This window comes from Variovorax sp. V35, from assembly GCF_041154465.1.
Taxonomy (GTDB): domain Bacteria; phylum Pseudomonadota; class Gammaproteobacteria; order Burkholderiales; family Burkholderiaceae_C; genus Variovorax; species Variovorax boronicumulans.
Genome location: NZ_AP028666.1, coordinates 4062411 through 4116692 on the forward strand (window position 1 = coordinate 4062411; position 54282 = coordinate 4116692).

At 68.6% G+C, this 54282-nt stretch carries 55 protein-coding genes, 1 pseudogene and 1 riboswitch (2 of these 57 running past the window's edge); of the genes and pseudogenes, 38 read left to right on the forward strand and 18 right to left on the reverse strand.

Annotated features, from left to right (window positions below; translation table 11 throughout):
• The 4 genes from ACAM42_RS18855 to ACAM42_RS18870 form a co-directional block, all read right to left on the reverse strand.
• Positions 1–862 carry the 5' portion of a sulfonate ABC transporter substrate-binding protein gene (locus tag ACAM42_RS18855; protein ID WP_369629007.1) on the reverse strand. It extends 98 nt beyond the left edge of the window, so the window shows 862 of its 960 coding nt (coding positions 1–862); the start codon lies at positions 860–862; the stop codon falls past the left edge of the window.
• A 23-nt stretch (positions 863–885) separates the two neighbouring features.
• Positions 886–1923, reverse strand: coding sequence for a sulfonate ABC transporter substrate-binding protein (locus tag ACAM42_RS18860; protein ID WP_082817948.1), 1038 nt, complete (start codon positions 1921–1923; stop codon positions 886–888).
• Positions 1924–2045: 122 nt separating this feature from the next.
• Entirely contained in the window at positions 2046–2630 is a 585-nt protein-coding gene (ssuE, locus tag ACAM42_RS18865) for an NADPH-dependent FMN reductase (protein WP_070060842.1), read from the reverse strand.
• A gap of 99 nt (positions 2631–2729) precedes the next feature.
• Positions 2730–3779 (reverse strand): sulfate ABC transporter substrate-binding protein, encoded by a 1050-nt coding sequence (locus ACAM42_RS18870; RefSeq protein WP_369629008.1) that lies wholly within the window; start codon positions 3777–3779, stop codon positions 2730–2732.
• 138 nt (positions 3780–3917) lie between these two features.
• Between ACAM42_RS18870 and ACAM42_RS18875 the strand changes: the two genes are divergently transcribed.
• From ACAM42_RS18875 to ACAM42_RS18885, 3 genes are read left to right on the forward strand one after another with little or no spacing between them, the layout of a single operon-like run.
• Positions 3918–4190, forward strand: coding sequence for an oxidative damage protection protein (locus tag ACAM42_RS18875; RefSeq protein WP_070060844.1), 273 nt, complete (start codon positions 3918–3920; stop codon positions 4188–4190).
• A 7-nt stretch (positions 4191–4197) separates the two neighbouring features.
• Entirely contained in the window at positions 4198–6006 is a 1809-nt protein-coding gene (mnmC, locus tag ACAM42_RS18880) for an FAD-dependent 5-carboxymethylaminomethyl-2-thiouridine(34) oxidoreductase MnmC (protein ID WP_369629009.1), read from the forward strand.
• A 60-nt stretch (positions 6007–6066) separates the two neighbouring features.
• A complete protein-coding gene (locus tag ACAM42_RS18885) occupies positions 6067–6978 on the forward strand; it encodes a transglutaminase family protein (RefSeq protein ID WP_223301327.1) in 912 nt (303 codons plus the stop codon).
• A 22-nt stretch (positions 6979–7000) separates the two neighbouring features.
• Here the strand turns inward: ACAM42_RS18885 and ACAM42_RS18890 are convergent, their stop codons facing one another.
• The 3 genes from ACAM42_RS18890 to ACAM42_RS18900 all read right to left on the reverse strand — a co-directional run bounded on the left by ACAM42_RS18890 (position 7001) and on the right by ACAM42_RS18900 (position 10232).
• Entirely contained in the window at positions 7001–7924 is a 924-nt protein-coding gene (locus ACAM42_RS18890; protein WP_369629010.1) for a crotonase/enoyl-CoA hydratase family protein, read from the reverse strand.
• A gap of 101 nt (positions 7925–8025) precedes the next feature.
• Complete coding sequence (locus tag ACAM42_RS18895; RefSeq protein WP_369632786.1) at positions 8026–9501, reverse strand: ATP-binding protein; 1476 nt, start codon at positions 9499–9501, stop codon at positions 8026–8028.
• The gene (locus ACAM42_RS18900; protein ID WP_159271667.1) at positions 9501–10232 is read right to left on the reverse strand and encodes a response regulator transcription factor; all 732 of its coding nucleotides are present in this window, start codon (positions 10230–10232) and stop codon (positions 9501–9503) included. Before ACAM42_RS18900 ends, ACAM42_RS18895 begins: the two co-directional genes overlap by 1 nt.
• A gap of 97 nt (positions 10233–10329) precedes the next feature.
• Here ACAM42_RS18900 and ACAM42_RS18905 point away from each other — a divergent pair, with 97 nt between their 5' ends.
• From ACAM42_RS18905 to msrA, 4 genes are all read left to right on the forward strand, one after another.
• Positions 10330–10953 (forward strand): cytochrome b/b6 domain-containing protein, encoded by a 624-nt coding sequence (locus tag ACAM42_RS18905; protein WP_369629011.1) that lies wholly within the window; start codon positions 10330–10332, stop codon positions 10951–10953.
• Positions 10950–11744, forward strand: coding sequence for a molybdopterin-dependent oxidoreductase (locus ACAM42_RS18910; protein ID WP_369629012.1), 795 nt, complete (start codon positions 10950–10952; stop codon positions 11742–11744). The genes ACAM42_RS18905 and ACAM42_RS18910 overlap by 4 nt, the downstream gene beginning before the upstream one ends.
• Positions 11745–11852: 108 nt before the next feature.
• Positions 11853–12104, forward strand: a complete 252-nt coding sequence (locus ACAM42_RS18915; RefSeq protein ID WP_139705927.1) for a pentapeptide MXKDX repeat protein — start codon at positions 11853–11855, stop codon at positions 12102–12104.
• Positions 12105–12191: 87 nt separating this feature from the next.
• Positions 12192–12896: a peptide-methionine (S)-S-oxide reductase MsrA gene (gene msrA, locus ACAM42_RS18920; protein ID WP_369629013.1), complete on the forward strand. Its 705-nt coding sequence runs from the start codon at positions 12192–12194 to the stop codon at positions 12894–12896.
• On the opposite strand, the gene ACAM42_RS18925 is transcribed toward msrA, so the two are convergent.
• A complete protein-coding gene (locus ACAM42_RS18925) occupies positions 12893–13666 on the reverse strand; it encodes a hypothetical protein (protein WP_369629014.1) in 774 nt (257 codons plus the stop codon). The genes msrA and ACAM42_RS18925 overlap by 4 nt on opposite strands.
• A pseudogene (locus ACAM42_RS18930) lies at positions 13663–14250 on the reverse strand (acetyl-CoA hydrolase/transferase family protein); the annotation flags it as partial. The pseudogene ACAM42_RS18930 and the gene ACAM42_RS18925, both read right to left, overlap by 4 nt.
• On the opposite strand from ACAM42_RS18930, the gene ACAM42_RS18935 reads away from it, so the two are divergent.
• Complete coding sequence (locus ACAM42_RS18935) at positions 14245–14763, forward strand: P63C domain-containing protein (protein ID WP_369629015.1); 519 nt, start codon at positions 14245–14247, stop codon at positions 14761–14763. The pseudogene ACAM42_RS18930 and the gene ACAM42_RS18935 sit on opposite strands and share 6 nt — an antisense overlap.
• A 118-nt stretch (positions 14764–14881) precedes the next feature.
• Here ACAM42_RS18935 and ACAM42_RS18940 read toward each other — a convergent pair whose 3' ends face one another.
• Complete coding sequence (locus ACAM42_RS18940) at positions 14882–16054, reverse strand: NAD(P)/FAD-dependent oxidoreductase (protein ID WP_369629016.1); 1173 nt, start codon at positions 16052–16054, stop codon at positions 14882–14884.
• Between the two features lie 77 nt (positions 16055–16131).
• Between ACAM42_RS18940 and ACAM42_RS18945 the strand changes: the two genes are divergently transcribed.
• On the forward strand, positions 16132–17025 hold the full coding sequence (locus ACAM42_RS18945; RefSeq protein WP_070060857.1) for a LysR substrate-binding domain-containing protein: 894 nt from the start codon (positions 16132–16134) through the stop codon (positions 17023–17025).
• Positions 17026–17031: 6 nt separating this feature from the next.
• Here ACAM42_RS18945 and ACAM42_RS18950 read toward each other — a convergent pair whose 3' ends face one another.
• Positions 17032–18060 (reverse strand): aldo/keto reductase, encoded by a 1029-nt coding sequence (locus ACAM42_RS18950; RefSeq protein ID WP_095745477.1) that lies wholly within the window; start codon positions 18058–18060, stop codon positions 17032–17034.
• A 122-nt stretch (positions 18061–18182) separates the two neighbouring features.
• On the opposite strand from ACAM42_RS18950, the gene ACAM42_RS18955 reads away from it, so the two are divergent.
• The 3 genes from ACAM42_RS18955 to ACAM42_RS18965 all read left to right on the forward strand — a co-directional run bounded on the left by ACAM42_RS18955 (position 18183) and on the right by ACAM42_RS18965 (position 20149).
• Positions 18183–18656 (forward strand): GNAT family N-acetyltransferase, encoded by a 474-nt coding sequence (locus tag ACAM42_RS18955; RefSeq protein WP_369629017.1) that lies wholly within the window; start codon positions 18183–18185, stop codon positions 18654–18656.
• Between the two features lie 48 nt (positions 18657–18704).
• A complete protein-coding gene (locus tag ACAM42_RS18960; RefSeq protein WP_369629018.1) occupies positions 18705–19586 on the forward strand; it encodes an alpha/beta hydrolase in 882 nt (293 codons plus the stop codon).
• 116 nt (positions 19587–19702) lie between these two features.
• Positions 19703–20149, forward strand: a complete 447-nt coding sequence (locus ACAM42_RS18965; RefSeq protein ID WP_307588679.1) for an SRPBCC family protein — start codon at positions 19703–19705, stop codon at positions 20147–20149.
• A 9-nt stretch (positions 20150–20158) separates the two neighbouring features.
• Here ACAM42_RS18965 and ACAM42_RS18970 read toward each other — a convergent pair whose 3' ends face one another.
• Entirely contained in the window at positions 20159–20605 is a 447-nt protein-coding gene (locus tag ACAM42_RS18970; RefSeq protein WP_369629019.1) for a MerR family DNA-binding protein, read from the reverse strand.
• A 170-nt stretch (positions 20606–20775) separates the two neighbouring features.
• Between ACAM42_RS18970 and ACAM42_RS18975 the strand changes: the two genes are divergently transcribed.
• A complete protein-coding gene (locus tag ACAM42_RS18975; protein ID WP_369629020.1) occupies positions 20776–20979 on the forward strand; it encodes a heavy-metal-associated domain-containing protein in 204 nt (67 codons plus the stop codon).
• Positions 20980–21031: 52 nt separating this feature from the next.
• On the opposite strand, the gene ACAM42_RS18980 is transcribed toward ACAM42_RS18975, so the two are convergent.
• Complete coding sequence (locus tag ACAM42_RS18980; RefSeq protein ID WP_369629021.1) at positions 21032–21916, reverse strand: alpha/beta hydrolase; 885 nt, start codon at positions 21914–21916, stop codon at positions 21032–21034.
• Positions 21917–22279: 363 nt separating this feature from the next.
• Here ACAM42_RS18980 and ACAM42_RS18985 point away from each other — a divergent pair, with 363 nt between their 5' ends.
• The 8 genes from ACAM42_RS18985 (at position 22280) to ACAM42_RS19020 (ending at position 31673) form a co-directional block, all read left to right on the forward strand.
• Entirely contained in the window at positions 22280–23251 is a 972-nt protein-coding gene (locus ACAM42_RS18985) for a MurR/RpiR family transcriptional regulator (RefSeq protein ID WP_159271651.1), read from the forward strand.
• Positions 23248–24207 (forward strand): isoaspartyl peptidase/L-asparaginase family protein, encoded by a 960-nt coding sequence (locus tag ACAM42_RS18990; RefSeq protein WP_369629022.1) that lies wholly within the window; start codon positions 23248–23250, stop codon positions 24205–24207. Before ACAM42_RS18985 ends, ACAM42_RS18990 begins: the two co-directional genes overlap by 4 nt.
• Before the next feature lie 29 nt (positions 24208–24236).
• Positions 24237–26126: a dipeptide ABC transporter ATP-binding protein gene (locus ACAM42_RS18995; RefSeq protein WP_369629023.1), complete on the forward strand. Its 1890-nt coding sequence runs from the start codon at positions 24237–24239 to the stop codon at positions 26124–26126.
• A gap of 94 nt (positions 26127–26220) precedes the next feature.
• Positions 26221–27774: a glutathione ABC transporter substrate-binding protein GsiB gene (gsiB, locus tag ACAM42_RS19000; RefSeq protein ID WP_159276734.1), complete on the forward strand. Its 1554-nt coding sequence runs from the start codon at positions 26221–26223 to the stop codon at positions 27772–27774.
• A gap of 125 nt (positions 27775–27899) precedes the next feature.
• Positions 27900–28820 (forward strand): glutathione ABC transporter permease GsiC, encoded by a 921-nt coding sequence (gsiC, locus tag ACAM42_RS19005; RefSeq protein WP_062472516.1) that lies wholly within the window; start codon positions 27900–27902, stop codon positions 28818–28820.
• Positions 28821–28830: 10 nt separating this feature from the next.
• Positions 28831–29757, forward strand: a complete 927-nt coding sequence (gsiD, locus tag ACAM42_RS19010; protein ID WP_070060869.1) for a glutathione ABC transporter permease GsiD — start codon at positions 28831–28833, stop codon at positions 29755–29757.
• A 24-nt stretch (positions 29758–29781) separates the two neighbouring features.
• Entirely contained in the window at positions 29782–30843 is a 1062-nt protein-coding gene (locus ACAM42_RS19015) for a P1 family peptidase (protein WP_369629024.1), read from the forward strand.
• An 11-nt stretch (positions 30844–30854) separates the two neighbouring features.
• Positions 30855–31673: a M55 family metallopeptidase gene (locus tag ACAM42_RS19020; protein WP_369629025.1), complete on the forward strand. Its 819-nt coding sequence runs from the start codon at positions 30855–30857 to the stop codon at positions 31671–31673.
• A 22-nt stretch (positions 31674–31695) separates the two neighbouring features.
• Here the strand turns inward: ACAM42_RS19020 and ACAM42_RS19025 are convergent, their stop codons facing one another.
• On the reverse strand, positions 31696–33681 hold the full coding sequence (locus ACAM42_RS19025) for a 7TM-DISM domain-containing protein (RefSeq protein ID WP_369629026.1): 1986 nt from the start codon (positions 33679–33681) through the stop codon (positions 31696–31698).
• A 143-nt stretch (positions 33682–33824) separates the two neighbouring features.
• Here ACAM42_RS19025 and ACAM42_RS19030 point away from each other — a divergent pair, with 143 nt between their 5' ends.
• The 9 genes from ACAM42_RS19030 to ACAM42_RS19070 all read left to right on the forward strand — a co-directional run bounded on the left by ACAM42_RS19030 (position 33825) and on the right by ACAM42_RS19070 (position 41858).
• Positions 33825–34517, forward strand: coding sequence for a response regulator transcription factor (locus ACAM42_RS19030; RefSeq protein ID WP_101491797.1), 693 nt, complete (start codon positions 33825–33827; stop codon positions 34515–34517).
• Positions 34518–34624: 107 nt separating this feature from the next.
• Positions 34625–34945, forward strand: coding sequence for a hypothetical protein (locus ACAM42_RS19035; RefSeq protein ID WP_369629027.1), 321 nt, complete (start codon positions 34625–34627; stop codon positions 34943–34945).
• A gap of 253 nt (positions 34946–35198) precedes the next feature.
• Positions 35199–36977 carry a nitrite/sulfite reductase gene (locus ACAM42_RS19040; protein WP_307692958.1) on the forward strand — a complete coding sequence of 593 codons (1779 nt, stop codon included), beginning with the start codon at positions 35199–35201 and terminating at the stop codon, positions 36975–36977.
• Complete coding sequence (locus ACAM42_RS19045) at positions 36974–37369, forward strand: DUF934 domain-containing protein (protein WP_062472499.1); 396 nt, start codon at positions 36974–36976, stop codon at positions 37367–37369. The genes ACAM42_RS19040 and ACAM42_RS19045 overlap by 4 nt, the downstream gene beginning before the upstream one ends.
• A 17-nt stretch (positions 37370–37386) precedes the next feature.
• Positions 37387–38019, forward strand: a complete 633-nt coding sequence (locus tag ACAM42_RS19050; protein ID WP_369629028.1) for a phosphoadenosine phosphosulfate reductase family protein — start codon at positions 37387–37389, stop codon at positions 38017–38019.
• A gap of 31 nt (positions 38020–38050) precedes the next feature.
• Positions 38051–39004 carry a sulfate adenylyltransferase subunit CysD gene (gene cysD / locus ACAM42_RS19055; protein WP_369629029.1) on the forward strand — a complete coding sequence of 318 codons (954 nt, stop codon included), beginning with the start codon at positions 38051–38053 and terminating at the stop codon, positions 39002–39004.
• Positions 39004–40341, forward strand: a complete 1338-nt coding sequence (locus ACAM42_RS19060) for a sulfate adenylyltransferase subunit 1 (protein WP_369629030.1) — start codon at positions 39004–39006, stop codon at positions 40339–40341. The genes cysD and ACAM42_RS19060 overlap by 1 nt, the downstream gene beginning before the upstream one ends.
• A gap of 43 nt (positions 40342–40384) precedes the next feature.
• The gene (fdxA, locus tag ACAM42_RS19065) at positions 40385–40714 is read left to right on the forward strand and encodes a ferredoxin FdxA (RefSeq protein ID WP_062472491.1); all 330 of its coding nucleotides are present in this window, start codon (positions 40385–40387) and stop codon (positions 40712–40714) included.
• 112 nt (positions 40715–40826) lie between these two features.
• Positions 40827–41858, forward strand: a complete 1032-nt coding sequence (locus tag ACAM42_RS19070) for an NAD(P)/FAD-dependent oxidoreductase (RefSeq protein ID WP_369629031.1) — start codon at positions 40827–40829, stop codon at positions 41856–41858.
• On the opposite strand, the gene ACAM42_RS19075 is transcribed toward ACAM42_RS19070, so the two are convergent.
• Positions 41845–43146: an aspartate aminotransferase family protein gene (locus ACAM42_RS19075; RefSeq protein WP_369629032.1), complete on the reverse strand. Its 1302-nt coding sequence runs from the start codon at positions 43144–43146 to the stop codon at positions 41845–41847. The genes ACAM42_RS19070 and ACAM42_RS19075 overlap by 14 nt on opposite strands.
• A 115-nt stretch (positions 43147–43261) precedes the next feature.
• On the opposite strand from ACAM42_RS19075, the gene ACAM42_RS19080 reads away from it, so the two are divergent.
• Positions 43262–44002 carry a TetR/AcrR family transcriptional regulator gene (locus tag ACAM42_RS19080; RefSeq protein ID WP_369629033.1) on the forward strand — a complete coding sequence of 247 codons (741 nt, stop codon included), beginning with the start codon at positions 43262–43264 and terminating at the stop codon, positions 44000–44002.
• Here ACAM42_RS19080 and ACAM42_RS19085 read toward each other — a convergent pair.
• Positions 43986–44903: a LysR family transcriptional regulator gene (locus ACAM42_RS19085; protein WP_369629034.1), complete on the reverse strand. Its 918-nt coding sequence runs from the start codon at positions 44901–44903 to the stop codon at positions 43986–43988. The genes ACAM42_RS19080 and ACAM42_RS19085 overlap by 17 nt on opposite strands.
• Before the next feature lie 84 nt (positions 44904–44987).
• Here ACAM42_RS19085 and ACAM42_RS19090 point away from each other — a divergent pair, with 84 nt between their 5' ends.
• From ACAM42_RS19090 to ACAM42_RS19100, 3 genes are read left to right on the forward strand one after another with little or no spacing between them, the layout of a single operon-like run.
• Positions 44988–46010, forward strand: coding sequence for a Bug family tripartite tricarboxylate transporter substrate binding protein (locus tag ACAM42_RS19090; protein WP_369629035.1), 1023 nt, complete (start codon positions 44988–44990; stop codon positions 46008–46010).
• The gene (locus tag ACAM42_RS19095; protein ID WP_070060879.1) at positions 46007–47233 is read left to right on the forward strand and encodes an aromatic ring-hydroxylating dioxygenase subunit alpha; all 1227 of its coding nucleotides are present in this window, start codon (positions 46007–46009) and stop codon (positions 47231–47233) included. The genes ACAM42_RS19090 and ACAM42_RS19095 overlap by 4 nt, the downstream gene beginning before the upstream one ends.
• Complete coding sequence (locus tag ACAM42_RS19100; protein ID WP_369629036.1) at positions 47230–48213, forward strand: 2Fe-2S iron-sulfur cluster-binding protein; 984 nt, start codon at positions 47230–47232, stop codon at positions 48211–48213. The genes ACAM42_RS19095 and ACAM42_RS19100 overlap by 4 nt, the downstream gene beginning before the upstream one ends.
• Here ACAM42_RS19100 and ACAM42_RS19105 read toward each other — a convergent pair.
• Complete coding sequence (locus ACAM42_RS19105) at positions 48187–50124, reverse strand: adenylate/guanylate cyclase domain-containing protein (protein WP_369629037.1); 1938 nt, start codon at positions 50122–50124, stop codon at positions 48187–48189. The two genes, ACAM42_RS19100 and ACAM42_RS19105, sit on opposite strands and share 27 nt — an antisense overlap.
• Before the next feature lie 113 nt (positions 50125–50237).
• A riboswitch (TPP riboswitch) is annotated at positions 50238–50343 on the forward strand.
• 77 nt (positions 50344–50420) lie between these two features.
• Here ACAM42_RS19105 and ACAM42_RS19110 point away from each other — a divergent pair.
• Positions 50421–51761: a cytosine permease gene (locus tag ACAM42_RS19110; protein ID WP_369629038.1), complete on the forward strand. Its 1341-nt coding sequence runs from the start codon at positions 50421–50423 to the stop codon at positions 51759–51761.
• Here ACAM42_RS19110 and thiD read toward each other — a convergent pair.
• On the reverse strand, positions 51706–52554 hold the full coding sequence (thiD, locus tag ACAM42_RS19115) for a bifunctional hydroxymethylpyrimidine kinase/phosphomethylpyrimidine kinase (RefSeq protein ID WP_095950172.1): 849 nt from the start codon (positions 52552–52554) through the stop codon (positions 51706–51708). The two genes, ACAM42_RS19110 and thiD, sit on opposite strands and share 56 nt — an antisense overlap.
• Before the next feature lie 35 nt (positions 52555–52589).
• Here thiD and ACAM42_RS19120 point away from each other — a divergent pair, with 35 nt between their 5' ends.
• The 3 genes in view from ACAM42_RS19120 to ACAM42_RS19130 are tightly spaced (at most 38 nt apart) and all read left to right on the forward strand, a layout consistent with a single transcriptional unit that may run on beyond the window.
• Positions 52590–53696: an FAD-dependent oxidoreductase gene (locus ACAM42_RS19120; RefSeq protein ID WP_369629039.1), complete on the forward strand. Its 1107-nt coding sequence runs from the start codon at positions 52590–52592 to the stop codon at positions 53694–53696.
• Positions 53697–53716: 20 nt separating this feature from the next.
• A complete protein-coding gene (gene thiS, locus ACAM42_RS19125; protein WP_062472460.1) occupies positions 53717–53914 on the forward strand; it encodes a sulfur carrier protein ThiS in 198 nt (65 codons plus the stop codon).
• A gap of 38 nt (positions 53915–53952) precedes the next feature.
• Positions 53953–54282, forward strand: partial view of a thiazole synthase gene (locus ACAM42_RS19130; RefSeq protein ID WP_307693511.1) — the 5' end (the start) only. It continues 480 nt past the right edge of the window; 330 of the gene's 810 nt are visible here — the first part of the coding sequence; its start codon is at positions 53953–53955; its stop codon lies beyond the right edge, outside the window.

A 54282-nucleotide genomic window follows, 5' to 3' on the forward strand; every position in this document is an offset into this window, starting at 1 on the left:
GGATGGCCTTGGTGATCGGGCCGGTGCCGTAGGCCGTGCGGCCTTGCGACAGGTCGGCCACGGCCTTGGGCAGGCCCCAGATGGCCGACAGCTCGGTCGCCAGTTCGTTGCGGTGGGCGGCACCCCACTGGTCGATCTTGTTGACCTCTTCGATCGCGATGGCCAGCACGTCGGCGTTTTTCGCCACGTAGTCAAGCGACGAGAAGTAGTAGGCGCGGTTGCCGACCACGCCCACGGCGTCGGCCAGGATGCGCGCGTCGAGCGACTGCTGCGCGGCGGCCAGGAACGGGTCCCAGATCACCCAGGCGTCGACCGAGCCTTTTTCGAAGGCGGCGCGCGCATCGGCCGGCGGCAGGTAGACCAGGTTCAGGTCGCTGTACGCCAGGCCGTGCTTCTCGAACAGCTTGACGATGAAGTAGTGGACGTTCGAGCCCTTGTTGAGCGCGATCTTCTTGCCCTTGAGGTCGGCCACGGTCTGGATGGCCGAGCCCTTGGGCACCAGCACCGCCTCGGTTTTCGGGCGCGGCACCGTGGCGCCCACGTAAGCCAGCGGCGCGCCGGCAGCCTGCGCGAAGATGGGCGGCGCTTCGCCCACGTCGCCGAAGTCGATCGAGCCGACGTTCAGCGCCTCGAGCTGCACCGGGCCGGCCGTGAACTCGGTCCACTTCACGGTGGCGCCCAGCGGCGCCAGCCGCTTCTCGAGCGTGCCGCGGGCCTTGAGCACGCTCAGGTAGCCCTTCTGGTGGCCGATGCGCAACTGGCGCGCGGGGCTCTGCGCCAGGGCGGCGAACGACGACGGCAGCGCGAGGGCGGCGGCCGCGCCCTGCAGCAGGCGGCGGCGGGGAATGGCAATGCGGGTCATGGAATGGGGTCCTTCGAAACTGTTCAGGGCTGGGCCGTGACGACCGCGTCGCTGACCTTGATGGGCTTGGGAATGAGCTTGAGCGCGTAGAAGGTGTCGGCGATCTGCTGCTGGTCGGCCGCGACGGCGGCGGTGATCGGCTTCACGTTGAACTCGTAGCGGCGCAGCGCCAGCTCGACCACGTCCACGGGCAGGCCCTGCAGCGGCGCGATGAGCTCGGCGGCCTGGCGCAGGTTCTTCTTGAGCCAGATGCCCTGCTCGACCGAATCGGCGAACAGCGCGTCGATCACCTGCGGGTGCTTCTTCACGAAGCCGCGCTCGCCCAGGTAGTACTGGTAGTTGTTGACCACGTCCGGTGCGCCATCGGCCAGCACGCGGGCGCCGGTGGCTTTCTCGGCGGCGGCCTGGAACGGGTCCCAGATCACCCAGGCGTCGACGTTCTTGCTCTCGAAGGCGGCACGGCCGTCGGCGGGTGCGAGGTACACGGGCTGGATGTCGGAGAGCTTCAGGCCGTTCTTCTCCAGCTGCTTCACGAGCAGGTAGTGCACGTTGCTGCCCTTGTTGAGCGCGACCTTCTTGCCCTTGAGGTCGGCCACGGAGCGGATGGGCGAATCCTTGGTGACCAGGATGGCCTCGGCGCGCGGCGCGGCCGGGTCGTAGCCGAAGTAGACGAACTTCGCCCCCGCGGCCTGCGCGAAGATGGGCGGCGCCTCGCCGACATAGCCCACGTCGACCGCACCCACGTTCAGCCCTTCGAGCAGCTGCGGCCCGGCCGGGAACTCGACCCACTTCACGCCGAAGCCCAGCGGCGAGAGCTTCTTCTCGAGCGTGCCCTGCGCCTTCTGCAGCACGAACAGGCTGGCCGACTTCTGGTAGCCGATGCGCAGCTCGCCCCTGGCCTTCGTCTGCGTCTGGGCGTGTGCCGAAGCGGCGGAGATGAAGCTCACGATGAGCGCGATGGCGGTGACGACGACGGCGCTGATGGCCAGGTCGCGCAGCGCCTGCCAGAAGGAGCGCGGCGCGACTTCGAACACGGAGTCTTCGGGAGCGACGGGGTTCATGCGGAATTCCTTGGTGCAAAAACGTGAGGCAAAGCGATCCCCCGGCCGCGCGCAGGCGGCTTCGAAAAACGGGGAACGGAAAGAGGTCTGGCCGGGGCCGGGTTCAGCAGCGAACCCGGTCGTCAAACGCTACATCGCACACGGGAGAAAGGAACCGGCTCGAAGCCGTGCGTGGCCGGCAGCTTCAGGCCTTCGGTCGCGAGCACCTCGACGGCTTCGTTCAGGCGCTCCGCCAGGTCGTGGTGCACCTGGTAGGCGTTCTCGGGCGTCAGCGCGATCTGCGAATCGCTCGCGTAGACGCCCGGCAGGATGTGGCGCGCCGACAGCGACTGCAGCACGGGCCGCAGTGCGTAGTCGAGCGCAAGCATGTGGTGCGGGCTGCCGCCGGTGGCCAGTGGCAGCACCGTCTTGCCCTTGAGCGCGTTCTGCGAGAGCAGATCGAGAAAGACCTTCAGCACGCCGCTGTAGGCCGCCTTGTAGACCGGCGTGGCCACCACGATCACGCGGGCCGCCGCCACCTGGGCAATGGCACGCTCGATGGCCGGATGCGCCCACTCGGCCAGCAGCAGCGCCTGCGCCGGCAGGTCGCGGATCGCGAGCCGCTCGATGCGCGCATGGCGTTGGGCCAGCCGCTCGCCCACCGCGTCGAGCAAGGCGGTGGAACGGGACGGGGCCGAAGGGCTGCCGGCAATCAGGAGAACGGACACGAGAAACTTTCGTTGGGCTTCAGGAGAAATTCAGGGCGAAGCGATCCCCGGCGCCCTCCCACGGGGTGCCACCAGCGATCGATTCCGGAACGGCTGCGCTTACTTCTGCTTGGGCGCGTAGATCTGGTCGAAGGAGCCGCCGTCGGCGAAATGCTCCTTGTCGGCCTTCGCCCAGCCGCCGAAGGCCTGGTCGATGGTCACCAGCGTGAGCTTGGGGAACTGCTTGTCGTACTTGGCCTTGGCCTTGTCAGACGTCGGGCGGTAGAAGTTGCGGCCGGCGATGTCCTGGCCTTCGTCGGAGTACAGGCACTTCAGGTACTCCTCGGCCACGGCGCGCGTGCCCTTCTTGTCGACCACCTTGTCGACCACCGCCACGCTGGGCTCGGCCAGGATGGAGATCGACGGCACGACGATCTCGAACTTCTCGGGGCCGAATTCCTTCAGCGCCAGGAAGGCTTCGTTTTCCCAGGCCAGCAACACGTCGCCCACGCCGCGCTGCACGAAGGTGATGGTGGAGCCGCGCGCGCCAGTGTCGAGCACGGGCACGTTCTTGTACAGGTTGCCCACGAATTCCTTGGCCTTGACGTCACCGCCGTACTTGCGCTTGGCGAATTCCCAGGCCGCGAGGTAGTTCCAGCGGGCGCCGCCCGAGGTCTTGGGGTTGGGGGTGATCACCTGCACGCCGGGCTTGACCAGGTCGTCCCAGTCCTTCAGGCCCTTGGGGTTGCCCTTCTTCACCAGGAACACGATGGTCGAGGTGTAGGGGGCGGAGTTGTGCGGCAGGCGCTTTTGCCAGTCGGCCTTGACGAGGCCCCCGTGCGTGGCCAGGGCGTCGATGTCGCCGCCCAGCGCCAGCGTGGCCACGTCGGAATCGATGCCGTCGATGATCGAGCGGGCCTGCTTGCCCGAGCCGCCGTGCGACTGCTTGACGCTCACGTCCTGGCCGGTCTTGGCCTTCCAGTACTTGGCGAAGGCCTGGTTGTAGTCCACGTACAGCTCGCGGGTCGGGTCGTACGACACGTTCAGCAGCGTCACGGGGCCCTTGGCACCCGCCGCACCCTGCGAAAACGACGGCAATGCCGACAGGGCCAAGGCACCGGCCACGCCGGCACCCAGGGAAAGCTTGATAAAGTCGCGGCGAAGGCTCATGGTGTCTTGCTCTTAAAAAGGCATATCAATGAAGCCACGTATTCTGAATACGACATATAGGAACTGGAACGACCAAGTTTTCAGTTCTTAATAGCCAAATCAACTAAGCAACCGCTTTCCCCCACAAGAGGCAATCAAATGGCACGCATGGTTCAGTGCATCAAGCTCGGCAAAGAGGCCGAAGGACTCGACTTTCCGCCGTACCCCGGCGACCTGGGCAAGCGCCTGTGGGAAAACGTCAGCAAGGAAGCCTGGGCCGCCTGGCTCAAGCAACAGACCATGCTGGTCAATGAAAACCGGCTGAACCTGGCCGACCTGCGCGCCCGCCAGTACCTGGCCCGCCAGATGGAAAAGCACTTCTTCGGCGAAGGCGCCGACGTGGCGCAAGGCTACGTTCCCCCCTCGAACTGAGTCCGGCGTGGCCGCCGACGGCACCCCGCTCGGCGCGCGCTCCGGCGACACCTCCCCCCTCGACAACGACACACCGGCGCTTTCGCGCCGTGTGTTTTTGGACGGCTGCGGCCTGCCCGCCGCCTGGTCCGGGCGCCCGCAATGGCGGATTCTCGAAACCGGCTTCGGGCTGGGCTTTCATTTCCTGACAACCTGGCAGGCCTGGCGCGCCGACCCGAACCGGTCGCGCCTGCTGCATTACGTCGCGGTCGACGCCCATCCGGCGCCGGCCGGCGATCTGCTGCGCGCCGGTGAGGCCGACCCGGCGCTGGCGCCGCTCGCCGCGGAACTGGCCCGCCAATGGACCGGGCTGCTGCCGGGCTTTCATCGGCTGGCCTTCGACGACGGCCGCGTGCTGCTCACGCTGTGCGTGGGCGAGCTGCAGCCGATGCTGCGCGCCCAGCGCTTCGAGGCCGACAGTCTCTTCCTCGACGGTTTCGGCTCGGCGATGGCCTCACCCGACACGCTCAAGGCGGTGTCGCGCTTCGCCCGCCAGGGCACCGGCCTCGCGGCCCGCACCGACGACGACGGGGTGCGCCATGCGCTGATGCAGAACGGCTTCCAGCTCGATTCGCGTCACGGCAGCCTGCGCGGCGTGTTCGCGCCCGCCTGGACGGTGCGGCGCCGCCAGCCGGTGCGCGAAGGCGTCGACGCGCCCGGCCACTGCGCGGTGATCGGTGCCGGGCTCGCGGGTGCGGCCGTGGCGGCCAGCCTCGCGCGGCGCGGCTGGCGGGTCACGGTGCTCGACGCGGCCGACACGCCGGCCTCGGGCGCGTCGGGCCTGCCGGTCGGGCTGCTGGCGCCGCACGTGTCGTCCGACGACGCCTTGCTGTCGCGGCTCACGCGCGCCGGCATCCGCGCCACCTGGACCGAACTGGCGCTGCGGCTCGACCCCGGCCGCGACTGGGGCGCCTACGGCTCGCTCGAACGCCGGCCCGACGGCGACGTGCGCGTGCCGCCCGGCTGGAGCACGGACGGGCCGAACGAATCCTGGCCCGCACAGCCCGACCGGCTCGCAGCAGCCGGCCTGCCGCCCGACACGCCGGCGCTCTGGCATGCGCGCGCGGCCTGGGTGCGGCCGCACCGCCTGATCGCCGCGTGGCTGGGCCAACCGGGCGTCGAATTCCGCGGCAACTGCCACGTGGCGCGCCTCGCACGCACGGACAGCGGCTGGCAGCTGCTCGACGACACCGGCGCCCTGCTCGCCGAGGCCGACCGCGTCGTCGTGGCCGCGGGCTTCGCATCGCACCACTTCGCGCCCGACCTGCCGCTGCAACCCGTGCGCGGCCAGGTCGCCTGGGGCCGCGCAGACCCCGCCGCCCTGCCCGTCACCCCCATCAACGGCGACGGCCACCTGATTGCCGGCGTGCCCGACGGCCAGGCGCCGCAGCCGCTGTGGCTGATCGGCGCCACCTTCGACCGCGACAGCACCGACCTCGCCCCCACCGACGCAGACCGCCTCGCCAACCGCGAACGACTGGCGCGCCTGCATCCTGGCGCCGCCGCCGCGCTCGCGCCCGCCTTCGAACGCGGAGACGCCCGCGCCTGGGTCGGCGTGCGCTGCGCCTCGGGCGACCGCCGGCCGCTGGTCGGCCCGCTGGCCCCGGGCGCCGACGAGGGCCTGTGGGCCTGCACCGCGCTGGGCTCGCGCGGCTTGAGCTTTGCCACCCTGTGCGCCGAGTTGCTGGTGGCGCAGTGGCATGGCGAACCGCTGCCCTTGCCCGCGACCCTCGCCAAGGCGCTGGGCACGCAGCGGCTCTGGCCCGGATCGGACTGAATCGGCCCGTACGGGCTTCCCGGCTCCCCGGCGCCACGCGCGCACCGCACAATGCGCGCCATGGCCATCCAGTACGACATCACCCACACCACCGTCTACCGCTACAACAAGCCGGTGACCTTCGGCTTGCACCGCGTGATGTTCCGTCCGCGCGACAGCCACGACCTGCGGGTGCTCGCCACCGACCTGCAGGTGAGCCCGCAGGCCCTCACGCGGCTGATCCAGGACCCGTACTCCAACTCCGTCGCGCTGGTGCAGCCGCTGGGCGAGGCGACCGAGCTGCGCATCGTCTGCTCGTTCACCATCGAGCACGTGCCGCCATCGCAGCGCGACCTGCTCACGCTCGACCCGTCGGCCGAGTTCTTGCCCTTTGCCTATTCGGTGCAGGAGCGCCTGGACCTGGAGCACTACCTGCGCCCGCACCACAACGACGATGCCAACGGCACGCTGATCCGCTGGGCGCACCAGTTCCTGCACACCGACCAGCCCAACAGCACGCGCGACGTGCTCACGCGCATGAACGCGCACATCGGCCAGAGCTTCGAATACAAGGCGCGCGACGAGGAAGGCACGCAGACGCCGCTGGAGACGCTGGCGCTGGGCAGCGGCAGCTGCCGCGACTACGCGCTGCTGATGATGGAAGCCACGCGCCGTCTCGGCATCGCGACGCGCTTCGTCTCGGGCTACCTGTACGACGCGTCGCTCGACAACGACGCCACCGGGCAGGCCCCCGGCGAATCGGTCACCGGCGCCGGCAGCACGCACGCGTGGCTGCAGGCCTACCTGCCCGGCGCGGGCTGGCTGGCCTTCGACCCCACCAACAACCTCATGGGCAGCGGCCAGCTGATCCGCGTGGGCGTGGCGCGCGACCCCGCGCTGGCGGCGCCCATCTCGGGCAGCTGGTACGGCGACGCCGAGGCCTACGAAGGCCTCGAGGCCACGGTGGTGGTGAAGCGCCGCAAGGGCGGCTGAGCCACCACGCGAACCATCGCGCTCAGCCGCGCGCAGCCAGCTTCGCTTCAAGCTCGGCGATGCGCGCCCTGGCCTCGTCGCCTTCGGGAATCGGCCGGCCGCTGTCGCGCCACTGCACCGCGCTCTTGAAGCCTTCGGCCTCGGCCTGGCGGCGGAACCACATGCCTTCGGGGTTGTGGCGCGTGATGCCGTCGAACACGGTGGCGAACATCTGGGTCTGCTCCAGCCCCATCGAGTGCCAGACCTGGTTGACGACCATCTTGTGCATCATGAGATGCGAACTGGGCACGCCCGCGATGCGCTGCGCGAGTGCCAGCGTGGCCTCGTCGAGCTGCGCCGCCGGCACCGCGAAGTTGGCCAGGCCCCAGTCGGCCGCCTGCGTGCCGGTGATGGTGTCGCCGGTGAACATGAGCTGCTTGGCGCGCAATGCGCCGAGGCGGTAGGTCCACATCGCGGTGGTCGGGCAGCCCCACACGCGCGTGGGCATGTAGCCGATGCGCGCGTCGTCGGCCATGGTGAGCAGGTCGCAGCACAGCGCGATGTCGCTGCCGCCCGCCACCGCGTAGCCGTGCACCTTGGCGATGGTCGGCTTGCGGCAGCGCCACAGCGACATGAAGTCTTCGGTGTTGCGCTTCATGGCGGCGTAGTCGAGCATCGGGTCCCACGGCGTTTTCTCCTGCCGGCAGGGATGGTCGCCCTGGCCTTCGCGGCCCTGGCCTTCGGCATAGTCGCCCAGGTCGTAGCCGGCGCAGAAGGCGCGGCCCGCCCCCTCGACCACGATCACATGCACCTCGTCGTCGGCCTCGGCCCATTCGACCGCGCGGCGGATGTCGGTTGGCGTGCTGTCGCCGATGGCATTGAGCTTCTCGGGGCGGTTGAGCACGAGGCGCGCGATGCGCGGGTGTTGCGGGTCCTTGTCGATCAGGACAGTCTCGAAAGCGGGCATGGTCGGTGGTCTCCTTCTGTTCTTTGGGGGGTGATGCCGCTTCGCTTGTAGCATCGCCCGCCGCCCGCTGGCAAACCCGCCGACCGCCGGCTTCAGCGCCTTCAGCGCGCTGTGGCGCCCCCGAGCCGGAACAGGAACACCGCGCCCTTGCCCGGCTGCGGCACGAGCCGGATGTCGCTGCCGTGCAGCTGCAGGATGCGCTGCACGATCATCAGCCCCAGCCCGCCGCCGCGCGTGCCGCCATCGGCAAAGGCCGGCCGCGTGAACAGGCCCTTCTGCAGCTCGCCCGGAATGCCGGGGCCGGTGTCGCTCACCTGCACCGCCACGCCGGCGTCGGACGGGCGCAGGCGCACCTCGATCTCGCCGCCGGCCGGCGTGTGTCGGATGGCGTTGTCCAGCAGGTTGGTCAGCACGCGCTCGATCATGCCGAGGTCGGCCGACACCACGGGCAGGTTCGGCGCGATGTCGGGCTTGAGCTGCTGGCGCCGCGCCTCGGCCGCGAGTTCGAACTTCTGGAACACGTCCTGCACGAGGTCGGCCAGCGCAAAGTTTTCTTTCTCGGGCTTGACCACGCCGTACTCGAGCCGCGCCAGCTCGAACACCTCCTGCGCGAGCCGGCCCACCTTGCGGCTCTGGCCGAGCGCGATCTCCAGGTAGCGACGACGCTCTTCCTCGCTGAGCGTGCCGGCCTTGAGCAGCAGCGTCTCGAGGTAGCCGTGCAGCGAGGTGAGCGGCGTGCGCAGGTCGTGCGAGATGTTGGCGAAGAGCTCGCGGCGCTGGCGGTCCTGCAGGCTCAGTTCGCGCCACTGCTCGGCGATGCGGCGCGTCATCTGCGCAAAGGCCTGCTGCAGCTGCGCGATCTCGTCGTCGGCGTGGCGCGGCGGCGCGGGCATGGGCGCCTCGCGCTCCAGCGCCTCGATGCCCTCGGCCTCGAAACGCCGCACCGCCGCCGTCAGCTCGCGCAGCGGCCGGGTGATGAGGCGGAACGCCACCAGCCCGGCGATGAGCCCCAGCAGCGCCACCAAGGCCATCGACCACAGCGTGGTGCGCAGCACGGTGTCGGCCGCCAGGTTGGCGGCCAGCGCGTCATGGTCCTCGCCCTGCAGCACCACGTACACATAGCCGGCGTCGCGCCCGCCCATGCGCAGCGGCGCGGCGCTGAAGACCTTGGCGCCGTCGGGGCTGCGCGGGTCGTCGCCCGCGATGGGCAGGCGCTCACCGGCCAGCAGCCGGCGGATGGGGCCGAGCGCCACCTTGTCGCGCTTGAGGTGCCCGGGCGGTGCGGCCTGGGCCTCGATGCGGCCGTCGGGCCCCAGCACGTAGACCTCGACGCTGGGGTTGACGGTCATGAGCTTGTCGAACAGGTCTTTCACCGCCACCGGGTCGAGCCCGCCCGGCTTCATGAGTTCGGTGTTCTGCGCGATGTGGGCCGCAAGCCCGAGCGACAGCCGCTGCGTCACCTCTTGCGCGTGCTGCGCGCCGGCGCGCATCTGCAGCCACGCCGAGGCGCCGCAGCAGGCCAGCAGCAGCACCGCGAACGCGATCGACAGGCGCCGCGAGAGCGTGGCCCACGCCATCATGGAACTTCACCTTTTGGCGCAGCGTCGTCCGCCGCGAGCTTGTAGCCGCGCCCCCACACCGTGAGGATGCGCCGCGGCGCGGCCGGGTCGGCCTCGACCTTGGTGCGCAGCCGGTTGATGTGCGTGTTGACCGTGTGCTCGTAGCCGTCGTGCTGGTAGCCCCAGACCTGGTTGAGCAGGTCGAGGCGCGAGAACACCTTGCCGGGATGGCGCGCGAAGAAATACAGCAGGTCGAACTCGCGCGGCGTGAGTTCGATGGGCTTGCCGTCGACGCGCACCTCGCGCGCCAGCGGCTCGATGTCGAGGTTGCCCAGCGTGAGGCTGCCCGACTCCAGCCGCGCGTTGCGCGCCAGCGCGTCGGTGCGCCGCAGCAGCGCCTTCACGCGCGCCACCAGCTCCAGCACCGAGAAGGGCTTGGCCAGGTAGTCGTCGGCGCCCAGTTCGAGCCCGAGGATGCGGTGCACTTCGCTCGAGCGCGCGCTCACGATGATGATGGGCGTGTAGCGCGCCATGGCGCGGGCGCGGCGGCAGATCTCGAGGCCGTCGATACCGGGCAGCATGAGGTCGAGCACCAGCGCGTCCCACTGGCCGCGCTCCAGCGCGCGCAGGCCCGCGTGGCCGTCGGCGGCGTGCTCGACCGCATAGCCCTCGTCGCGCAGGTGCATGCGCAGCAGTTCGGCAATGTGGGCGTCGTCTTCGACGATCAGCACGCGTTTGGCGGTGTCCATGGCCGCGATTGTCCTGCGAGACGCCCCCCGGAGTTATCACGAATCCTTGAACTTTGCGTGATGAATCGGCGAGGGGGTGCGCCCAACAATCCGGGCCATGCAGACACGCTCCGCCCCCGACCACCGACCGATCCACCCGCTGTGGATGCGCGTCACGCACTGGCTCAATGCGCTGGCCGTGCTGGTGCTGGTGACCAGCGGCTGGCGCATCTACAACGCGGCGCCCTTCTTTGCCTTTCGCTTTCCGGCCGCGATCACGCTGGGCGGCTGGCTCGGCGGCGCGCTGCAGTGGCACTTCGCGGCGATGTGGCTGCTGGTGTTCAACGGGCTCGTCTACCTGGTGCTGAACCTTGCCAGCGGGCGCTTCGCGCGCAAGTTCTTCCCGCTCACGCCGGCCGGCCTCTGGCGCGATGCGCGGGCCGCGCTCGGCGGCAGGCTCTCGCACGCCGACCCGCGCCACTACAACCATGTGCAGAAGCTCGCCTACCTGTTCGTGATCGTCGACCTCGTCGCGATCGTGCTGTCGGGGCTGGTGCTGTGGAAGTCGGTGCAGTTCCCGCTGCTGCGCGAGCTGCTGGGTGGCTACGAAGCCGCGCGCCGCGTCCACTTCGTGGCGATGGCCGCCCTGGTGGCTTTCGTTGCCGTGCACCTCGTGATGGTGGCGCTCGTGCCCCGCACCCTGCTCACCATGCTGCGCGGTCGCGCGCCCCACACCCCATGAGCTTCCTTTTCAAACGTCCTCCCCTGGTCGGTGTCGACGGCGACGCCGTGGTGCGCGAAGCCCGCGCCCTCATCGAGCGGCGGCTCGACGCGCCCTCGCGCCGCCTGTTCCTGCGCCGGTCGCTGACGCTGGGCGGCCTGTCGATGCTCACCGGCTGCAGCATCAGCGACGACAGCCACGTGGAAGCGGCGCTCTCGAAGGTCTCGCGCTTCAACGACGAGGTGCAGGGCTGGCTCTTCAGCCCGACGCGGCTGGCGCCGACCTACACCGAAGCCGAGATCACGCGCCCCTTTCCGTTCAACGCCTACTACGGCGAGGACGAAGTCCGTGAGGTCGACGAAGCCACCTACCGCCTCGAAGTGAGCGGCATGGTCGCCGACAAGCGCCGCTGGACGCTCGCCGAACTGCGCGCGCTGCCGCAGCAGGACCAGATCACGCGCCACATCTGCGTGGAAGGCTGGAGCGCCATCGGCAAGTGGGGCGGCGTGCGCTTTGCCGATTTCCTGCGCCACGTCGGCGCGGACCTGAGCGCCAAGTACGTCGGCTTCCAGTGCGCGGACGACTACCACACCAGCATCGACATGCCGACCGCGCTGCATCCGCAGACGCTGCTGGCGCTGAGCTACGACGGCCAGCCGCTGCCGCCGAAGTACGGCTTCCCGATGAAGCTGCGCATGCCGACCAAGCTTGGCTACAAGAACCCCAAGCACATCCAGGCGATGTACGTGACCAACACCTATCCCGGTGGCTACTGGGAAGACCAGGGCTACAACTGGTTCGGAGGGAGCTGAGGGGCTGCCACAGCCGCTCGACTGCCGAAGAAAGCGTGAGGCCGTGTCTCCATCTGGGACCGCGCCGATCTCGACAACAAGACCCAACCTCAACTCAGGAAGACCGACATGAACAAGCTCACCGCCACCCTCCTCGCCACCTGCATGGCCTTCGCCGGCGCCTCGGCCTTGGCCGCGGACGACATGGCCAAGGATGGCATGAAGAAGGACAGCATGGCCAAGGACGGGATGAAGAAAGACGCCATGGGCAAGGACGCCATGAAGAAGGACGGCATGACCAAAGACGGCATGAAGAAAGATGCAATGGGCAAAGACGAAATGAAGAAGGACGCGATGGGCAAGGACGAGATGAAAAAGTAAGCCGCCTTCTCCCCGGCCCCGCCGCCATTGACGGCCGGCGGGATCGGGATCACTGTCCCTTTCCTGCGCTCCCTACGAAAGACCGCCATGAAATCCTTCGCCATCGCCGCCGGCGCGCTCGCTGTTGCCGCCTTCGCCTGGCACGCAGCCCCATCTTTTGCCGAGACCGCACGCCGCGTACCCGCGCCCACGGTCGACCTCACCGCACCCGCAGGCGCCACCACCGCCACCGCCGTGTTCGCGGGCGGCTGCTTCTGGGGCGTGCAGGGCGTGTTCCAGCGCGTCGAGGGCGTGAGCAATGCGCTCTCGGGCTACGCGGGCGGCGAGGCCCGCACCGCGCGCTACAACGAGGTCGGCTCCGGCCGCACCGGCCATGCCGAGGCCGTGCGCATCAGCTACGACCCGCGCAAGGTCAGCTACGGCAAGCTGCTGCAGATCTATTTCTCGGTGGCGCACGACCCGACCGAACTCAACCGCCAGGGGCCCGACACCGGCCCGCAGTACCGCTCCACCGTGTTCGCCGAAAACGCCGAGCAGGCCCGCATCGCCAACGCCTACATCGCCCAGCTGAACCAGGCCAAGACCTTCGGCAACAGGCCGCTGGCGACCACGGTCGAGGTGTCCAAGCCCTTCTATGCGGCCGAGGACTACCACCAGGACTACCTCACGCTGCACCCGAACCAGCCCTACATCGCGATCCACGACCTGCCGAAGATCGGCGACCTGAAGAAGCTGTTCCCCGAGAGCTACAAAGCCACGCCGTCGCTGGTGCGGGCGGCCAAAGCCAGCTAGGGCTTCGCGTCCAGCGCTGCGGCCTCTGCCTCGCGGCCCGTCTTCCTGAGCAGCTTGGCATAGGCGTCCCGGACGACACGTGCCCGCCACTTCTCGCCGTAGGCCGACACGGCCGCCAGCGACTGGCGGTAGTAGGTTTCCGCCTGCGCGTCCTGGCCCTTCTCCGCCAGCCGGTAGGCCGCGTTGTAGAGCACGACGCCACGCGTGGCCTTGACGGCGTGGGTCTGCTCGATGCCGTCCAGCACATCGAGCGCACGCTGGCTCAGCTGCTGCGCCCGTGCATCGTCCGGCAAGGAACCGTAGGCCACGCTGAGGTTGTCGAGATCGATGGCGTACAGGATACGCGGCATGGACGCATCGCCTTCAGAGATGGCGACCGCTTCCGTCAGCAGAGGGATGGCCTCGGCGTTGCGCCCCTGCGCCCGCAGGAAGTTGCCACCATGCACACGCGCGTTGCGATTCAGCGTGGCATTGGCGGGGTGGTAGGTGCGTGCGGCCTGCAGCGCCTTCTTGTAGAAGCCGTCGGCTGCGTCGAAGCTGCGATCCGCCGACGCCAGGTCGCCCAGTGCAACGTACGCCGTGGGCAAGCGCGGGTCCGCGGGGTTGCTGCGCTCCAGGGCCGGCACGCCGGAGAGGAGGCGCGGAATGGCCTGGTTCGACAACCCGGCGTTGTGATGCCACAACCCCGAGTCGACCTGGCTGCCCGAGCTGGCGCAGCCAGCCAGGGCCTGTACCAGCGCCAGCGTCCCAATGACGCACCAGCGTTTCACAGCAGCCTGGCTTGCTTCGCCTGCTCCGTCAGCTCCGCCCGGAAGTTCGGGTGCGCAATGGCGATCAGCTCCTGCGCCCGTTGCTTTGCCGACTTGCCGCGCAGCTGCGCCACGCCGTATTCGGTGACGACGTAGTTGATGTCGTTCTTGCTCGTGCTCACATGCGTGCCGGGCGACAGCGAGGGCACGATGCGCGAGATGGTGTCGTCCTTGGCCGTCGAAGGCAGCACGATGAAGGCCTTGCCGCCGCGCGAGCGGTTGGCCGCGCGCACGAAGTCCGACTGCCCGCCCGTGCCCGAGTACGGCGCATGGCCCAAGCTCTCGGAGCCGCACTGGCCCAGCAGGTCGATCTGCATGGTGGCGTTGATGGCGATGAGGTTGTCGTTCAGCCCCGCCAGCGCCGGGTCGTTGGTGAAGTTCACCGGGTGCATCTCCAGCCCCGGGTTGCGGTCCATGAAGCGGTACAGCTTGCTGGAGCCCAGCGCGAAGGTCGCGACCGATTTGCCCGGCAGGTAGTTCTTGCGGCGGTTGGTGACCGCGCCGCTTTCCACCAGCGTGAGGATGCCGACTCGATCGCAGTGCAGTGCGAAGCACTAGTTCGTGGTTTCGCGCGAGTCGGCATCATTGCCCTCGTCGACGAGGCAACTGGCTACCAGCGGGAGCGCGCAAAGGACGCGCTGGCGAAAATTCTGGAAGCCTGGGTCGCGAAAGAACTGCAGCCGTATGTCCGCGCGTTTCCAGCGGACTATTACGAGGAGCTCTTTCGCCTCCGCAACCTTCCCTACCCGCCACCAGACAATCCCAGCTTCCGACCGCAGTACTTCGGCGTTTTGACGAACGACATCGTTTATGAACGACTCGCGCCGGGCCTTCTCGAGGAACTCAAGAAGCAGGCCAGCAAGGACGAGAAGAAGGCTCACCTGCATCGCCGGCTGACGCAGGAAGTCGGACATCCTCGTCTCCGCGAACATATCGCCTCCGTGGTTACCGCGATGAAGTTGTCCAACAACTACCCGGACTTCATCTCGAAGCTCAATCGTGTCCACCCTCGCTTCGGCTCAACCCCGCCGCTCGACCTGGAAGACCGAGACAAATAGGCTAAGCCAGCTTGCACCTAAGCCGCCCTCTGAGGCGGCTTTTTCTTGCTGATAGCAGGCACCGCGACTTCAACCGACGACCATCGCACGCCCCGTCGCGTTCACCTCACTGACCCAGCTAGATGATGTTCTTCTCGATCAACGGCCGGTTCTCGAGGATGCGCGCGAACGACAGCGGCGACAGGTCGAGGCTGCGGTAAGCACCGAAGCGGATCAGCTCCGCGATGCCGCGCCCCGCCGCCGGGCACTGCTGCAACCCGTGGCCCGAGAAGCCGTTCGCGAAGTACAGGTTGTCGCAGTCAGGGTGCAGGCCGAGGATCGCGTTGTGGTCGAACACGTTCATCTCGTAGTAGCCGGCCCAGGCGCCGGTCATGCGGACGGCCTCGAAGGCCGGGATGCGTTCAGCCAGCGCCGGCCAAATGAAGCTTTCGAAGGCCTCGTGGTCGACTTCGAGCGGCGCGTCGTCGGGGTCCCGGTCTTCGGACGGCGCAAAGCCGCAGATGAACTGGCGACCTTCGGGCCGCAGCCAGATGCCCGAGGTGTCGATCACCAGCGGGCAACCCGGCAAGGTGCTCGGGCATGAAAAGCTGAACACGCTGCGGCGTCGACCGTGCACGGGCAGCGCGATGCCGGCCCACTGCGCGACCGGCGCCGCCCACGCGCCCGCCGCGTTGACGACGATGTCCGCCTGCAGCGTGTCGCCGCCGTCGATCTGCACGCCGGTGATGCGGCGGCCCTCGCGCTGCAGACCCGTCGCCTGCGCCTGCACATAGCGCACGCCTTGGGACACCGCCTTCTTGCGAAAGGCCTGCAGCAGGCTGTAGCCGTCGTACCAGCCCTCGCCCGAGAGGCCGAGCGATGCGAGTTCGATGCCCTCGATCGAGATCCACGGGAAGCGCGCCTTCAGCTCATCGGGCGTCAACAGCGCCACGTCCACCGCGTGCGCCTTCTGCATCGCGTGGTTCTCTCGCAGCACCTCGACACCCGCCGGCGAGGCCAGGTACAGGTAGCCCGGCTCGACCAGTCCGATGTCCGGCACGTCGTCGCCCACGCGCAGCGTTTCGCCCAGCGCGCGAAAAAACTCGATGCCGTAGAGCGACATCTCGATGTTGATGGCGGTGGAAAACTGCTGCCGGATCGAGCTGGCCGACAGCGCCGACGAGGCCTGCCGGTACGAGAAGTCGCGCTCCACCACCGTGATGTCGAAGGCCTCGCCCGTCGGGTCGGCGCCCAGGAAGTACGCGATGGCCGAGCCGATGGCCCCGCCGCCGATGATCGCCACACGCCGCATGAGATGCCTTTCCGTGTCTTCGGTGTCCGGGCCCGGGCCGTTGCCCGGGCCGCGCACGCTCCCGCCAGAATAGCGCGATGAGAAAAGACATTCCCAACCTCGGCGCGCTGCAGGCCTTCGAGGCCTCGGCGCGCCTGGGGAGCTTCACCCGCGCGGCGACCGAGCTGGCGCTCACGCAAAGCGCGGTCGGGCGCCAGGTGGCGATGCTGGAGCAGCGCCTGGGCGTGCCGCTGTTCTCGCGCGTGCGCAAGCGGCTCACGCTCACCGACGTGGGCCGCGAGTACGCCGCGCGCATCCGCCGCCACCTCGACCAGATCCGTCGCGACACGCTGGAGATCAGCGCCGGCCACGAGATGGGCTTCGTGCTCGAACTGGCCGTGGTGCCGACCTTTGCCACGCAATGGCTCATTCCGCGGCTGCCCGACTTCAGCCGGCTGCACCCGAACATCACGGTGAACCTGTCGGCGCGCTCGCAGCCCTTCTCGTTCCAGGAAAACGCCTACGACGCGGCGATCTACTTCGGCGACCAGTTCTGGCCGAACACGCGCGGCGGGCTGATCTTTTCCGAGGGCGAGATGGTGCCCATCTGCAGCCCCGCTTTCCGCGACGCGCAGGCCCGGTGGGACGAAGCCGGCTTCGAGCGCTGCCGCCACGTGCACCTGAGCACGCGCGCCCATGCCTGGCGCGACTGGTACGCGCAGCAGGAATGGGAGTACACGGTGCACGCCTCGCGCGGGCCGCGCTACGAGCTGTTCACCATGGTGGTGGCCGCCGCGGCGGCGGGCATGGGCGTGGGGCTCGCGCCGCGCATCCTGGTCGAGCAGGAACTGCGCACCGGCGAACTCGTGATCCCGGTGGACCGGCACCTGGACGTGCACCAGGGCTACTACTTCGCATACCCCGAAGGCCGGCCGGCCTCCGGGGCGCTGGAGCAGTTCAAGCAGTGGGTGCTGGGGCTGACACCCGACTGAACCCGGTCAGACCGGGTTCGGGTTGCGTTCCTTGAAGCCTTGCTGGTGCCAGTACGGGTAGGTGCGCGTCGTCGCGCTGGCCGCGTCGAGCTCGGCCACCTGCGCGGGCGTGAGATTCCAGCCCACCGCGCCGAGGTTCTGGCGCAGCTGAGTCTCGTCGCGCGCGCCGACCACCACGCTGGACACCGTCGGGCGTTGCAGCAGCCAGTTGAGCGCGACCTGCGGCACCGTCTTGCCGACCTCGGCGCCGACTTTTTCGAGCGCCTCGACCACGCGGTACAGCAGCTCGTCGGGCACCGGCGGGCCCATGTCGGCCGTCACGTGCAGACGGCTGTTGGCGGGCAGCGGCTGGCCGCGGCGGATCTTGCCCGTGAGCCGGCCCCAGCCCAGCGGGCTCCAGACCACGGCGCCCACGCCCTGGTCTTGCGCCAGCGGCATCAGCTCCCACTCGTACTCGCGCCCGACCAGCGAGTAGTACGCCTGGTGCGCCACGTAGCGCGCATAGCCGCGCTGCTCGGACACCGCCAAAGACTTCATCAGGTGCCACCCCGAGAAGTTCGACGCGCCCACATAGCGCAGCTTGCCCGCGCGCACGAGGTCGTCGAGCGTGGACAGCGTTTCTTCCACCGGCGTGCTGGCGTCGAAGCCGTGCAGCTGGAACAGGTCGATGTAGTCGGTGCCCAGCCGTTTCAGCGACGCATCGACCGCCTGCACGAGGTGGTGGCGCGACGAGCCCACGTCGTTCGGCCCCTCGCCGCTGCGGAAGGTGGCCTTGGTCGAGATCAGCAGCCGGTCGCGCGGCCGGCCCTTGATCGCCTCGCCGAGCACCGATTCGGCGGCGCCGCCCGAGTAGATGTCGGCGCTGTCGAACATGTTCACGCCGGCGTCCATGCAGATGTCGATGAGCGTGCGCGCCTCGGCCACGTCGGTGCTGCCCCATGCGCTGAAAAACTCGCCCTTGCCGCCGAAGGTGCCGGTGCCGAAGCTCAGCACTGGGACCTTGAGGCCTGATTTGCCCAGATGACGGTATTCCAAAGTTCTACTCCTTCAATCAATGAACTGACGAACAAGATGAATGACGCGGCCATTGTTGGCCGCCGCGCAGAACCCCGTCGCGCGTCGGGCTTTGCAGCGCTTCGGCTCGCTACGATCGAACGATGCAGATCTCGATCGAAAACCCGAACCAGCCCGACGTCATCCAGCTCATCGACGACCTCGATGCGTACCAGAAGCCGCTGTACCCACCCGAGAGCCACTACGGCATCGACATTGCCGCACTGTCGGCCGCCCATGTGCTGTTCGCCGTCGCGCGCGACGCGGCCGGCACGGCCATCGGCTGCGGCGCCGTCGTCATGAACCCCGGCTACGGCGAACTCAAGCGCATGTACGTGCGCCCGCAGAACCGCGGGCAAGGCGTCGCGGCCAAGGTGCTGGGCTTTCTCGAAGCCGAAGCGGCGGCGCGCGGATGCGCGATGTTCCGGCTGGAAACGGGCGTGAGCCAGCCCGAGGCGCTGGCCTTCTATGCGCGTGCGGGGTATGCGCGGCGCGAGCGCTTCGGCGACTATCCGGACGATCCGTTGAGTGTGTTCATGCAGAAGACGGCCGCGACAGCCGCACCCCATCGCCCCTAAGATCGCCCCGGCTTCCGCCACCACGGTCATCACAACAAGGAACGTCACATGCAGACAAGAGGGATTCTTCGCCGGCTCATGTTCACAGCGGGCTGCGCCCTGCTGCTGGGGCTTTCAGGTTGCGGCGGCGGAGGGGGTGGTGGAGGCGGCGGGGGCGGTGTGGCGATGCTGCCGTTGCCACCGGTCGGCGGCACACCGACACCACCGCCCGCGGACACCGGACGCGGCCGGGTGGTCCAGGCCTCGGTGAAGTCCGAGGCCACGGGTGCGACCTATCCCCTGCACATCTACCTGCCGTCGGGTTACGACGGTGCAACGACGACGTACCCCGCGATCTACATCACCGATGGCGATGCGGTCTTCAACCAGAGCGTGACGCGCTTCCAGAACTTCACGGACATCCTCGAGAAGGCCGGCAAGAAGGCCATCGTCGTCGGCATCGGCGGCACGGCGCGCCGTAACACCGACTACCTGATGCCCGGCGCCAAGCCGTACCACGACTTTCTGACCGACCAGCTGGTGCCGTATGTCGAATCGAACTACCGCGCCAACCCGGCCAAGCGCATGCTCTCGGGCCTGTCGAACGGCGGCGTCTTCACGCTCATCGCCTTCTTCACGGAAGGCGCGGCCGGCAAGTTCACCTTCCAGTACTTCTTCCCCTCCGATCCACCCGTCAAAGGCGCAAGCGCGCAACTCGAGCCGCTCGAAAGCCAGATGTACGCCAACAGCAGCACGCGGGAGATTCCTGTGACCTTGCTGTTGGGCTTCGCCGCTGCCAACACAGGCGGCCCGGAGATCACCGCCTTGCACGACAAGATCGCAGCGCACAACTACAAAGGCCTTCAGTTGAGCGTGAAGGGCTACCCCGGAGGGCACACGCCGATGGACTTGCCGTCGTTCGAGGACATCGTGGCGCGGTTCATCGATTGAGGCGCGGGGTGTCGACCCAGGGTTTTTCCTAGCCCGTGAGCGTGTCGAATCGCAGCGGGCTCATCCGACGTCATCACAGAGGGTCGTCCTCTGTACTTCATCAGGAGAAAGCAACCATGGCCACCAACACCGTTCGCCTGCACCGCGTGCTGCGCACCACCCCCGACAAGCTCTACCGTGCCTTCGTGGAGCCCGGCGCCTTCGAGCGCTGGCTGCCGCCCTTCGGCTTCACCGGCAAGGTCCACACCATGGAGCCGGTGGTGGGCGGCGCGTGGCGCATGTCCTTCACCAACTTCGGCACCGGTCACGGCCATTCGTTCGGCGGCAAGTACCTGGAACTCGTGCCCGGCCAGCGCATTGCCTATGACGCAAGCTTCGACGATCCCCACCTGCCGGGCACGATGAAGACCACGGTGGTGCTGACCGCGGTCTCGTGCGGCACGGACATGTCCGTCGTGCAGGAAGGCATCCCCGACGTGATTCCCGTCGAGATGTGCTACCTGGGCTGGCAGGAGTCGCTGGTCGCGCTGGCGCAACTGGTCGAGCCGAACATTCCGGGTTGAGGATCGGCTTCAGGCTCGCCGTGCTTCGCAGCCGGCGAAGCCCTTGAGCCCGGCCAGCTCATCGAGGATGGGGCACTCGGAGCGCTCGTCACCCTCGCAGCAATGCGCCAGGCGCTCCAGCAGGCGCTTCATGTGCGCAAGCTCTTCGATCCGCTGGGCCAGGTCGTCGGCGCGTTCGAGTGCGACGCGCTTCACGTCGAAGCTAGCGCGGCGTCCGTCTTGCCACAGGGCGTGCAGCTCGACGACTTCCGGCGTGTCGAAACCCAGCGTGTGTGCGCGCCGCACGAAGCGTAGTGTCGACACGGCACGTTCGTCGTAGCGGCCGGCGTGCGCCGTGTCGTCGAGCAGTCCGAGCGATTCGCAGTCGCTCAGCAACTGCGCGGACGCACCGGAGCGCGCAACGACATCGGCAAGGGACAAGCGCGCCGCAGCAGCCGGCGCCGTGGGATGTTCCATGGGGTTCTCCTTCGAGCCAAAGCGCGAAGTCTCAACCTTCACACCATGAGAGAGTCAAACGCGAACAGCGCATGACCTTGGCACGCCAGGGGTCAGGCCTTCGCCGCGCTTGACCTTCACACGATGCCAAGCTTGACACTGCGAGTCACTCTTTTGAAAGGACTCACCCCATGCAAGCGTTTGAAATCCAGTCGATGACCTGCGGCAGTTGCGCCGGCCGCATCACCCGCGCCATCAAGGACCTGGACCCGCAGGCCAGGATCGAGGTGGACTTGAAGAGCAGGACGGTGCGCATCGACACCACGGAGGACAGCCCTTCCGTGGTGGCCGTGCTCACAGAGGCCGGCTACCCGCCCAAATCGCTCTCGGCATGAGAACGCCGCCCGCGAACCCCGGGCGTCGGGTTCGCGGCGCGGCCATGGCCGCCTACTTGTAGATTCGCACCACCGCGTCTTCGAACGCCAGGACATCCGCGCCGACGTGCGTGGCGTTGAACTCCGTACTGAGCAGCTGCAGCCCCACATAGCCCCGCGCCGCCATCCGTTGGTACAGCGCCCTCACGTACTGTTGATTGCAGCCACTTATGCAACTTGCAAGTATCAACGTGACTGGCAGCGGCCTGCCCGCCAACGCGTCGAACATCTTCTTTTCGAGATCGTTGTTCTGGGCCTCCTGCTGCCAGAAAGCGCCCTCGATCGACACAAAGGAAGAAAACACCAGGTTGTCCGGCGCTTCGAGAAAGAGCGCTGTGGCCGCCAGGTTGCCACTGGTCGACAGGCCCGTGAGCATCCGGCTCTTGGGATTGGTCCGGTACTTCGAATCGATGAAGGGAATCAACTCCTTCGCGAGGAAGTCGTGGTACTTGAAGGCCCCGGGAAAGTTGTAGTCCTCCTGACGTCGCCCGGTGTTCCCGATGCCGACGAGGATGGCTTTCGTTCCGCGCTTCACCAGGACATCCATGAGATTCGCGAACCGTGTCTGCGGCAAGCCGTTGGTGGCATCGCCGTCGAGGGCATAGATGACGGGGTAGGCATCGGAGCCCTGGTCGTACCCGGCGGGCAGGTAGACGGAAAGAGGGTAAGGCGCGCCGGTGAACCCCGACTGGATGGATTCGGACACCACGCGGTTGGTGGGCGTCGGTGTCGGCGCTGGTGCCGGCTGCTGGGGCACGGGCCCTGCGGTCGGCGGGAGGATCGGCAGGCCACCGCCGCCCCCACCACCGCCCCCACCGCCACCGCAGGCGGACATGCCCGCGAACATCACACAGCAGCCCATCACCGCGAGCGCGCGGCGAAGCCATTCCAGTCTCATGTTGGTTCCTCGTTCCCCGGCGCAAGACGCGCCGCTCGGGATACTCAGGGCTGGCCCCCGCGCCGTCAATGTCGCTATGCAACCCCATCCTCGCAGTTAATTCGTTCGTTTCCAAAGCCCCCGATCCCCCGCCCGTGGGGATGAAACGACAGCATCAGGGAAATCCCTGAAGACCGCACCCCAACGGCCCGGAACACGCCGCCCCACGAGGGAAACACGCCCTTTCCGCCCCTCACCAAAGCCCCTCGCGGCTGGCCCGCTACTTGCGATATCGCTCGGGAATGACAGAAAATTTTCATAACTGACATATATTTGTAAACCGATTTACATCACTCGCACCCTTCCCGGTGCATCGCCCGCCCCATGAGCACCAACGTCGACACCCCAGGCACCACCGTGGCCCAGCGCATTGCGCAGGCGCTGCCGCGGCTGACGCGTTCGCACCGGCAGGTGGCCGACTTCGTGCTCGGGCATCCGCTGCAGGTTGCGACGCTGCCCATCGACGAGCTTGCCGCCGCGGCCGGCGTGTCGGTGGCCACGGCCAACCGTTTTGCGCGCGCGCTGGACTTCGACGGCTATGCGGCCTTTCGCGCCGAGCTCGTGCGCGGCTTCGAGCCGCTGGTGGCGCCGGTCGAGCGGCTGCGCGGCAACCTGGAGCACCCGACCACGGTGGCCGAGGTGTTCGCCACCGCGCTCGACGAGAGCCGCCGCAACATCGAAGCCACGCGCCAGTCGCTGGACTACGCCGCCTGCGAGGCCGCGGTGCAGCGCATCCTGAAGGCGCGCTCGATCTACATCGGCGGCTTCGGCGCCAGCGCCTGGCTCGCAGGGCTGCTGCAGCACGGGCTCGATGGCTCCTGCAGCGACGTGCGCATGCTCTCCAGCGTGAGCGGCGTCACGCACTCGGCGCGCACGCTGATGCATGCGGGGCCGCAGGACCTGTTCATCGGCCTGACCTTTCCGCGCTACCTCACCGACACGGTGGCACTCGCGCAGATCGCGCGCGGCCAGGGCTGCGCGGTGCTCGCGCTGACCGACCGCCCCAGCTCGCCCATCGCGCCGCTGGCCGACGTGGTGCTGTACGGCCAGACCGAAACCAGCTACCGCCCCAACTGCGAGACCAGCGTGCTCGCGCTGATCGAGGCACTGACCAGCGCGGTCGCCCTGCGCGCGCCCGGCGCGGCGCAGTCGGCCGGCCGCATCCTGCAGGCGGTGCGCCCGTGGCTGCACGGCGGGCTGGGCCAGGGCCATGCGCGCGGCGAAGTCTCCATGCCCCCCCTCCCCGCCGCCGTCGCTTCCGACGCCGGCAAGAAAAAGAAGAAAGCTTCCCGATGAAGAACGTCACACCGGTCATCGCCATCCACGGCGGCGCCGGCACCATCAGCGCCTCGACGACCAACCCCGAGCAGGCGCAGGCCTACCACGACGCGCTGCAGGCCATCGTGCGCGCCGCGCAAGCCGCGCTGCTCAAGGGCATGTCCGCGCTCGACACCACCTGCCTGGCGGTCGAGATGCTCGAAGACTGCCCGCTCTTCAACGCCGGCTACGGCGCGGTGTTCACGCACGAAGAAACGCACGAGCTCGACGCCGCCGTGATGGACGGCGCCACGCTCGCGGCCGGCGCCATCGCCGGCGTGAGCCACGTGCGCCGCCCGGTGCGCGCCGCGCGCGCCGTGCTCGAGGACGGCGCCCACGTGCTGCTGGCCGGCGCGGGCGCCGAGGCCTTCGCGCGCGACCGCGGGCTGGAGATGGTCGAGCCCTTCTTCTTCTCTACCGACGCGCGCCGCCAGCAGCTGTACCGCGTGCGCAACACGGGCCGCGTGGTCACCGACCACGAAGGCGCCGCCATGACCAAGCCGCCGCTGGACGAAGACAAGAAGTTCGGCACCGTCGGCGCCGTGGCGCTCGACATCCACGGCCACCTGGCCGCCGCCACCTCGACCGGCGGCATGACCAACAAGCGCGTGGGCCGCGTCGGCGACACGCCGCTCATCGGCTCCGGCACCTACGCCGACGACCGCACCGCCGCCATCTCGTGCACCGGCAGCGGCGAGATGTTCATCCGCGTCGCGGCCGCCTACGACATCTGCGCGCGCATGGCCTACGGCGGCGCCACGCTCGAAGCGGCCACGCACGCCGTGGTGCACGAGTCGCTGCCCGCCATCGGCGGCACCGGCGGCCTGATCGCCGTCGACCGCCACGGCAACCTGAGCCTGGCCTTCAACACCGAAGGCATGTACCGCGGCCACGCGCGCGGCGATGAAGCCCCGGTCACCGCCATCTTCGCCTGACGCCCGCCCCTTTTTTCCTCGCATCCGCCATGTCCTCCCCTGCCCTGAACCTGCCCGACGGCCGCGTCCTCGCCGTCGACGACCTCACCGTGCGCTTCTCGACCTCCGAGCGCACGGTCGACGCCGTCAAGAAGCTGTCCTTCCACGTCGACCACGGCGAAACGCTCGCGGTGGTGGGTGAATCGGGGTCGGGCAAGTCGGTCACCTCGCTCGCATTGATGCGGCTGGTGGAGCACGGCGGCGGCCGCATCCTCGGCGGCAGCATGGCCTTCCGCCGGCGCAACGGCGAGGTGCTCGACCTGGCGCAGGCGCGCGACAGCACGATGCGCGGCATCCGTGGCGCCGACATCGCGATGATCTTCCAGGAGCCGATGACCTCGCTGAACCCGGTGTTCACCGCCGGCGACCAGATCGCCGAGGCCATCCGCATCCACCAGGGCAAGAGCAATGCGGCGGCGCGCGCCGAGGCGCTGCGCATGCTCGAACTCGTGCGCATTCCCGAAGCGCGCAACGTGCTCGACCGCTTTCCGCACCAGCTGTCGGGTGGCATGCGCCAGCGCGTGATGATCGCGATGGCGCTGTCGTGCAAGCCGCAGCTGCTGATTGCCGACGAGCCCACCACCGCGCTCGACGTGACGATCCAGGCGCAGATCCTCCAGCTCATCCGCGAACTGCAGAAAGAGATGCGCATGGGCGTGCTCTTCATCACGCACGACATGGGCGTGGTGGCCGAAATCGCCGACCGCGTGCTCGTGATGTACCGCGGCGACAAGGTCGAAGCCGGCAGCTCCGACACCGTGTTCGCCTCGCCGCAGCATCCCTACACCCGGGCGCTGCTGTCGGCCGTGCCCAAGCTGGGCGCGATGCAGGGCACCGACCTGCCGGCCAAGTTCGAGCTCCTTCGTACCGAGTCCGGCACCGAAGACAGCACCGAGACCGTGCCCTGCACCGACACCACGCCGCAGACCACCGTGCGCGAAGACGCGGGCCCGATCCTGCGCGTGCGCGACCTGGTGACGCGCTTCGACGTGCGCAGCGGCATCTTCGGCCGCGTGAAGCGCCGCGTGCATGCGGTGGAGAAGATCAGCTTCGACCTGTACCCCGGCGAGACGCTGGCGCTGGTCGGCGAATCGGGCTGCGGCAAGTCGACCACGGGCCGCTCGCTGCTGCGCCTGGTCGAGAGCCAGAGCGGCGCGATCGAGTTCGGCGGCAAGAACATCCGCGAGCTGCCCACGCGCGAGCTGCAGGCGCTGCGCCGCAACATCCAGTTCATCTTCCAGGACCCCTTCGCCTCGCTCGACCCGCGCGTGACGGTGGGCTTCTCGATCATGGAGCCGCTGCTCATCCACGGCATCGCCAAGGGCGCCGAGGCGCAGCAGCGCGTCGACTGGCTGCTGCAGAAGGTCGGCCTGCCGCCCGAGGTGGCGCAGCGCTATCCGCACGAGTTCTCGGGCGGCCAGCGCCAGCGCATCGCGATCGCGCGTGCGCTCGCGCTGAATCCGAAGGTGGTGGTGGCCGACGAATCGGTGTCGGCGCTGGACGTGTCCATCCAGGCGCAGATCGTCAACCTCATGCTCGACCTGCAGCGCGAGCTGGGCGTGGCGTTTCTCTTCATCTCGCACGACATGGCCGTGGTCGAACGCATCAGCCATCGCGTGGCCGTGATGTACCTGGGCCAGATCGTCGAGATCGGCCCGCGCCGCGCTGTGTTCGAGGCGCCGCAACACCCCTACACACGCAAGCTGATGGCCGCCGTGCCGGTGGCCGACCCGTCGCGCCGCCACAAGCCGCGCGCGCTGCTCGAAGGCGAGATTCCCAGCCCGATCCGCGCCGTGGGCGACGAGCCCGATGTGCCGCCGCTGGTGCAGGTTGCGCCCGGCCACTTCGTTGCCCGCCACTCCATCGGCGGGGCCTTCTGAGGCTTGATGCCATCGGCGGCGCCTTCTGATTCCGAACCGTTTTTTCACCCGCAGGCCCCCTGCATTTTTTCCACGAACCGACTGGAGTTCTTCCATGAAGCAATCTTCTTCCTCCCTGCGCTGGGCATCCGCACTGCTGGGCCTGGCCGCGCTCGCCGCCTCGGGCTCGGCACTGGCTGCCAAAGACGTGGTGCTGGCCATCGGCTACCAGCCGGAAACGCTGGACCCGTACAACACCAACACGACCATCACCACGGCCGTGACCAAGACCTTCTATGAAGGCCTGTTCCAGTTCGACAAGGACCTGAAGGTGCAGAACGTGCTCGCCGAGAGCTACGACGTGTCCAAGGACGGCCTGGTCTACACCATCAAGCTGCGCAGCGGCGTCAAGTTCCACGACGGCACCGACTTCAACGCCGAAGCCGTGAAGGTCACGCTCGACCGCGTGCTGAACCAGGACAACAAGCTCCTGCGCTACAACCAGTTCAACCGCGTGGGCAAGGTCGAGGCCGTGAACCCGACCACCGTGCGCATCACGCTGAAGGAGCCCTTCGGCCCCTTCATCAACTCGCTGGCCCACGCTTCGGCCGCCATGATCTCGCCCACCGCGCTGAAGAAGTGGGGCAACAAGGACATCGCCTTCCACCCCGTGGGCACCGGCCCCTTCGAGTTCGTCGAGTGGAAGCAGACCGACGCCGTGAAGGCCAAGAAGTTCGACGGCTACTGGAAGAAGGGCTACCCGAAGGTCGACAACCTGCAATGGAAGCCGGTGCTCGAGAACAACACGCGCGCCGCGATGCTGCAGACCGGCGAAGCCGACTTCGCCTTCCCCATTCCCTACGAGCAGGCCGAGCTGCTGAAGAAGAGCGACAAGCTCGAAGTGGTGGCCTCGCCCTCGATCATCACGCGCTTCCTGGCTTTCAACATGCTGCAGAAGCCGTATGACAACCCGAAGGTGCGCGAAGCCATCGGCTACGCCATCAACAAGGAAGCGCTGTCGAAGGTCGCCTTCGGCGGCTACGCCTTCCCCGCGCAGGGCGTGATGCCCCAGGGCGTGAAGTTCGCCGAGAAGATGGCGCCCATTCCCTACGACGTGAAGAAGGCCAAGCAACTGCTGACCGAGGCCGGCTACCCCAACGGCTTCGAGTCGGTGCTGTGGAGCGCCTACAACAACACGACCAGCCAGAAGACGATCCAGTTCGTGCAGCAGCAGCTCGCACAGGTGGGCATCAAGCTGCAGGTGCAGGCGCTCGAAGTGGGCCAGCGCACCGAGCAGGTCGACGCCTGGCCCGATCCGAAGACGGCCAAGGTCCGCATGTACTACACGGGCTGGTCGTCGTCGACCGGTGAAGCCGACTGGGGCCTGCGTCCGCTGTTCGCTTCCGAGTCGTGGGCGCCCAAGCTCAACAACATGTCGTTCTACAAGAGCGACGTGGTCGACGCCGCGATCGCCAAGGCGCTCGTGACGGTGGACGACAAGGAAAAGGCCGCGCTGTACAAGACCGCGCAGGACGAGATCCGCAAGGACCTGCCGCGCGTGCCGCTGGTCACCGAGCAGAACCTGTCGGCGCACGCCAAGCGCCTGTCGGGTGTGTTCGTGATGCCCGACGCGAACATCAACATCGATGCCATGTCGGTATCCAACTAAGACCTCCCCCAGGCTGCGCGCACTTCGTGTCGCTACGCCAACCCCCTCACCGGGGGCAACACCTGCGGCCCGGCAAAGCCGGTTCCGCGGTGTTCCCCGAATGAGGACTTGACTGCCCGTTCCCCATGCTGAATTACTTCCTCAAACGACTGTTGGGCCTGATCCCGACACTGCTCATCGTGGCAGTGCTGGTGTTCCTGTTCGTCCACATGCTCCCCGGCGACCCGGCGCGCCTTGCCGCCGGCCAGGATGCCGACGAGCAGACCGTGGCCATGGTGCGCGCTGAGCTGGGGCTGGACAAGCCGCTGCCGCAGCAGTTCGTGAGCTTCTTCACCCACATGGTGCAAGGCGACTTCGGCACCTCGATCCGCACGCGGCGGCCGGTGTCGACGGAGATTGCCGAGCGCTTCTTCCCGACGGTGATGCTGACCATCACCAGCATGGTGTGGGCGGTGATCTTCGGCATGGGGATCGGCATCGTGTCGGCGGTGTACCGCAACAAATGGCCCGACCGCATCGGCATGACGCTGGCGGTGTCGGGCATCTCATTCCCCGCATTTGCACTGGGCATGCTGCTCATGCAGATCTTCTCGGTGCAGCTGGGCTGGCTCCCCACGGTGGGCGCCGCGACCTGGCAGCACTACATCCTGCCCTCGATCACGCTGGGCGCGGCCGTCGCGGCCGTGATGGCGCGCTTCACGCGCGCTTCCTTCGTCGAAGTGATCCAGGAAGACTTCGTGCGCACCGCGCGCGCCAAGGGCGTGCACGAAACCAGCGTGGTGTTCAAGCACACGCTGCGCAACGCGCTGATCCCGGTGGTCACGATGATGGGCCTGCAGTTCGGCTTCCTGCTGGGCGGCTCCATCCTTGTGGAGGCGGTGTTCAACTGGCCCGGCCTGGGCCGCCTGCTGGTCGATGCCGTGCAGATGCGCGACTACCCCGTGATCCAGACGCTGGTGCTGCTGTTCTCGCTCGAATTCATCCTGATCAACCTCGTGGTCGATGTGCTGTACGGCTACATCAACCCGACCATCCGCTACAAGTGAGAACGCAGCCATGACGCAAGCTACCGGCGTGTCTGCCGAATCCATCGTTCCCCTGTCCCCCGTTGCCGTTGCGCTGACCGCCGGCAAGGTCCGCACGCCCTGGGGCGAATGCTGGCGCCGTTTCAAGAAGCAGCCCGTGGGCATCGTGGCGGCCATCTTCGTGCTGCTGTTGGTGGTGATCGCGGTGTTCGCACCGTGGATCGTGCCCTTCGATCCCGAGAACTTCTTCGACTACGACATGCTGAACAGCGGGCCCTCGGCCACGCACTGGTTCGGCGTCGATCCGCTGGGCCGCGACATCTTCAGCCGCATCCTGGCGGGCACGCGCATCTCGCTGGCGGCCGGCTTTTTGTCGGTGCTGGTGGGCGGCATCATCGGCACGGCCTTCGGCCTGCTGGCCGGCTACTACGAAGGCTGGTGGGACCGCATCGTGATGCGCATCTCGGACGTGCTGTTCGCCTTCCCCGGCATCCTGCTGGCGCTGGGCGTGGTGGCCATCCTGGGCAGCAGCATGACCAACGTGGTGGTGGCGGTGTCGGTGTTCAGCGTGCCGGCCTTTGCGCGCCTGGTGCGTGGCAACACGCTGGTGCTCAAGCAGCAGACCTACATCGAGGCCGAGCGCAGCATCGGCGCGTCCGACTGGACCATCATCGTGCGGCACATTCTGCCGGGCACGATCTCGTCGATCGTCGTGTACTTCTCGATGCGCGTGGGCACCTCGATCATCACGGCAGCCAGCCTCTCGTTCCTGGGCATGGGCGCGCAGCCGCCGACGCCCGAATGGGGCGCAATGCTCAACGAAGCCCGCGCCGACATGGTGACCTCGCCGCACGTGGCGCTGTTCCCCAGCCTGGCCATCTTCTTCACCGTGCTGGCCTTCAACCTGCTGGGCGATGCGCTGCGCGACGCGCTCGATCCGAAGATCGACCGCCAGTAAGCCCGTTCTTCTTTTTCTCTCTTCATGGCTTCGACGACCTCCCTGCCCTTCATCGGCACCCTGCCTGCGGGCACGCGCGACGCCATCACCGACGTCGCGGGCGTCACGGTCGGCCACCGCACGCTGGCCGACGGCCCGGTGCAGACCGGCGTGACCGTGATCCGCCCGCACGCGAGCGACCCGTTCCGCGACAAGGTGCCGGCCGCGGCCGTGGTGCTCAACGGCTTCGGCAAGAGCGTGGGGCTGGTGCAGCTGGCCGAACTCGGCGTGCTGGAAACGCCGATCGCGCTGACCAACACCTTCTCGGTCGGCACCGTGGCCACGGCGCAGATCCGCCATTGCGCGGCAGCCAACCCCGAGACCGGCCGCGCGCTGCCCACGGTGAACCCGCTGGTCTTCGAGTGCAACGACGGTTTTCTCAACGACATCCAGCGGCTGGCCGTGACCGAGGCCGACTACCTGCTGGCGCTCGACGCCGCCGGGGTCGATTTCGAACAGGGCTCGGTCGGCGCGGGGCGCGGCATGTCCAGCTTCCAGCTCAAGGGCGGCATCGGCAGCGCGTCGCGCCGCGTGGCGATGGCCGACGGGACGACCCACACGGTGGGCACGCTGGTGCTCGCGAACTACGGGCGCCAGCCGCAGCTGGTGCTGGCCGGGCACGCGGTAGGCGAACGGCTCGCGGCGCTGCAGGCAGCGAAGGAAGCGTCGGAGCCCGAGAAGGGCTCGATCATCATCGTCGTCGCCACCGACGCGCCGCTCGACGCACGCCAGCTGCGCCGCCTGGCACTGCGCGCGGGCGCGGGGCTGGCCCGCACCGGCTCGGTCTACGGCCACGGCAGCGGCGACCTCGTGCTGGCCTTTTCGACCGCCTACACGATCCCCGACCGCTCGGACCGGCCCATGCCGGCCGTGGCGATGCTGCACGACACCCTGCTCGACGGGCTGTTCCAGGCCGCGGCCGACAGCACCGAGCAGGCCATACTTCATGCGCTGTGGCGCGCCACGCCGGTCACGGGCCGCGACGGCAACCACCGCGCGGCGCTCGGCGAACTGCTGCCGGCGTCTTCCCTTTCACCTCTCGCCTGAAACACACGTTCATGAAAGTCCTGATCTCCACCGACATCGAAGGCGTTGCAGGCGTCTACCACCACGAGCAGGCGCGCCAGGGCAACCCCGAGTACGAACGCGCCCGCGTGCTGATGGCGCAGGAGGCCAACGCCGCGATTGCCGGCGCCTTCGACGCCGGTGCCACCGAGGTGCTGGTGAACGACTCGCACGGCGGCTTTCGCAACATGCCACCCGACGTGCTCGATGCACGCGCCCGCGTCGTGCAGGGCAAGCCGCGCTACCTGAGCATGGTGGCCGGCGTGGAAGAAGGCGTGGACGCGCTGTGCATGGTGGGCTACCACTCGCGCGCGCAGGGGCGCGGCATCCTCGCACACACGATCAACGGCTTTGCCTTCGCGGGCATCCGGCTGGGCGACCAGGAACTCGGCGAAGCCGGAATCTACGGCGCGCTGGCCGGCGAGTACGGCGTGCCGGTGGTGATGGCCAGCGGCGACGACGTGTTCATCTCCGAGAACCGGGCGCTCTTTCCGCATGCGAGCTTCGTGCAGACCAAGAAGGCGACCGGCTTCAACAGCGGCGTGTCGCTCTCGCCGGAGCAATCGCGCCAGGCGATCCGTGCCGGCGTGATCGAAGGGCTGGCCGCGCGTGCCCATGCACGTCCGCTGGTCTTCCAGGGCCCGCAGGTGGTCACGCTGCGCACCCAGTCGCCGATGATGGCCGACCTGTTCTGCCAGTGGCCGAGCTTCGAGCGCGTCGATGGCGTGACGCTGCGCTTCAGCGCTGAAACAGTGGAGTCGGCGGTGCGCATGCTGAACTGCTGTTCGGCGATGTCGTCGATGTTGCGCTGAGGCCGCGCGCCTTCAAGGCACTTCAAGGCAGCGCGAGGCTGAAGCGCACGTGGCCGTCCTGCCCGGCGCTGTCGAGCCGGGCCTGGCCCTGGTGCAGCTCGGCGATCTGGTGCACGAGGTACAGGCCCAGCCCGGCGCCCGGTGAGCGCGCCGCCTGGCGGCCGCGGAAGTACTTCTCGAACAGCCTCGGCACCTCGTCGTGCGGGATCGTGTCGCCGGGGTTGCTCACGCGGATGTTCAGGCCGCCCTCCCCATCCGGTCCCGCCGGCACCACGTCGAGCACGATCGCGCGGCCGGCCGGCGTGTGACGGTCGGCGTTGGCCAGCAGGTTGCGCAGCGCCACGCGCAGCAGGCCGGGGTCGCACACCAGCTGCGACGGCAGGTGGCTGCCCTGCCACACGACGCGGCCGTCGGGCCAGTCGGCCACCAGGTCCTCGAACAGCTCCAGCAGTTCATCGCGCTCGCAAGGGCGCGGCTGGAACGGCGTCTGGCCGGCTTCCATGCGATCGGAGGTCAGGTACTCGTCGACCAGCGCGGTCATGCGCTGCGCGGCGGCGCGCAGGTTGAGGCAGCGCGCCAGGGTCTTCTCGCGCGCGGCATCGAGGTTCTTCGCGATCTGCTGCGCGGTGGTATGGATGATCGCCAGCGGCGTGCGGAACTCGTGCGACACCATGGCGACGAAATCCACCTGCGACTGCTTGGCGCGGCGCTCGGTTTCCAGCGCGGCGCGCAGGTCGACCTCGAGGCGCTGGCGCTGCTCGATCTCGCCGCGCAGGTCGGCCGTGCGCTTGCGCACCTCGTCTTCCAGCCGGTCGTTCTGGCGGCCGACCACGTGCACCAGGCGCGCTTGCGCGGCTTCCTTCTCGCGGCGCAGCTGGTCGTAGCGGCGGTTCAACCGCATGCTCATGAGCAGCAGGTGCAGCAGCGTGCCCACGGCGGTCGCGTTGTCGGTCCAGGCGCCGGCCGGCAGCCAGCCCTGGTTGCGCAGGAAGCTCACCATCACGCCCACGTAGTAGATGCCGAAGATGACGAGAAAGGCCCGCGCCTGGCCCTGGTCGCGCGGCAGCAACCACAGCGCGGCGGCGATCAGGTAGACGATGCACAGCATCGCCGTCCCCTGCACCGCCTGCATGGCCAGGCCGTTGGCGCCGGCCAGCACCAGCGCCACCGCGATGGCGCTCACGAGGCCCACCACGCGCACCGCCACGCGGGTGAAGCGCGGCCACTGCAGGTCGGTGCCCAGCTGCATGCCGGCGAAGCGGATGCCGATGGCCACGCCAGCGCAGATCGACAGGCTCAGCAGCAGGTCGGACAGCCGCGCGGGCATGGCCAGCAGCTGCTGCGGCAGCCCGGCCGTCAGGAACTCGACCAGCAGCGCGTTCGCCACGTAGACCAGGTACCAGGCGCTCAAGCGCTCGCGCGTCATCTGCCAGAACAGCGTGTGAAAGGCGAGCAGCATCAGGCCGAATCCGAAGCCCAGACCGTAGAAGAGGTACTCGCGCCGCGCGGTACCCGCGTAGACCTCGGGCGCGGCAAAGCCGATGGTGGTCGACATGGCGTTACGCGACTGCAGGCGCAGCAGCAGCGGCGTGGGCTCGGTGCTCTCCAGCGTGAGCGGCAACTGCACGTTGCGTGCGTCCACCGGCCAGTGCTCGCGGCCGATGTCTTCGCCGGACTGCACGGCCAGTTGCCAGCGGCCGGTGTCGTCCCGGCGGTACAGCCGCACGTCGTCGAGCAGCGCGTTCCTGAACTGCGCCAGCCACCGCTGCTGCGGCGCGTCGGCCGGGCGCTGCACCTCGAGCTTGATCCACACGGCGTCGCGCGTGAAGCCCGCATTCACGGCCCCGGGCAAGGCCTTCCAGCCCGGGGCGGCGGCGGCTTCGTCAGCGCTGAGGCGCCCTTCGGGGTCTCGCAGCATCGACAACTGGCCGTGGCTGTCGACGCTCGCCAACGGGTTCAGCCGGAGCACGCCGGCGGCGGCCGCGGTGGAAAAGAGAAGGCCCAGCACGGCAAGACAACCGCACCGCCACAGGCACCGAGCAAGGCGTTTCATGGGCGCGGATTATCGAGGCCACACCTAAAATCTGCGCGCCCTTCGCCCCGCTTAGAAACGCTCAGATTCCCTCGGCCACCAGCCCCTACCCTGTTCCCATGCGTGATGTGATCCTGCTGGAAGATGAAGCCGTGCTGCGCGAAGAGTTGAGCGAGTTCCTGGCCGGCAGCGGCTACCGGGTCGATGCCGAGGCGTCGCTCGAAGGCTTCCACCGCACCTACGACCCGGCCCGCCACGGCATCGCGCTGGTCGACCTCGGGCTGCCCGACGGCGACGGCCTGTCGCTGATCCGCGAGCTGCGCGAACGCGGCGAGCGCCTGGGCATCGTCGTGCTGACGGCGCGCGGCGGCGCCCGCGACCGCGTGACGGGGCTGGACATCGGCGCCGACTACTACCTGTCGAAGACCACCGACCTCGATGAACTGGCGGCCACGCTGGCGGCCTTGTCGCGGCGTCTGGGCGATTCGCCCGCCGCGGTGCCGGCCGACGCCTGGGTGCTGGAGCTGGGGCCGCGCCGACTGTCGCCGCCGGGTTTTGCGCCCATTGCGCTGTCGGAGCAGGACCTCACGGTGCTGCACGAACTGATGCGCAGCGGCGGCGAAATCGCCAGCCGCCAGCAGATCGTGCAGGCGCTGGGCGAGCACTACCTGAGCTACGACCAGCGCCGTCTCGACACGCAGATTCGCCGCCTGCGGCGCAAGGTCAGCGAGGCCACGGGGCTGGTGCTGCCGATCAATACGGCGCGCAACGCCGGCTACCGCTTCCACGCCAAGACGCTCATCCGGCGCTAGCCCGGCGCTGTCCGGGCGCCGCTGCGGCGCTCAGAAACGCTCAGTTTCATTTCGATACCCACCGCTAATCTGCGGCACAGGCAGCGACTTGAGGCACGGATGAAGGCATGAGCGATCTCGCCAGGACAACTTCTTATGTGGTCCCCTACGTGGTCCACGTCAAAGGCCAGAACTTCACTTTGAAGGATGTCATGGTGGCCGCGGACATCTACCGGCTGCGGATCGAGGAGCAGATCGGCGATCCGCTGCGGGTGGTGAAGTGCTTCCAGGCCTGGTCGAAGGAGCGCCACCACGGCATCGAGAACCTGAACCGGACCGAAGCCCGGCTGGCCCGGGAATGGCTCAATGCGCAGCACCAGGCCGACAAGGCCGCCCGGCAGCTGCTGAGCTCGCCGCAGACCCTCGGCTTCGACTTCAAGCTGCGGTAGGCGCCCTGCGCGGGTGCCTCCGGGTTCCTAGAATCCAGCGTCCGGCGACCCCGCGCCGGCCTTCGCGCCTTATCCGGAATAAGCAACCAACCGCCTCGTAACCCGCATGGATGCTGGTGAATAAGCTTATCCGCATAAGACGCGAACCAAAAAATAGTTTGCTTCCATAAGGCGGGCTTTCAGAATCACGGCTTCTTGCTGGGGCGCCCCGTTGTACGTGCGGCACCGCACTTCTTCAAGACACACACGCACGATGTACCAATACACAGAATTCGACCGCCAGTTCGTTCACCAACGCGCTGCCCAGTTCCGAGACCAGCTCGAACGCTGGCAAAAGGGCCGCCTGCACGAGGACGAGTTCCGCCCCCTGCGCCTGCAAAACGGCTGGTACGTGCAGCGCTACGCGCCGATGCTGCGCGTGGCCGTGCCGTACGGCGAGCTGTCGAGCAAGCAGCTGCGCGTGCTGGCCCGCATCGCCCGCGAATACGACGAGCCCGAGGCCGAGGTCTACCGCAAGGCCATCGAGACCCAGGGCCTGCTCGGCAGCCACAAGCTGCCCACCCACTACGCCCACTTCACGACGCGCCAGAACGTCCAGTACAACTGGATTCCGCTGGCCAAGTCGGCCGACGTGATGGACCTGCTGGCTTCGGTCGACATGCACGGCATCCAGACCAGCGGCAACTGCATCCGCAACATCACCAGCGATGAGCGTGCCGGCATCGCCGTCGACGAGATCGCCGACCCGCGCCCGTTCGCGGAAATCATGCGCCAGTGGAGCACGCTGCACCCCGAGTTCGCCTTCCTGCCGCGCAAGTTCAAGATCGCCATCACCGGCGCCACCGAAGACCGCGCCGCCACCGGCTGGCACGACGTGGGCCTGCACGTGGTGAAGAACGAAGCGGGCGACATCGGTTTCCGCGTGCAGGTGGGCGGCGGCATGGGCCGCACGCCCATCATCGGCACCGTGCTGCGCGAGTTCCTGCCCTGGCAGCAGATCATGAATTACCTCGAAGCGGTGATTCGGGTCTACAACCGTTATGGCCGCCGCGACAACATCTACAAGGCGCGCATCAAGATCCTGGTGAAGGCCGAGGGCCAGCGCTACATCGACGACGTCGAGGCCGAGTACAAGCAGATCCTCGAGCACGACGGCGCACCGCACACCATCACGCAGGAAGAGTACGACCGCGTGGCCGCCTCCTTCGTGCCGCCGACGCTGGCCACCCGCGTGCTGCAAAGCGCCGAGAAGACCGACGCCGAGCTGCGCGCCCACGCCGCCGACGACGTCATGTTCGCCCGCTGGCTGGCCCGCAACGTCGACGCCCATAAGAACCCCGCGCTGCGCGCCGTGACGCTGTCGTTCAAGCGCCTGAAGCAGGCGCCCGGCGACGCCTCGGGCGACCAGCTCGACACCATCGCCGAGCTGGCCGACCGCTTCTCGGCCGGTGAAGCCCGCGTGACGCACGACCAGAACGTGGTGCTGCCCTGGGTGCACGCCGAAGACCTGCACGCGCTGTGGCTCGCCGCCCGCGCCGCCGGTTTCGCCAGCGCCAACGTGCAGCTGCTGACCGACATGATCGCCTGCCCCGGCGGCGACTTCTGCGCGCTGGCCAACGCCCGCTCCATTCCCATCGCCGAAGCCATCACCGAGCGCTACCAGGACCTCGACGAGCTCGACGACCTGGGCGAGATCGACCTGCACATCAGCGGCTGCATCAACTCGTGCGGCCACCACCACAGCGGCCACATCGGCATCCTGGGCGTCGACAAGGACGGCAAGGAGTGGTACCAGGTCACCCTCGGCGGCTCCGACGGCTCCGCGCTCAGCGGCGCGCCGCAGGCCGGCAAGGTGGTCGGCCCCTCGTTCTCGGCGGCCGAAGTGCCGGGCGTGATCGAGGCCGTGCTCACCACGTACCGCGACACCCGCGCCAACGGCGAGACCTTCATCGACACCCTGCGCCGCGTGGGCCACGACCCGTTCAAGGCCGCGGCCAACGGTGCGCGATTCAAGGTGGAGGAAGCAGCATGAAGAAGACTCTGAACATCCTTTCTGCCGAAGAACACATCGACGACGGCGACCCGAAGGTCCTGCAACTGGCCAACGATGCCGACCCGCTCGCCATCGAGGTGTGCCTGGCCGACATCGAACGCATCGACCTGAACTTTCCGAAGTTCACCGACGGCCGCGCCTACAGCCAGGCCTTCCTGCTGCGCCGCCGCCTCGGCTTCACGGGCGACATCCGCGCCACGGGCGACGTGCTGATCGACCAGCTGGTGCAGATGGAACGCACCGGTTTCTCCAGCGCCGTGCTCAAGGAAGGCGTGGACGCCTCCGACGCACAGCGCCAGTTCGACCGCTTCGCCACGTTCTACCAGGGCGATGCGGTGAAGACCGCGCCGCACTTCGTCGCCGGCGCCTGAGCAGACAAGAGAGCCCCATGAGCATCGCCACCGACATCGACTTTGCACGCATCAACACCGAACTCGGCCGCAACGCCGAGGGCCTGGTGGACTGGGCCGTCGGCCTGGGCCAGCCCGCGATCATCACCACCAACTTCCGCCCCTTCGAGGCCGTGATCCTACACATGGTCACGCGCGCCAAGCGGGACGTTCCGGTGGTCTGGATGGACAACGGCTACAACACCGAGGCCACCTACCGTTTTGCCGACGAGGTGACGAAGCTCCTGGGCCTTCATCTACACATCTACCTGCCGCGCCGCTCGCGCGCGCACCGCGAAGCAGTCGAAGGTGCCACGCCGGCGCTGGACGATCCGCGCCACGAGGCCTTCACTGAAGAAGTGAAGCTGGAGCCCTTTGCCCGCGCCCTGCGCGAGACCGCGCCCAAGGTCTGGTTCACCGCGCTGCGGGCCACCGACACGGCCGTGCGCGCGCAGATGGACCCGGTCAGCGTCAACCCGGACGGCCTGATCAAGGTCGCGCCGCTGCTGCACTGGTCGTCCAAGGACCTGTACGAATACTGCGAAGCCAACGGCCTGCCCAACAACTTCGACTACGTGGACCCGACCAAGGGCGAGGACAACCGCGAATGCGGCTTGCACCTGTCGCACTGAACGATCGCTCTCCGCCTCCAGGACCCATCCGATGAACGCCCGTACCGAAGCCGACCTGCTGCAGCCGCCCATGCATTCACCCGCGAACCTGTCCAACACGCACCTCGACGCGCTGGAAGAAGAAACCATTTTCATCCTGCGCGAAGTGGCTGCCGCCTTCGAGCGCCCCACCCTGCTGTTCTCGGGCGGCAAGGACTCGCTGGTGCTGCTCAAGTGCGCTGAAAAAGCCTTCGGCGCCGGCCGCATTCCCTACCCGCTGCTGATGATCGACACGGGCCACAACTTCCCCGAAGTGACGGCCTACCGCGACCAGCGCGCGAAGGAACTGGGCGCCGAACTCATCGTGCGCAGCGTCGAAGACTCGATGAAACGCGGCACCGTGCGCCTGGCCCACCCGGGCGAATCGCGCAACGCGCACCAGTCGGTGACGCTGCTCGAGGCGATCGAAGAATTCCGCTTCGACGCGCTGATCGGCGGCGCCCGCCGCGACGAGGAAAAGGCCCGCGCCAAGGAGCGCATCTTTTCGCACCGCGACAGCTTCGGCCAGTGGCAGCCCAAGGACCAGCGTCCCGAGCTGTGGACGCTGTTCAACACGCGCCTGGCCCCCGGCGAGCACTTCCGCGTGTTCCCGATCTCCAACTGGACCGAGCTCGACGTGTGGCAATACATCGAGCGCGAGAACGTCGGCCTGCCGTCGATCTACTACACGCACAAGCGCGAAGTGGTCGAACGCCGCGGCCTGCTGGTGCCGGTGACCGAACTCACGCCGCCGCGCGACGGCGAGACCGTGCAGGTGCGCGACGTGCGCTTTCGCACCGTGGGCGACATCACGACCACCTGCCCGGTCGAGAGCCTGGCCGCAGGCGCGGGCGACGTGGTGCTGGAGACGCTGTCGGTCGACGTCAGCGAGCGCGGCGCCACGCGCATGGACGACATGACGTCCGAAGCTTCGATGGAAAAACGCAAGAAAGACGGTTACTTCTGATGAGCGCAACGATCGCAACCCCCGCCACGTCCGACGCCCACGGCGACACCGGCACCGCCCTGCGCTTCATCACCTGCGGCTCGGTCGATGACGGCAAGAGCACGCTCATCGGCCGCCTGCTGGTCGACAGCAAGACCGTGCTGCAGGACCAGCTGGCCGGCGTGCAGCGCGGCGGCGAGACCGACCTGGCCCTGCTGACCGACGGCCTCTCGGCCGAGCGCGAGCAAGGCATCACGATCGACGTGGCCTACCGCTACTTCTCGACCGCCAAGCGCAAGTTCATCATCGGCGACGCGCCGGGCCACGAGCAGTACACGCGCAACATGGTCACGGCCGTCTCGGCCGCCGACGCGGCCGTGGTGCTGGTCGATGCCACCAAGCTGGCCTGGGCCGCCGAGGTCGAAGACGGCACCGTGGTCAAGCGCGAGTTGCTGCCGCAGACGCGCCGCCACACGCTGCTCGCCAACCTGCTGCGTGTGCAGTCGATCGTGTTCGCGGTCAACAAGCTCGACGCCATCGACGATGCCGCGCTCGCCTTCGAGCGCATCTCGACCGCGCTGAACGCCTTTGCCGAAGCGGCCGGCGTGAAGGTCGCGGCCATCGTGCCGATCTCGGCCCTCAAGGGCTGGAACGTGGCCACGCGCCATGCCGACTGGGTCGGCTACGAAGGCCCGAGCCTGCTCGAGCTGCTCGAAGACCTGCCCGTGACCGCACAGGACGAAGCCGTGCCCTTCGCCTTCCCGGTGCAGTGGGTCGAGAAGTTCTCGGCCTCGGCCGACACCTCGCAGGGCCGCCGCGTGTTCTGGGGCCGCGTCGCCTCGGGCCATGTGGAGCCCGGCCAGCGCGTGACCGTGCTGCCCAGCAACCAGACCGCCACCGTGGCGCAGGTGCTGAGCCACACGCGCCAGCCCAAGACCGTGCATGCGGGCCACAGCGCCGGCATCGTGCTCGACCGCGAACTCGACGTGTCGCGCGGCGACTGGCTGCTGGCGCCCGAGGCCTTCGAGCCCGTGCGCGAGATCACCGCCACCGTGGCCTGGCTCGACGACGAGCCGCTGGTTGCGGGCCGCGTGTACTGGGCGCTGCAGGGCCACCGCTGGGTCAAGGCCAAGGTGGCGCGCATCGTCGATCGCGTGAACATCACCACCCTCGAATCCGAGCCGGCGACCCAGCTGGAGGCCAATTCCATCGGCGATGTGGTGCTCGCGCTGCAGCAGCCGCTGGCCGTCCTGCCCTTCGCCCAATCGCGTGCGCTGGGGTCGCTGGTGCTGGTCGATACGGCCTCTCATCGCACCTCCGCCGCCGTGCTCGTGCAGCCGCCCGCCGCAAAGGCCTAAAATCTAGGGTTTTCCAGCCCCTTCTCCTGACGCTAAAAGACAAATGACCCACGTCGTCTCCGAAGCCTGCATCCGTTGCAAATACACCGACTGCGTGGACGTTTGCCCCGTCGACTGTTTCCGCGAAGGTCCCAACATGCTGGTGATCGACCCGGATGAATGCATCGACTGCGCCGTCTGCATCCCCGAATGCCCGGTCAATGCGATCTACGCCGAGGAAGACCTGCCGGCCGACCAGATCGCCTTCATCAAGCTGAACGCCGAGCTGGCCCTGGCCGACGGCTGGAAGAGCATCACCAAGCGCAAGCCTGCCCTGCCCGAAGCTGAAGAGTGGAAGGACAAGACCGGCAAGATCTCGGAGCTGGTGAGGTAAGCCCTCCCCCATGCTGCGCGCACTTCGTGTCGCTTCGCACACCCCCTCGCCGGGGGCAATACCAGCGGCCCGGCAAAGCCGGTTCCGCGGTATTCCTGGAAAAAACGGGTAAATGACAGCGCCCCCCATCGAGACTGATGCCCTGATCATCGGCGCCGGTCCGGTCGGCCTGTTCCAGGCCTTCCAGCTGGGCCTGCTCGAGATTTCCTGCCACATCGTCGATGCGCTGCCCGCCGCGGGCGGCCAGTGCGTGGCGCTGTATGGCCACAAGCCGATCTACGACATTCCCGGCACCCCGGTCACCAGCGGGCGCGATCTGGCGCAGTCGCTGCTGCAGCAGGTGGCGCCGTTCAACCCGCAATTCCACTTCGGCGAGCAGGTTTCTACCCTGGCCCGCCAGGCCGACGACCGGCTCTTGCTGACCACCTCGGCCGGCACCGCCTTCCTCGCGAAGACGGTGTTCATCGCGGCCGGCGTCGGCGCCTTCGTGCCCAAGCGCATCACCGTCGACGGCATCGCCCAATTCGAAGGCTCGACGCTGTTCTATCACCCCGATTCGCTCGACCGCTTCGCCGGCCAGACGGTCGTGGTGAACGGTGGCGACGACATCGCCCTCGAAACGGCCATCGCCCTCACGGCCCTGGCCAGGCAGGTGACGCTGGTCCACCGTCGCGACGGCTTCCAGGCCGACGAGGCGAACGTGGCCGCCATGCGCGCCCTCGTGGCCGGCGGCAAGCTGGCCTTCCGGGTCGGCCAGCCGAGCACCTTCGACGGCAAGCAACTGCAGATCACCACGCCCGACGCCACCACCGTCGACCTGCCGCTCGATGCGCTGATCGCCTGCCTGGGCATTTCGCCGCGCCTGGGCCCCATCGCCGACTGGGGCCTCGAGCTGGAACGCAAGCAGGTGCCGGTCGACACCGAGAAGTACGAAACCCGCGAGCCCGGCGTGTTCGCGGTGGGCGACATCAACACCTACCCGGGCAAGAAGAAGCTCATCGTCTGCGGCTTCCACGAGGCCACGCTGGCGGCCTGGGGCGCGGCCGCGCGGGTGTTCCCCGGCAAGGCGATCCCGCTGCAGTACACGACCACCAGCACGCGGCTGCACGAGTTGCTGGGCGTGGCGGGCACTACCCCGCGCTGAGCAGCAGCGGCCGGTAGGCGTCGATGAAGCTGCCCACGGCGGCGACGTAGCGGTCGATATCCTGCGCCGACAACGGCAGCGAGAGCACGACGAATCCACGCGGCGAGGTGTAGACCCCCTCACTCAGCAGGTGGAAGAACAGCAGCTGCCGCAAGCGCCCATCCACCGCCGCCAGGTCGGCCACGCGCCGCACCTCGCCCCGCAGGAAATGCGCATTCATGAGCGAGCCCAGGCCGGTGAACTGCATCGCGACACCTTCGCGTTCGCACAGCGCATTGAGCCGTGACCGCATCGCCTCGCCGCGCTCGGCCAATGCTGCTGCCGCCTCGGGCGTGAACAGCTGCGTGAGGCCTGCATAGCCGGCCGCCATCGTCATCACGTTGTTGTTGAAGGTGCCCGAGTGCGCAAGCGCCCCGGTGCGCGGGTCGAACTGCGCCATCACGTCAGAGCGCCCACCGAAGGCGCCAAACGACATGCCGCCGCCGATGTACTTGCCCAGCGTCGTGAGGTCGGAGCGAATGCCCAGCCCGTTCGCCAGCCCGTGCGGCCCGAGCCGCGACGTCATCACCTCGTCGAAGACCAGCAGCGCGCCGACCCGCGTGCCCCCGTCGCGCAGTGTCTGCAGGAACTCGCGCCCGCCCGGAATGCAGCCGCTCGCGCCCTGCATCGGCTCGACCAGGATGGCGGCGATGTCCGCGCCGTGCGCGTCGATCTGCGCGCGCGCCGTGTCCGCGTCGTTGTAGGGCAGCACGACGAAGTCGAAGGGCACGGTCGTCGGTGACGGCTGGTCGCCGAAGCCGAGCACGCCGCCGTGGTACCCGCCCGAGAACACGACGATCTTGCGCCGCCCCGTGAAGCGCAGCGCGGCCGTGAGCGCCATCAGGTTCGCCTCGGTGCCCGAGTTGGTGAAGCGCAGTTGCTCGACCTGCGGGAAGCGCTCGCAGATCATCTGCGCGAGCCGGCCTTCGAGCAGGTTGTGGCCCGTGAGGTTGATGCCGCCCTGCATCGCCTCGATGACCGCCTCGCGGATCTCGGGCGCCGAGTGGCCGTAGACACCAGCCGTGTACTCGGCGATGAGGTCGGTGTAGCGGTGGCCGTCCGCGTCCCAGAGCGACGCACCCTCGCCCTTGGCGATGGTGAGCGGGAACGGCGCATAGAACAGCACCGAGCGGCTGTTGGCGCCGGGCATGTAGCGCGTCTGTGCCTCGAAGCGGCGCAGGCTTTCCGGGTTGCCGTCGGTGAAGCGTTGATGGGCCTGGGCCAGGGCCTGGTCGATGGCGGTCGTCATGGGAGACATCCTTTGAGAGTGGAACGTGCCGGGAGCGCCTGGCCCGTTTAATTGATCAATGCTCAATTAATAATATTAATACAATCAATTCACCCGCTGCACAATGGCCGCATCCATGAAGAAAAAAGCCCCCGAGCCTCGCCCCAGGACGGCCGGCCGCCCCGCCGGCGGTGCGGCGCTGTCGAAGCAGCGCATCGCCGAAGCCGCACTGGCGCACATCGACGCCTACGGCCTTGGCGCCTTCAGCATGCGCGAGATCGCGGCGCAGCTCGGCGTGTACCCGGCCACGGTGCACTGGCATGTCAGCACGCGCGAGGCCCTGCTCGCCGAAGTCGCCGCCACGGTCATGGCGCAGGTCACGCCGCCCAAGGGCACGCTCGCCTGGCAGGACTGGATCGCCGAGCTGTTCCACCGCTGCCGCGCCGCGGTGCGGCAGCACCCCAATGTGGCGCAGCTGCTCGGGGCGCAACTGGTATCCAACGGCAGCCTGCCGACCGAACTGGTCGAAGGCGTCCTGGCGGCACTGACCGAGGCCGGCTTCGACGGCGAGCCGCTGCGCGAGGCCTACAACTGCGTGATCGCCGCGATGCTGGGCTTCCTGACGATGGAGTTCTCGCCCCTGCCTGCCGACAACACGCAGGCCTGGGCCGAAGAGCTGCGCGAGCGCGTCCACACGATCCGCCCGCTCGACCATCCCGTGCTTTCGCGCCACCTGCCGCAGCTGGCCAACAAGGCCTTCATCCTGCGCTGGGACAACGGCACCACCGTGCCGCTCGACAGCAGCTTCGAGCGGCACATCCAGATCACGATCGACGGGTTGGAAGCGTTCGCGCGCAGGCTCAAGCCGGCGCAGTGAGCGCGATGCGCAGCAGCGCGTCCTTCAGCCACAGCACGCCCGCATCCGAGTTCGAGCGGCGGTTCCAGCAGACGACCGAACGGTAGCCCGGCAGCTCGAAGGGCAGCGGGTGCACCGCGAGCCGGTCGCGAAAGCGCTCGGCCACGCGCAGCGGCAGCACGGCGACATGGTCGGTCTGCGCCAGCAGGTCGACGATCTGGCCGAAGCTGGTCATCGCCACCCGCATGCTCCGCGTGCGCCCCTGCCGCGCCAGCACCTGGTCGATGAGGTCGTCGAGCGCCGAGCTGCCGTAGCCGAGGAACACATGCGGCGCTTCGCAGAACGCATCGAGCGTGGCCGCCTCGCTCAGCGTCGGATGGCCGCGCCGTACCGCGACCACGTAGCGGTCTTCGTACAGCAGCGCCGATTCGCAATCGCTCGGCGGCTGCAGGCGCGGCAGCACGGCCACGTCGAAGTCGCCCTTGCGCAGGCGCTCGGTGAGCGTGAGGAAAGAGCTGGTCTCCCAGTGAAGGCGGATGCGCGAGCCGCAGGCCACGAGTTCGTTGGCGAGCGTCGGCAGCAGCAGGTGGCTGGCGTAGTCGCTGCCCGAGATGCGGAAGATGCGCTGCGACGACGCCGGCTCGAAGCCCTCGCCGGGCTCCAGCATCGCCGACAGGTCGGCCAGCACGCGCTCGACCTGGCCGGCCAGCGCATGGGCGCGCGCGGTGGGCTCCACGCCGTGGGCCGTGCGCGTGAACAGCGGATCGCCAAAGGTGTCGCGCAGCCGGTTGAGCGAAGCGCTCACCGCCGGCTGGCTCAGGAAGAGCCTGGTGGCCGCGCGCGACACGCTGCGTTCGCGCATCAGGGCATCGAAGGTCCGCAGCATGCCAACGTCCAGGCTGCGGATATCACGTTGGGCCATATCTCATATTCAAAGCTTCGAATTGCCCGCGGGGCAGGCTGTCCGTATCGTCCAGCACACAAGTACAACACGACTGGAGACACGATGAATCGGTTCAGACCCTCGCCGCCCGAGGCGAACAAAACGTGCACTGCGCGCCGCCATGCACTCGGTGTGCTCGGTGCCGGCATCGCGGCCCTCGCCGCCGGCCCCGCCTTCGCACAGCCCGCGCCCTTTCCCAACCGCGTGGTGCGCATCGTGCCCTTCGGCTCGCCCGGCGGACCGATGGACGCCATCGCCCGCGTCTATGCCGAGAAGCTCAAGGCGCGCTGGAACCAGCCGGTGATCGTCGAGGCCCGTCCCGGCGCCAGCGGCACCATCGCGGCCGACGCCGTCGCCAAGGCCGCGCCCGACGGCTACACCGTGCTGCTCACGCTGCCGCTCACGCACATCAACAACGTGGTGCTGCAGCCCAAGCTGCCCTACGACCCGGTGAAAGACTTCGAGCCGCTGTCGCAGCTGGCCACAGGCGGCCCGATGCTGGTCGCCCGCGCCTCGGCGCCCTTCTCCACCGTGCGCGAGTTCGTGGCCTACGCCAAGGCGCACCCCGGCGTTTCGTACGGCACCTGGGGCAACGGCTCCAACGCGCACCTGTTCGGCGAACTGCTGGCACGCCAGAACGGCATCGACCTGGTGCATGTGCCTTACAAGGCCGAAGCCGCCGCGCACAACGACATGTTCGGCGAGGCACTGGGCGTGGCCTGGGCCAACCCCGCGACCGCACGCGGCCTCGCACAGGCCGGGCGCATCAAGGTGCTGGGCATCACCGGCCGCCAGCGCGTGCGCTCGATGCCCAACGTGCCGACCTTCACCGAACAGGGCTTTGCAGGCTTCGACCTCGACAGCTGGATCGGTGTGTACGCGCCCGCCCGCACGCCGCAGCCCGTGCTCGACGAATGGTCGCTCGCGCTGCGCGAAATCACGAAGCTGCCCGACATCCAGGAGCGGCTGGCCGGCTACGGCTTCGAGCCGCTGGGCAGCACGCCCGCCGAATTCCGTGCCGGCTACAAGGCCGACTTTCCCCGCGTGGCGGACCTGATCAAGGCCGCAGGAGTCACCCCCGAATGAGCGCCGTCGCCCCCCCTTCCGCCACGTCCGAGTGGCAACCCATCGCCTTCGACACCGGCACCGCCTACGGCCGCAAGGCGCCGAGCCACAAACCCGAGCTGACCGAGGTCGGCGCCGGCACGCCCATGGGCGAGCTGCTGCGCCGCTACTGGCACCCCATCGGCCTGGCCGCCGACGCCACCGACACGCCGCGCCAGGTGCGCGTGCTGGGCGAAGACCTGATCCTGTTCCGCGACAAGAAAGGTCGCGCGGGCCTTGTGCACTGGCGCTGCGCGCACCGCGGAGCGTCGCTCTACTACGGGCGCGTGGAAGAAGAAGGCATCCGCTGCTGCTACCACGGCTGGATGTTCGACGTGCAGGGCCATTGCGTCGACCAGCCCTGCGAACCCGACGGCGGTGCGCGCAGTCGCGGCCGCGTGCGCCAGCCCTGGTACCCGGTGCAGGAGCAGTACGGCCTGGTCTGGGCCTACCTCGGCCCGGCCGAGAAGAAGCCCGTGCTGCCACGCTACGACTGCCTCGAAACCATGGACGACGGCGAGACCCTGGAAGCCGACGGCAACAGCATCGGCGGCGGCGGGCCGCAGGTCATTCCCTGCAACTGGCTGCAGCACTACGAGAACGTGGCCGACCCCTTCCACGTGCCCGTGCTGCACGGCAGCTTCAGCGGCACGCAGTTCGTGGCGCTGATGGGTCAGATGCCCGACGTGAGCTTCGAGAGCACCGAGACCGGCGTGACGATCACTTCGATCCGCACGCTCGAGGACGGCAGCACCTTCCGCCGCGTGGCCGGCCCCGTGCTGCCGACGCTGCGCGTGGTGCCCAACCCGCGCGTGGCCGCCTACGGGCGCGTCGAGTCGATCGGCTGGGTACTGCCGATCGACGACCACAGCTTTCGCATCTACACCGTCGGCCGGGTGAAAACCCCGGGCGATCTCGCCCGCGTGCGCTCGCGCCTGAACGGCAAGCTGTGGGAAGAGCTGAGCGAGGCCGAGCACCGCGCCTTTCCCGGCGACTACGAGGCGCAGGTGAGCCAGGGCGCCATCACCGCGCATTCGGAAGAGCACCTGGCCTCGTCCGACCGCGGCATCGTGATGCTGCGCCGGCTGCTGCAACGCCAGCTCGACGCGCTGCGCGAAGGCCGCGACCCGGCCGGCGTGAGCTTCGACCCCGCGGCCCCGCCCGTGCAGTTCGAGGCCGGCAACTTCCTCGTGCCCAAGGAATGAATGGCGTGTCGGGCGGCGCAGGCATCGCGGTGCGGGTGGCGCGCAAGACGGTCGAGGCCGAGGGCGTGGCCGGCTTCAGGCTGGTCCCCGTCGACGGCGAGCGCTTGCCGGCCTTCACGGCGGGCGCGCACATCGACGTCGCATTGCCCGGCGGGCTGGTGCGCCAGTATTCGCTGTGCAACGCATCGGCCCCTGGCGACGAGGGGCACTACGAGATTGGCGTGTTGTGCGACGCCGCCTCGCGCGGCGGCTCGCGGGCCATGCATGACATCGTCCATGAAGGCTCGGTGTTGCAGATCGGCCCGCCACGCAACCTCTTTGCGCTCGACGAAAGCGCAACGCACAGCCTGCTGCTGGCCGGCGGCATCGGCGTGACGCCGCTGCTGTCGATGGCGCAGCGGCTGGCCGCACTGGGGGCCGACTTCGCGCTGCACTGCTGCAGCCGCTCGGCGGCGCGCGCGCCCTACCGGCGGCGGCTCGAAGACAGCGCGTTCGCGCACAAGGTGTTCTTTCACCACGACGACGGCCCGCCCACGCAGCACATCGACCTCGCGGCGACCCTCGGCAGTCCGGCGCCGGGCCGGCACGTCTATGTCTGCGGCCCCTCGGGCTTTCTCGAGGCCGTGCGCATGACCGCGCGCGCCCTGCATTGGGCGGACGCGCAGGTGCACTTCGAGTCGTTCTCGGGCGCCGCACCGCCAGCCGATGGACAGGGCAGCTTCGAGGTCGAACTGCACCGCTCGCGCCGCGTTGTCCGCATCCCCGCGACGATGACCGTGCTGGACGCGCTCGCCGCCGAGGGCATCGAGATCCCGGTCTCGTGTGCGCAAGGCGTCTGCGGCACCTGCCTCACGCGTGTGCTCGCGGGCGAGGTCGCTCACCACGACCTCTACCTGACACCCGCCGAGCAGGCGGCCAACGACTGCTTCCTGCCCTGCTGCTCGCGGGCCCGCTCACCGAGGCTGGTGCTCGACCTCTAGGAGTTCGTAGAGCACCATCCGCGTCTGCCGCCCCCGCAGCTCGATCTGCTCCTCGATGCGCCGCGTGGCCAGGCGCCCGCCCAGGCCTTCGAAGGTCGCCTCGGACATCAGCGTGCGCGTGCCCAGTTGCTTGTTGGTGCCCTCGATGCGGCTGGCCGCGTTGATCACGTCGCCCAGCGCGGTGTACGACAGCCGGTCGCTCGAGCCGAGCACCCCGGCGATCACGACGCCGGTATGCATGCCGATGCGCGTGCGAAAGGGCTGCAGGCCCTCGGCCTGCCAGCGGCGGTTGAGCTCGGTCATCTCGGCGTGCAGTTCGAGCGAGGCCGCGCAGGCGCGGTACTCCGCGTCGGGCAGGTCGGTGGGCGCGCCCCACAGCACCATGATGCCGTCGCCCATGAACTTGTCGATCACGCCGCCGTGGCGCGCGAACACGCGGGTCGCGAGGTTGAAGTAGTCGGTCAGCTGCCGCATCAGCACGTCGGCCGGCATCGATTCCGCGATGGCCGTGAACCCTTCCACGTCGGTGAACATCGCGGTGATGCGACGCGGCGACCCGTTGGGCTCGAGTGCATGCCCTTCGGCGATGAGCTGGCGGATCACGTCCACCGGCACGAACTTGCGAAAGGCCTGCAGGCTGCGCGCGGATTCGTCCAGCGCCTGGTTCAGGTGCTGGATCTCGAGCACGCGGCTCGACTCGCGCGGCAGGTCGTCGAGCTCCAGCCGCCCGATGCGCCGCGCCGTGCGCGAGAGACTTTCGATGGGCGCGGTCACCAGCTTCGACAGGCGCAGCGAAATGAAGAGCGCGATCGCCAGGAATGCCAGCACCAGCAGCAGCGACCACAGCACGTTGCGATGCAGCGCACCCATCAGCGCCTCTTCGGGCTCCCAGCTGACCAGGTGCCAGTCGGTGGCCGCAATGCGCGAGGTCTGCACCTGATAGTGCATGCCCTCGTGCACGAGCGGAAAGGCCATGTCCTCGGTCCAGCCGCGGCTGCCGTTGGCCAGCATGTGGGCGTGCAGCGCGCCGAGCACGCCGTCGTCGGGGTCTTCGAGCTTGCGCACCGAATGCGGGTGGTCGCTGCGCGCGATCACGTGGTGGTCGGCGCTCAGCAAGGCACTGTGGCCGTGGCCCGTACCACCGAACAGGCGCACGAGGTTCGAAAGATGCCCCAGCGACACGCTGGCGACCGCCACCAACGTCTGCGTGGCGCCCTCCTCGTCCTGCCGCCGGCTCGGCCGCGCATGGCTCACGCCGAGCTCCTTCATCGAGGGCAGCACGAAGGGCGCGGTCCACACGGCGCGCCGCGCCTTCTCGGCCTGCGTGAACCAGTCCTGGTGCACCGGGTCGTCCTCGCTGCGGAAGGCCTCGATGCGCGTCGTCTCGTAGCGCCGCCGCGGGTCTTCGTCGCCGTCGCTGTCGGGCGGCGACTTGTACTCCCAGGTCTCGGTGGTGGTGCGACCTTCGCGCAGCACCTGCCGCACCACCGGCGCGGGGTGGCGCATGGCCATCAAGAAATGGCCGTCGTCGCTGCCCACGCCGATGCTGTCGATTTCGGGTGTCTGCTCCAGCGCGGCCCAGAGCAGCTCGGCGGTCTGCTCGCCGTCGTGGCCCGCCGGGTGCAGGTCGGGCGTGTGGGCGATGGCGCGCACCAGGCCCTCGGTCTTCGCGAGAAAGGCGAGGATGTTGTCTTCGACCCGGTCGTGGTTGACCTTGTGCGCCGACTCGCCCACCTTCGACACCAGCTTCTCCGCCCCCCAGTAGCCGAAGGCCACCAGCAGCAGCGACTGCAGCAGCGCGACCGCGCAGATGATCGTGCCGACGTCGACCCGGAAGCGCCGCAGGCGGGTGCGCGGCGCGTTCGCGGGTGGCGCCGGTGCTGGTCCCGGGTGCTTGAAATCGTCTGCCATGTGTCGTGGTTCCCCCGGGGCATGTGAAACCGCCCTCGCGACGCGGATTTTCGTGCGTCTGCGACGTTCTGCCGCGCGGGGATAAAATCCGCCCCGCGCCGCAGTTCGCTGGGGCGCATCGCTAGGGGTGTCGAGCCGGATTGTTCCGGGGCTGACTGAGAGAGTCCCTTTGAACCTGACTGAGGTAATCCTCGCGCAGGGAAGCTGCTCCGGTGGCCTGTCGCGTTGTCTCGCGTGACGGCCACGCCACTGGAGCCTCGCCCACCTGCCAAACCTTTTGCACTGGAGCAAAACGGATGGCACACGACCACGACAACGACAGTTCCGCTTCCGGCAACGAAGCGCTCACGCCCCTGCCCGCCTCCCGGCGCGTCTTCGGCTGGCACGACCACGCCTCGCTGTGGTTCAGCCTCGGCGTCGGCCTGCTGGTGATGCAGATCGGCGCCTACCTGGTGCCGGCCGTGGGCACGCGCGACGCGGCGCTGGCGATCGTGCTGGGCTCGCTGCTCGGCGCCGGGCTGCTGGCCTGGACCGCGCGGCTGGGCTGCGAAACCGGGCTGGCCAGCGCCGGCCTGATGCATGCCACCTACGGCAGCGCCTTCGCGCGGCTGCCGGTGCTGCTCAACATCGTGCAGCTGGTGGGCTGGACCACCTTCGAACTCGTGATCATGCGCGAGGGCACGCAGGCCATCGGGCAACAGGCCTTCGGCCCCGCGCTGGGCACGGCCTGGGGCGGCGTGCTGACCACACTGCTGTGGGGCGCGGTGCTGCTGGCGCTGCTGGCCGGCTCGATGGTGAAGCTGGTGCGCCGCTTCGTGAGCCGCTTCGGCCTGCCGCTGGTGGTGCTGTCGCTGCTGTGGCTCAGCTGGCAGTTCGCCACGCAGCTGCACGCCAAGGGCCTGGACGCCTTCTGGGCGCGGCCGGGCAACGGCAGCATGGGCATGCTCAGCGCGCTCGACCTGGTCATTGCGATGCCGGTGTCGTGGCTGCCGCTGGTGGCCGACTACGCGCGCCACGGCAAACGCAGCGCCGGGGGCGGCCTGGGCAGCGCGTTCAGCGGCACCTGGATCGGCTACGCGCTCGCCAACATCTGGTGCTACGCGCTGGGCGTGATGGTGGTGAGCGTGGCCGAGCCGGGCACCAGCCTCGTCACGGCGCTGCTGCTGGCCCAGGGCGGACTGGTGGCGCTGGGCCTGATCCTCATCGACGAACTCGACAACGCCTATGGCGACGTGTACTCGGGCTCGGTGTCCACGCACAGCCTGCTGCCGCGCTGGAGCGTGAAGCGCTGGGGCCTGCTGCTGGCGGTGCTGTGCATCGGCCTCGCGCTGGTGCTGCCAATGCACACGCTCGAACCCTTCCTGCTGCTGCTGAGCTCGGTGTTCGTGCCGCTGTACGGCGTGATCCTGGGGCGGCTGGGCAGCGGCCACGCCGTGTCGGCAAGCGGCACGCGCACCATCGACTGGGGCGCGGCGCTGATCTGGCTCGCGGGCATCGCGGCCTACCACGCGCTCGCCAAGTGGGCGCCGCAGTTCGGCTCGGCGTTGCCGACGCTGGCGGCGACCTTCGTGCTGGCCTGGCTCAGCCGGCCGACAGCGGCAAGCGGTGGGTCGGCACTGGCGCAAAGCCGTGGTTGAGCGGACCGTGGCCCGCACCGACCAGCACATCCGCACCGGCGCGCATCGCGCCGAGGATGTACGCGCGTGCGCGCTCGACCGCCTCGGGCAGCGCCAGGCCCAGCGCCAGGTGCGCGGCGATGGCCGACGAGAGCGTGCAGCCGGTGCCGTGCAGGTTGCGGCTGGCGATGCGTTGCGACGCGAGCCGCTTGCGCGCGCCGCTGCGCTCCAGCAGCACATCGACCACTTCGTCGCCCGGCAGATGGCCGCCCTTGAGGAGCACGGCCTTCGCGCCGAGCGCGAGCAGTTCGTCGGCCGCGCCGTCGAGCGCGTCGATGCCGCCGATGGCATGGCCGACCAGCAAGGCGGCTTCGTCGAGGTTGGGCGTGACCACCACGGCGCGCGGGAACAGCTCGCGCACCAGCACCTGCACGGTCTCGGCCGCGATCAGGCGGTCGCCGCTGGTGGCGATCATCACGGGGTCGAGCACCACGTTCTTCAGCTGGTAGCGGTCGATGGCCCAGGCCACCACCTCGACCACCTCGGGCGCGTGCAGCATGCCGAGCTTGACGGCATCGACGCCGATGTCTTCCACCACCGCCTGGATCTGCGCCTTCAGGAAGTCGGGCGGCACGCCGTGGATGCCCGAGACGCCCACCGTGTTCTGCGCGGTGAGCGCGGTGATGGCCGTCATGCCGTAGCAGCCGAGGGCCGCGAAGGTCTTGAGGTCGGCCTGGATGCCGGCGCCGCCGCCGCTGTCCGAGCCGGCGATGGAGAGCACGCGTGCGTAGCGCTGGGTGGGTGCTTGGGTCATGTCGAAAATTATCGGCGAGCCGACGGAGGCGCCGCATGAGCACGCCGCATCCCCCGCCTTTCGGCTCGGCGGCGATCCTCGGCGCGGGCCTGATGGGCCGGCTGCTCGCGGTCGAGCTGGCACGCGCCGGCTGCCGCATCGACCTGTACGAAGCCGGCAGCCCCGAGGCCGAAGGCGCGGCCGCGCGCGTGGCTGCGGCCATGCTCGCGCCGCTGGCCGAATCGGCCGTCGCGCCGGTGTCGGTCGTGCGCATGGGCCAGCACGCGCTGTCGCGCTGGCCCGAGCTGCTGGCGCCGCTGGCGCAGCCCGTGTTCTTCCAGCGCGAAGGCACGCTGGTGCTGTGGCACCGCCAGGACGCCGCCGAGGCCACGCGACTCGCGGGCGTGCTGGCGCGCACCGGCGCGCAGGTGCCCGAGCTCGCACCGATGCAGGCGCTCGACACCCCCGCCGCCATCGCCGCGCTCGAACCCTCGCTGGGCACGCGCTTCGCCCGCGGCCTGTACCTGCCGGGCGAAGGCCAGCTCGACAACCGCGCGCTGCTGGCGTCGCTGCGCGCCACGCTGGAAGCCGATGCGCGCGTGACGCTGCATTGGCAATCGCCGCGTGCGCCTTCCGACTTTTCGCCCGGCACGGCGGGCCAGCCTGACTGGGTGATCGACTGCCGAGGCCTGGGCGCCAAGCCGCAATGGAACGCGCTGCGCGGCGTGCGCGGCGAAGTGATCCGCGTGCACGCGCCCGAGGTCACGCTGCAGCGCCCCACGCGCCTCGTGCATCCGCGCTACCCGCTGTACATCGCGCCCAAGCCAGATCACCTGTTCGTGATCGGCGCGACCGAGATCGAGTCGGACGACCTGTCGCCCGCCAGCGTGCGTTCCACGCTCGAGCTGCTGAGCGCGGCTTACGCGGTGCACAGCGGTTTTGCCGAAGCGCGCATCGTCGAGATCGCGACGCAATGCCGGCCCACGCTGCCCGACAACCTTCCCGCCATTCGCCAGCCGCAGCCGCGCGTGCTGCAGATCAACGGCCTGTACCGCCACGGTTTCATGATCGCGCCGGCCCTGCTCGACGCCGCGATGGAACTGCTGGCGCATGGCCGGTCCACGCTCGCACACAGCTTCGGCATGGACGTGCCCGACGCATGACGAGAACAACGACTTCGACGATGAACATCCTGATCAACGACAAGCCCTGCACGCTGCCCGAGGGCGCGCTGCTCGCCGACGCGCTGGCCGTGCTGCAGGCCGTGCCACCTTTCGCGGTGGCGGTGAACCGCGAGTTCGTGCCGCGTTCGGCCTATGCCACGCACCCGCTGCACGCCGACGACCGCGTCGAGGTGATCCGCCCGGTGACCGGCGGCTGAACAGCGCCACCAGAGACAAGACGATGGAGACGACAACCATGACGAACCCCGACCCCCTGGTCCTCTACGGCCAGACCTTCCACAGCCGCCTGCTGCTGGGCACCGCGCGCTACCCCTCGCCCGACGTGCTCGAAGCCGCTGTGCAGCGCGCCCAACCCGCGATGCTGACCGCCTCGCTGCGCCGCCAGACCGCCAGCCAGGGCTCCGGCAACAGCGACCTCGGCAACGGCTTCTGGGAGCTGCTGCGCAAGCTGGCCGTGCCGGTGCTGCCCAACACCGCCGGCTGCCACAGCGTGCAGGAAGTGATCGCCACCGCGCAGATGGCGCGCGAGCTGTTCGACACGCCGTGGATCAAGCTCGAACTCATC

Excerpts from the sequence above, each read along its gene's own strand:
- ACAM42_RS19050 (WP_369629028.1), top strand. The coding sequence starts at position 37,387 with ATGAGCATCGCCACCGACATCGACTTTGCACGCATCAACACCGAACTC.
- ACAM42_RS18905 (WP_369629011.1), top strand. The coding sequence starts at position 10,330 with ATGCAGACACGCTCCGCCCCCGACCACCGACCGATCCACCCGCTGTGG.
- ACAM42_RS19090 (WP_369629035.1), top strand. The coding sequence starts at position 44,988 with ATGAATCGGTTCAGACCCTCGCCGCCCGAGGCGAACAAAACGTGCACT.
- ACAM42_RS19035 (WP_369629027.1), top strand. The coding sequence starts at position 34,625 with ATGAGCGATCTCGCCAGGACAACTTCTTATGTGGTCCCCTACGTGGTC.
- ACAM42_RS18875 (WP_070060844.1), top strand. The coding sequence starts at position 3,918 with ATGGCACGCATGGTTCAGTGCATCAAGCTCGGCAAAGAGGCCGAAGGA.
- ACAM42_RS19075 (WP_369629032.1), bottom strand. The coding sequence starts at position 43,146 with ATGACGACCGCCATCGACCAGGCCCTGGCCCAGGCCCATCAACGCTTC.
- ACAM42_RS18885 (WP_223301327.1), top strand. The coding sequence starts at position 6,067 with ATGGCCATCCAGTACGACATCACCCACACCACCGTCTACCGCTACAAC.
- ACAM42_RS18985 (WP_159271651.1), top strand. The coding sequence starts at position 22,280 with ATGAGCACCAACGTCGACACCCCAGGCACCACCGTGGCCCAGCGCATT.
- ACAM42_RS18895 (WP_369632786.1), bottom strand. The coding sequence starts at position 9,501 with ATGGCGTGGGCCACGCTCTCGCGGCGCCTGTCGATCGCGTTCGCGGTG.
- ACAM42_RS19080 (WP_369629033.1), top strand. The coding sequence starts at position 43,262 with ATGAAGAAAAAAGCCCCCGAGCCTCGCCCCAGGACGGCCGGCCGCCCC.
- ACAM42_RS18960 (WP_369629018.1), top strand. The coding sequence starts at position 18,705 with ATGCAGACAAGAGGGATTCTTCGCCGGCTCATGTTCACAGCGGGCTGC.
- ACAM42_RS18860 (WP_082817948.1), bottom strand. The coding sequence starts at position 1,923 with ATGAACCCCGTCGCTCCCGAAGACTCCGTGTTCGAAGTCGCGCCGCGC.
- ACAM42_RS18980 (WP_369629021.1), bottom strand. The coding sequence starts at position 21,916 with ATGAGACTGGAATGGCTTCGCCGCGCGCTCGCGGTGATGGGCTGCTGT.
- thiD (WP_095950172.1), bottom strand. The coding sequence starts at position 52,554 with ATGACCCAAGCACCCACCCAGCGCTACGCACGCGTGCTCTCCATCGCC.
- fdxA (WP_062472491.1), top strand. The coding sequence starts at position 40,385 with ATGACCCACGTCGTCTCCGAAGCCTGCATCCGTTGCAAATACACCGAC.
- ACAM42_RS19015 (WP_369629024.1), top strand. The coding sequence starts at position 29,782 with ATGGCTTCGACGACCTCCCTGCCCTTCATCGGCACCCTGCCTGCGGGC.
- ACAM42_RS18900 (WP_159271667.1), bottom strand. The coding sequence starts at position 10,232 with ATGGACACCGCCAAACGCGTGCTGATCGTCGAAGACGACGCCCACATT.
- ACAM42_RS19085 (WP_369629034.1), bottom strand. The coding sequence starts at position 44,903 with ATGGCCCAACGTGATATCCGCAGCCTGGACGTTGGCATGCTGCGGACC.
- cysD (WP_369629029.1), top strand. The coding sequence starts at position 38,051 with ATGAACGCCCGTACCGAAGCCGACCTGCTGCAGCCGCCCATGCATTCA.
- ACAM42_RS18945 (WP_070060857.1), top strand. The coding sequence starts at position 16,132 with ATGAGAAAAGACATTCCCAACCTCGGCGCGCTGCAGGCCTTCGAGGCC.
- gsiD (WP_070060869.1), top strand. The coding sequence starts at position 28,831 with ATGACGCAAGCTACCGGCGTGTCTGCCGAATCCATCGTTCCCCTGTCC.
- ACAM42_RS19110 (WP_369629038.1), top strand. The coding sequence starts at position 50,421 with ATGGCACACGACCACGACAACGACAGTTCCGCTTCCGGCAACGAAGCG.
- ACAM42_RS18990 (WP_369629022.1), top strand. The coding sequence starts at position 23,248 with ATGAAGAACGTCACACCGGTCATCGCCATCCACGGCGGCGCCGGCACC.
- ACAM42_RS18915 (WP_139705927.1), top strand. The coding sequence starts at position 11,853 with ATGAACAAGCTCACCGCCACCCTCCTCGCCACCTGCATGGCCTTCGCC.
- ACAM42_RS19060 (WP_369629030.1), top strand. The coding sequence starts at position 39,004 with ATGAGCGCAACGATCGCAACCCCCGCCACGTCCGACGCCCACGGCGAC.
- ACAM42_RS19030 (WP_101491797.1), top strand. The coding sequence starts at position 33,825 with ATGCGTGATGTGATCCTGCTGGAAGATGAAGCCGTGCTGCGCGAAGAG.
- gsiC (WP_062472516.1), top strand. The coding sequence starts at position 27,900 with ATGCTGAATTACTTCCTCAAACGACTGTTGGGCCTGATCCCGACACTG.
- ACAM42_RS19040 (WP_307692958.1), top strand. The coding sequence starts at position 35,199 with ATGTACCAATACACAGAATTCGACCGCCAGTTCGTTCACCAACGCGCT.
- ACAM42_RS19120 (WP_369629039.1), top strand. The coding sequence starts at position 52,590 with ATGAGCACGCCGCATCCCCCGCCTTTCGGCTCGGCGGCGATCCTCGGC.
- ACAM42_RS19045 (WP_062472499.1), top strand. The coding sequence starts at position 36,974 with ATGAAGAAGACTCTGAACATCCTTTCTGCCGAAGAACACATCGACGAC.
- ACAM42_RS18975 (WP_369629020.1), top strand. The coding sequence starts at position 20,776 with ATGCAAGCGTTTGAAATCCAGTCGATGACCTGCGGCAGTTGCGCCGGC.
- ACAM42_RS18995 (WP_369629023.1), top strand. The coding sequence starts at position 24,237 with ATGTCCTCCCCTGCCCTGAACCTGCCCGACGGCCGCGTCCTCGCCGTC.
- thiS (WP_062472460.1), top strand. The coding sequence starts at position 53,717 with ATGAACATCCTGATCAACGACAAGCCCTGCACGCTGCCCGAGGGCGCG.
- ACAM42_RS19105 (WP_369629037.1), bottom strand. The coding sequence starts at position 50,124 with ATGGCAGACGATTTCAAGCACCCGGGACCAGCACCGGCGCCACCCGCG.
- ACAM42_RS18870 (WP_369629008.1), bottom strand. The coding sequence starts at position 3,779 with ATGAGCCTTCGCCGCGACTTTATCAAGCTTTCCCTGGGTGCCGGCGTG.
- ACAM42_RS18955 (WP_369629017.1), top strand. The coding sequence starts at position 18,183 with ATGCAGATCTCGATCGAAAACCCGAACCAGCCCGACGTCATCCAGCTC.
- ACAM42_RS19070 (WP_369629031.1), top strand. The coding sequence starts at position 40,827 with ATGACAGCGCCCCCCATCGAGACTGATGCCCTGATCATCGGCGCCGGT.
- ACAM42_RS18910 (WP_369629012.1), top strand. The coding sequence starts at position 10,950 with ATGAGCTTCCTTTTCAAACGTCCTCCCCTGGTCGGTGTCGACGGCGAC.
- ACAM42_RS18970 (WP_369629019.1), bottom strand. The coding sequence starts at position 20,605 with ATGGAACATCCCACGGCGCCGGCTGCTGCGGCGCGCTTGTCCCTTGCC.
- ACAM42_RS18965 (WP_307588679.1), top strand. The coding sequence starts at position 19,703 with ATGGCCACCAACACCGTTCGCCTGCACCGCGTGCTGCGCACCACCCCC.
- ACAM42_RS19020 (WP_369629025.1), top strand. The coding sequence starts at position 30,855 with ATGAAAGTCCTGATCTCCACCGACATCGAAGGCGTTGCAGGCGTCTAC.
- ACAM42_RS18890 (WP_369629010.1), bottom strand. The coding sequence starts at position 7,924 with ATGCCCGCTTTCGAGACTGTCCTGATCGACAAGGACCCGCAACACCCG.
- ACAM42_RS18940 (WP_369629016.1), bottom strand. The coding sequence starts at position 16,054 with ATGCGGCGTGTGGCGATCATCGGCGGCGGGGCCATCGGCTCGGCCATC.
- ACAM42_RS19100 (WP_369629036.1), top strand. The coding sequence starts at position 47,230 with ATGAATGGCGTGTCGGGCGGCGCAGGCATCGCGGTGCGGGTGGCGCGC.
- ACAM42_RS19095 (WP_070060879.1), top strand. The coding sequence starts at position 46,007 with ATGAGCGCCGTCGCCCCCCCTTCCGCCACGTCCGAGTGGCAACCCATC.
- gsiB (WP_159276734.1), top strand. The coding sequence starts at position 26,221 with ATGAAGCAATCTTCTTCCTCCCTGCGCTGGGCATCCGCACTGCTGGGC.
- msrA (WP_369629013.1), top strand. The coding sequence starts at position 12,192 with ATGAAATCCTTCGCCATCGCCGCCGGCGCGCTCGCTGTTGCCGCCTTC.